This is a genomic window from Streptosporangium sp. NPDC000509 (genome assembly GCF_042898365.1).
Lineage (GTDB): Bacteria > Actinomycetota > Actinomycetes > Streptosporangiales > Streptosporangiaceae > Streptosporangium.
This window is the reverse complement of the sequence record NZ_JBIAYX010000012.1, coordinates 168,882-226,552: the sequence shown is the minus strand read 5'-3', so window position 1 is coordinate 226,552 and position 57,671 is coordinate 168,882. Positions and strand designations below refer to the sequence as shown.

Sequence of the window (57,671 nt, the reverse complement as noted above, 5' to 3'; positions counted from 1 at the left end):
GCGCGACCAGTCACCGGACATGGGTCTATTCTCGCGCCGCACGAGCGTTCAAGCTCCGGCGAGGCGGTTGCGGCGATGCTGCCTGGCATGCGTTTCGACACGAAGATCGGCATTGTGGTGCGCGCGGACCTCGCCGTCTGGCAGAAGCTCAACGTCACCGCGTTCCTGGCGAGCGGTGTGGCGGGCGGCGGGCCCGAGGTGATGGGCGAACCGTACGCCGACGGGTCCGGCAACCGTTATCTGGCGATGTTCCGCCAGCCCGTCCTGGTCTACGCCGCGGACGAACCCGGCCTCGCCGCGGCGCACACCCGCGCGCTGGCACGCGGGCTGGAGGTGGCCCTGTACACGGAGGAGCTGTTCAAGACCGACCACGACGAGGACAACCGGGCCGCGGTGCGCGCCGTGCCCTCCGACAGGCTTCGCCTGGTCGGGCTCGCGGTGCACGGGCCGCGCAACGGGGTCGACAAGGTGCTCAAGGGGCTCGCCCTGCACCCCTGAGCCGAGGTGGAGTCCCCGTCCGCACCGCGAACCCTCGCGGTGCGGACGGCACGGCCACGCGGACCCGGTCGGTCCGCCTCCGCACGGCTCCCCCGGTCAGGGCTTGTTGATCTGCGCGGGAGGTGTCCCCTCGGGCTTGGGAATGCGGACGGTCTCGGAAGGCCTCTCCCCCTTGTTGCGCGCGGTCAGGGTCGGATAGCAGTCGTAGTAGCAGTAATAGAGGTCGCAGTACCGCAGGAAGCAGATCCAGCCGTCCTCGACCGTGTCCGAGCAGACCGCCGCCGGTGCGACCTGGGGCGACACGGCGTGGGCGGCGGTCATGGGAAGCAGGCCGAACAGGCCGGTGCCGGCCAGAACCGCCCCTGCCAGGCCGATACCGGCACTGCGGATCAAGGTATTCATGACTCTCCCCGGTTACCTATGGAACACAACGCCACCAAAAGTAATCAAGTAAATACACAGAGTCACGTAGCCGCTCACCCTCGTGTCGGGACGCCCCTGAGACCGCAGGCCACATACGGACGGTTACGACTCGGCTCCCTGGGGGACCTGCGCCGAGCGCCGGGCGATGGAGCGCACGATCTCCCCGGTGCGGACGGCGGTCATGGACAGCAGCGAGGAGGCGATCCCGTGGGTGCCCTCGGTCGCCCCCTGGAGGTAGACGCCCCAGGTCCGCCCGGGAGCGGTGGCGACCCGGTAGTCGCGCTCCACTCTCAGTTCGCCCTTCTCCCCCGTGAGGCAGTGCTCGCCCGCCTCGCCGAGCAGGTCTCGCGGGTCGCGCTCGCGGTAGCCGGTGGCGCAGACGACCGCGTCGGCCTCGATCGTGCTCACCTCGCCCGTGGGCAGGAAGCACACCCGGACGCGGGCGGTGTCGCCGTCGTCGTGCACGCTGAGCAGGCGGGAGGCGTTCAGCATGCGCAGCCGCTGGACCCCGGCGACCTTCTCGGCGTAGGAGCGCCGGTAGAGCTCGTCGATGAGGTCGAGATCCACCACCGAGTAGTTGGTGTTGCGGGAGTAGGCGAGCAACATGTGCTTCACCTCCTCTGGCGCGGTGAAGAAGTGGTCGACGGCCTGCGGGTCGAAGATGCGGTTGGCGAAGGGGCTGTCGTCGGCCGGCGAGTAGCCGTACCGGGTGAAGACCGCGCAGACCTCCGCCGACGGGTAGGTCCGGTGCAGGTGCTCGACGGCCTCGGCCGCGCTCTGCCCGGCACCGACCACGACGAACCGTGTGGGCTCGCGCCCGCCAAGGGTTTCGAGCCGGGTCAGCAGTTCCTCGGTGTGCCAGATCCGCTCGCCCTGCCGTACCCCTTCGGGGAGTACGGGGTCGAGTCCGACCGCGATCACGAGGTTGCGGGCCAGGCAGGTGTGCAGCTCGTCGCCGTGTTGCACGACGACCTCAAGGGTGTCGTCGTCGTGCGGACGCACCGCGACGACCTCGGAGTCGTAGCGCACCAGGCCGGCGAAGGAGGCCGCGGTCCACTCCAGGTAGTCGTGGAACTCCAGCCGGGTGGGGAACATGGTCTTGTGGTTGATGAAGTCGACCAGTCTCCCCTTCTCCTGGAGATAGGAAAGAAAGGAGTAGGGGCTGGCGGGGTTGCGCAGGGTGACCAGGTCCTTGAGGAAGTGGACCTGCATCGTGGCGCCCTCGATGAGCATGTCGCGGTGCCAGCCGAACCTCGGCTGCCTCTCGAAGAAGACCGCGTTCACGCCGGAGCCGTACTCCTCCTCCAGGGCCACCGCGAGCGCGAGGTTGGAAGGGCCGAAACCGATGCCCACGACGTCATAGACCGGGCTCGACATGTTCGCCTCTCACGTGCTGAAGGGGTGGTCCCCCGCGGCCGGGACGGCGGCGGGGGCGGTATGGAACGGGGGTTTCAGGCGGCGTCCGCGGCCTTGGCCGCCTTGGCGAGCTGGGGCACGACCTGGTCGATCACGTAGGGGACCGCGAGTGGCGTCGGTGTGCGCAGCGGCCAGAACGCCTTGAGGTCCAGCGGCACGTACGAGCCGCGCCTGACCACGTCGAGGCCGGCGAACAGCTTGCCGGCCTCGATCTTCCGCTGCGTGGCGGCGTCGTCGTTGTAGTGGCTGAGCAGCAGGTCGACGTCGAGGACCTTCACCTTCTCCATGCTCAGCTCGGCCGCGAAGCCCTCTCCGGGAAGCGCCTTGATCTCTTCGGGCAGCGCGAGCCCGAACTGGCCCAGCAGCTTGACGCTGATGTCGGTGTCGGACTTCATCACGCCGATGTTCCCCGAGGGGAAGACGCTGGTCAGCGCGAACTTCTTACCGGCCAGCTCGGGGTGGGCGGTCTTCACCGAGGCGATCTTCGCCTCGACGTCGGCGACGAGCCTCTCCCCCTCGTCCGTCCTGCCGACCGCCTTGGCGACCTGGCGGGCCACCGTCTGCCAGGAGTCCTCCGCGGGACCGGTCTCGTAGGCGGTGGTCGGCGCGAGCTGGGAGAGATTGGCGTACTCCTTGTCGATGTAGTAGTCGCCGCCCGCGAGGATCAGGTCGGGTTCGAGCGCGGCGATCTGCTCCAGCGAGAAGCCCGCCTCCCCGGCCTTCAGCAGCGTCGGCGCGGTGCCGGAGAGCTTCGGGGCGCTCCAGGGGGTGAGCCCGTCGTCCTGGATACCGGTGAGCTCCGCCATGGCGACGGGCTGCACGCCCAGGGCGAGCAGGGTGTCCTGGTCGGCCTCGCCGAGGGCGACGATGCGCTGGGGGGCGGATTCGATCGTGGTGGTGCCGAGTTTGTGCGTGATGGTGACCGGGAATCCGGGGGCGGCCTGGGCCGCGGGGGCGTTCGCGGCGGGCTGTTCGGCTCCGCCGCTCTCACCGGCGCACGCGCCCACCAGGCCGAGGCCGAGCAGCAGCGTTCCGGTCGCGGCCAGGCGGCGCATCGTGTCGCGCATGGGTATGGGTGTCCTTCCGAGGCCCGAGAGGGCGCTAAGAGTTAGGTTAGCCTCGCCTAAGTTAACAAGCTTTGGCGGTTGGGGGAAGCGTCTCATTCCAGGTGGTTCAGGAGTTCCGCGACGGTCTGGGCCGTCATGAGCGTCGCGACCTTCACTCCGCCGCATCCCGGCTCCCGCCGGAGGCGGCGCACCAACCCCATGACGAGCAGCGAGTGCCCGCCCAGGTCGAAGAAGTTGTCGTGCGGGCCGACCGCGTCCACCTCCAGGACCTCGGCGAACGCCCTGCACAGCATCGCCTCGCGGTCGTCGTCGCGCCGAGTCGCGCCACCGTCGCCGTCGCCGTCGGCGTCGGCGTCGGCGTCGCCGTGTCCGTGGCCGGTGACCGTACGGGCCGTGAGCGTCACGGGCAGGTCACTCAGACGCGTCCCGGGGTCGGCCGCGACGGTCTCCAGCACGCCGACGAGCGCCTCGATCATCGTGTCGATCGTGGCCCGGTCGAACAGGTCGGCCGAGTAGTCGACGACCAGATGGAGCCCCTCCCCCCTCTCCCGGAAGATGAAGTCGAGGTCGAACTTCGCCGCGGGCGGGCTGAAGAGCGCCTCCCGCTGCCGCAGCCCGGGAAAGCGCACGTCGCCCATCGACTGGTTCTCATAGCCGACCATCACCTGGAACAGCGGGTTGCGGCCGGGGACCCGAGGTGGCCGCAGGGCCTCGACGAGCACCTCGAACGGCAGGTCCTGGTTGGCGAGCCCGGCCAGGTCGGTGTCACGGACCCGGGCGAGCAGTTCGGCGAAGGAGGGGTCCCCCGAGGTGTCGGCGCGCAGCACGAGCGTGTTGACGAAGAAGCCGACCAAATCACCGGCCGCCTCGTCGGTACGACCCGCGACCGGGCTGCCCAGCGGGATGTCCTCCCCCGCTCCCGTGCGGTGCAACAGCGCGGCGACCGCGCTCTGGCAGACCATGAACATGCTCACCTGGGCATCGCGCGCCAGCTCGCGGAGCCGCCCGACCAGCGGAGGCGGCAGCCGCCTGGTCGTGGACCCGCCGCGCTGGCCGACGGTGGCGGGCCTGGGCCGGTCCACCGGCAGCGGGATCTCCTCCGGCATGCCCGCCAGGGCTCCGGTCCAGTAGGCGAGCTGGCGGGCGTGCGGGCTGCCCGGGTCGGCGGGGTCACCGAGCAGCTCACGCTGCCAGAGCGTGTAGTCGGCGTACTGCACGGCGGGCGGCTTCCACCCCGGCGTGCCGTCCGGCCCCTCGTCCGGCGCCCTTCCCTCCAGCCTCGCGGCGTAGGCGCTCGCCACATCCCTGGCGAACGGCCCGAACGACCACTCGTCGAACGCGATGTGATGGAAGACGGCGAGCAGTAGGTGCTCGTCCTCCCCTCCCGATTTCACGATTCCCCTGAACACCTCGGCCCTCGTGAGCTCTTCGGTTTCCGTGAATTCAGCGGACCTCGCGGCCTCCGCAGCCTCCACGGCCTCGGCGGACCTCGCGGGAATGAGCGCGACTCGCAACGGGATCTCGGTGGCGAGGTCGAACGGCCGCGCGATCACCTCCTCGGGCGAGCAGGTGGTGATCTCCAAGACGGGACGCGCGGCCTCCGGCGGCAGGATCCGCTGGTAGGGCACCCCCTCGTGCTCGGCGAAGACGGTACGCAGGCTCTCGTGCCGCGCCGTCACGTCGCCGATCGCGGCCCGCAGCGCGTCCACGTCCAGCTCGCCGCTCAGGTGCACGGCCAGCGGCAGGTGGTACGCCTCGCGCGGCCCGTCGTCCTCGCGCAGGATCTGGTCGAGTAGCCAGAGCCTGCGCTGCGCGTACGACAGCGGGACGCGCTCCGGCCGTTTTCCCGGCACCAGCGGGGGCCTGAGCGTGACACCGGCCCTGTCGTGCAGCCGGGTGGCCAGCTCGGCGACGTTCGGCGCCTCGAACAGGTCACGGATCGCGAGCTCGGTGCGCAGCACCGCGCGGACCCTGCCGACGAGCCGGGTCGCCAGTAGCGAGTGCCCGCCCAGGTCGAAGAAGTCGTCGTCCACGCCGACGCCGGGGACGTCGAGCACCTCGCCGAACAGGGTGCACAGCAGGTGTTCCACGGCGGTCCTGGCCGCGCGGCCCGACCCGCGCGGCCCCTGCCGGTCGGGGGCGGGCAGCGCCCGCCGGTCCAGCTTGCCGTTGACGGTGAGCGGCAGCGCGTCCAGCGTGACGACCGCGCTCGGCACCATGTAGCCGGGCAGCCGCCTCTTGAGTCCTTCGCGCACTCGCGCGGCGAGCGCCCCGTGGTCGCGGGCCGCCGCCGGGTTGTTCGCGTAGGACGCGGGCCCGCGCTCCGGGTCCGCGGGGAGGAAGGCGGCCCCTCCGCCGAAGACGGCGTCGTAGTGGCCGATCTCGTCCGACGGGGTGGTCACCACACCGGCATCGAGCGCGTACATCAGTTCGGGCTCGATCCCTCTCGGGGGGTCCTGGAGCAGCTCGCGCGCCTTCCGGTGCGGGGCGCCGCCCTCCAGCGCGCGCAGCGCGGCGAGTTCGGCCGAGAGCCTGGGGTCGGGGATGGCACGCACCCGCAGCGGCCCGGAGCGAGCGGCGAGGCGGGCCGTCAGGTCCTCCATTCCCGCCCAGTCCACGACCGTGGTCCCCGCGGGCGACGCGACCTGACTCGCACCGGTCCGCGGGTCGGTCCGCGAGTCGAGCGGTGCGCCGGTCCGCGCGGCGAAGTTCACGGCAAGGTTCGCGGTGGGTGACTTCCACAGGGTCACGTCGTAGCGGTGCCTGCTGAGCTCGTTGTGGTGGACGCCCCGCTTGGTGCGGATCTCCACCCGCGCGGCCAGGCCGAGGGCGGTGAAGAACGCGGGGTCGAGCAGGAGCTCCTTCTCCATCCGCACGGCCCGGTCGATCGCCGCCGTACCGGCACCGGAACCGTCGTCGTCGCCCCGGCCGAGCCGGATCGCCGCGTGCAGGCAGCGCACCGACCGCAGGTCGCGCACGTCGCCCACGAACAGCGCGCCACCGGGGGCGAGCAGGTCCATCGCGGCGGCGATCACGTCGGCGAGGTATCCGGCGCTCGGGAAGTACTGGACCACGGAGTTGACGACGATCGTGTCGAAGTGGCCCGCGGGCAGGCCGGTGGTGTCGTGCGCGGCCTGGCAGCTCAGGCGTACCGGCGAGCCGGGGCCGAGGTCGGCCCGGAGCTTGGCGATGACGGGCGCCGCGAAGTCGGTGCCCCAGTACTCGTCGCAGCCGGGGGCGAGCCGCGACAGCAGCAGGCCGGTGCCCACGCCGATCTCCAGCACCCGCCGAGGGCCGAGGGCCTCGACGCGGGCCACGGTGGTGTCGCGCCACTCGCGCATGTGCTCCAGCGGGATCGGCGACCCGTCGTAGCTGCTGTCCCAGCCGGCGAAGTCCTCGGTGTGGACGGCGGTGCCGATCTCGGTGTACTCGGCGTCGTAGATCTGCCGCCATTCGGCCAGGTGCTCGCGCTCGGCGTCGGGCCGCGCGACTCCGTCGGGCACCACGTAGCCGATGAGGCGCTTCACGCCGGGCACCTCGGTACCGACGGCGACGACGGCGGCCTGCCCCACACCCGGCTCGGCGGCGAGCGCGGTCTCGACCTCCTCCAGCTCGACCCGGTAACCGCGGATCTTCACCTGCTCGTCGGTACGGCCGAGGAAGTCGATGTTGCCGTCCCGGCGCACCCGTACGAGGTCTCCGGTGCGATACATCCGGCCGCCGCCGAACGGGTCGGCGACGAACCGCTCGGCGGTCAGGCCCGGCCGGTCGAGGTAGCCCCTGGCCAGACCCGCCCCGGCGATGTAGAGCTCTCCCGGCGTGCCCGGCGGTACCGGGCGCAGCCAGCCGTCGAGCACGTAGCCTCGGGTGTTCCAGATCGGCCTGCCGACCGTGGGGGTGGCGCTGTCCTCGGTGCCGCCGCCCAGCGTGTTGATGGTGTACTCGGTCGGGCCGTAGAGGTTGTAGCCCAGCACCCCCTCGGCCTCCGCGAGCCGGTCCCACACGGCGGCCGGGACGGCCTCGCCGCCCAGCAGCACGAGCGGCGGGCGGTGCTCGCCGTCCAGCAGCCCCTCCTCCAGGAGCTGCTGGGCGTAGGTCGGCGTCACGTTGACGACGTCGACGCGGTGACGCCGCAGGTATTCGGTGAGCGCCTCGGCGTCGCGCCGCAGCTCCTCGTCGCAGACGTGCACCTCGTGGCCCTCGATGAGCCAGAGCAGCTCCTCCCACGACATGTCGAAGGAGAACGACACGGTGTGCGCGATCCGCAGCCGCCGCCCGGCCGAGGCCACCACCGGGTCGAAGATGTTGGCCCGGTGGTTGAACTGCATGTTGGTCAGACCCCGGTAGGGGGTGACCACTCCCTTGGGACGTCCGGTCGACCCCGAGGTGTAGATCACATATGCCGGGTGCTCCAGCCGTCCGGGCACGTCCCTGCCGAAGCCGGGCAGTTCCTCGTCCGTCAGCCCGGTGCCGGGCAGGCCCGCCAGCGTCTCCCGTACGGCGGGGTCGTCGAGCGGGATCGAGGCGCCGGGGTTCGCCAGCCCGGCGGCGATGTCGCGGTGCGAGACCAGGCAGACGGGGGCGGCATCGGCCAGCATGAAGTCGAGCCGCTCTGCCGGGTAGTCCAGTTCCAGGGGAAGGTAGGCGGCGCCCGTCTTGAGCACCGCGAACAGCGCGACGACCATCTCGGCGGAGCGGGGCAGGGCGAGGGCGACCACCCGTTCCGGGCCCGCGCCGTGCGCCTTCAGCAGCCGGGCGAGGCGGTTGGCGGCGGCGTCCAGCTCGGCGTAGGTGAGTCGCGTGTCCGGCTGGGAGACCAGGGCGAGCTCGTCCGGGGTGCGCGTGGCCTGCTCGGCGAGGAGTTCGGCGATGGTGAGGTCGGGGACGGGCCGTTCGGCCTCGGCCCAGTCGCGGCGCAGCCGGTCGTGCTCGTCGGGCAGGAGCGGGTCGAGCCGGTGGCAGGGGGTGTCGGGTTCGGTGGCGACGGTCTCCAGGAGGCGTACGTACCGGTCGGTGAGACGCCTCGCCTCGGTCTCGGTGAAGGCGTCGCCCCGATACATGACCCGCAGGCCGGCGCCGGGCTCGACGACCATGGTGAGCGGGTAGTGGGTCGCGTCGCGCACCTGACGGCCGGTCACCCGCACGTCGCCGCCGGGGCCGAAGCCGCGTCCGGTGGGCATGCCGGGGAAGTTCTGGAACACGAAGAGGGTGTCGAAGAGGGTCCCGAGGCCCGCCACCCGCTGCACGTCGGCGAGCGCGACGTAGGAGTGGTCGAACAGCTCCGAGGTGAACGTCTGCACCCGTTCCAGGACGGTGCGCAGCGGATCGGCCGCCGAGGCGCGCATCCGGACCGGGACGGTGTTGAACAGCAGGCCGACGACGGACTCGACGCCGTCGACGTCGGGGTGGCGGCCGGACACCGAGACGCCGAAGACCACGTCGTCGCGGCCGGTGAGAGCGGTCAGGAGCAGCCCCCAGGCGCTCTCGTACAGGGTGCCGAGGGTGAGGCCGGACTCGCGGGCGCGGGCGTCGAGCCGGGCGGCGAGGCCGTCGGGCAGCGCACGGTGGATCTCCCCCGCGGTGGTGAGGTCGGCGGGCCGGTCGATCAGGTCCGGCCGCAGCAGGGTCGGCTCGTCGAGCCCTTCGAGGGCACGGCCCCACGTCTTGATCGTGGCCTGCCGGTCCTGCCCGTTCACCCAGTCGAGGTAGGCGTGGAAGGGGGTCACGGGCCGGGCGCGCTCGGTGCCGGCGTCGGTGTAGAACTCCAGCAGCGAGGTGACGAGCAGGCCACCCGACCAGCCGTCCAGCAGGATCAGCTCGGAGGTGAGCACCAGCCGGAAGTCGTCCTCGCCCACCCTGGCCAGCGCGAAGCGGATCAGCGGCGGCTCGCCGGGGACGAACGGCCGGGCGCGCTGGGCCTCGACGAACTCCTCCAGCGCCCGCTGGTCACCGGTCTCGGCGTAGGTCCAGTCGACCTCGAAGCGTTCGGGGACGAACTGCACGCTGCGGCCGCCGTCGGTGCGGAACCCGGCCCGCAGGTTGGGGAACTTCAGCAGCACCTCGCGCGCGGCTCCGGCCAGCCGGTCGGGATCGACCGGCCCCGCCAGGGTCACCACGGCCTGCTGGACGTAGATGTCGCGGTCCCCACCGGCCAGCATCAGGTGGAAGAGCAGTCCTTCCTGCAAAGGCGAGAGCGGCAGCTCGGCCCGTGTCCGCACCGGGCCGTCCGCCACGACCTCGGCGGGCGGTCGGGAAAGGTCCGCGACCTTGGCCAGGGCCTCGACGGTACGCAGCCGGAAGACGTCACGGACGGCGAAGGGGAACCCGGCCCGGCGGGCACGTCCCACCAGCAGGGCCGCGCTGATGCTGTCGCCGCCGGTGCGGAAGAAGTCGTCGTCGGCGTTGACGCCGTCCCGCCCGAGGGTCTCGGCGACGAGCCGGGCGACGGCGCGCTCGGTGTCGGTTCGCGGCGCCCTGCCCTCGCGGACGGCGGGCTCGGGCAGCGCGCGGCGGTCGAGCTTGCCGTTGGGAGTGCGCGGCAGACGGTCGAGGCCGACGAGTACGGCGGGGACGAGGTGGTCGGGCAGGATCTCACCGAGCCGGGCCCGCAGCGCGTCCAGGTCGGGCTCGGAACCGGGGTCACCCACGACGTAGCCGACGAGGCGCGGCCCCGAGCGGGCCGCCACGGCCGCCTGGCGCACGCCGGGCTGTGCGGCGAGCACCGCCTCGACCTCTCCCGGCTCGACGCGGAAGCCTCGGATCTTGACCTGGTCGTCGGCCCGGCCCAGGAAGTCCAGGCCGCCGTCGCGGCGGCGGCGCACCCGGTCGCCGGTGCGGTAGAGCCGCGATCCCGGCGGGCCGAAGGGGCTGGCCACGAACCGCTCGGCGGTGCGGGCCGGGTCCTTGAGATACCCGCGCGCCAGGCCGTCCCCGGCGAGGTAGAGCTCGCCGACCGCGACCTCGCGGAGCCCGGCGTCCAGGACGTACGCCACGGTGTTGGCGATCGGGACCAGTCCGCCGCCGCCCTCGGCGATCAGGCTGTCCCCGGCCGCCTCCGAGCAGCCGTACAGGTTGACCAGCCGGGCGGGAACCCGCCGGGCCAGGGTGGCGGGCAGCGCCTCGCCGCTGCTCACCCAGGTGGTCACCGAGCCGAGCCTCCCGCTCGGCGCGCCCTTCCCGGGCTCCCGAGGCTCCTCGGCTTCTCCAACGTCCCCGTTGCGCGCGCTCTGCCCGGGCTCACCGTTTTCTCCGGGCCGTTCGTTGCGTGCGGCCTCCCCCGTCTTCTCCCTCTCCTCGTTCTCCATGAGCGCGGCCAGCAGGCTCGGCACGACCGTCACCAGGTTCACACCGTGGCGGTGGATCAGCTCGGCGAGGGCGAGCGCGTCGGTGGCGGTGTCGTCGTCCGCGACGACGACGGTGTCACCGGCGACGAGGCCGCCGAGCAGCTCGGTACTGCCGTCGATGAAGGCCGGTGAGCTCTTGGCGACCCGCACGCCGACGGTGGCGAGGTCCGCACCCCAGGCGAGCCGGTTGGCCAGGGCCCGCTGGGTGCCGACGACGGCCTTCGGGGTCCCGGTGGATCCCGAAGTGAAGATCACGTACGCGGGGTGGTCGGGGAGGATCGGAGTCCTCGCGCGAGGCGGGGCGTCCGATGGCGGCTCGTCTACGCCGAGGACGAGCAGGGGCCCGGCGGTGTCGAGCATCAGGTCGATCCTGGAGCGCGGGTAGGTCGTGTCGATCGGCAGGTAGGCCGCGCCGGTCTTGAGCACGGCGAGCAGGGCGACGACGAACTCGGCCGAGCGGGGCAGCGCGATCGCGACGATCTCCTCGGGACCCGCCCCCGCCGCGGCGAGCCGGTCGGCGAGGGCCTCGGCGCGCTCGTCGAGCTCGGCGTAGCTGAGCGTGATCCCGCCGTCGCCACAGACGTCACCGCGGACGTCACCGCAGACGACGGCCGTGGCGTGCGGGGTGCGCGCCACCTGCGCCTCGATCCGCTGGGCGACGGTGAGCGGGGCGAACCCGTCCACGGGGCCGGGTCCCGCGAGCGGCCCGAGCGGGGCGCGGAGCGACGACAGGCGCCGCGCCGGGTCCTCGGTGACCTGGTCGAGCAGCTCGCCGAGGTCGGCGATCATGCCGGTGACGGTCTCGGTGTCGAAGAGGTCCGTGGCGTAGGCGACGAACCCCTCGATCAGTTCCTCGCCCTCGGCGAAGTAGACGTCCAGGTCGAACTTGACGCCGCCGGTCTCGGGAAGGAACGGTTCCGCGCGTACGCCGGGCAGCCGCAGCCGCACGTCCTCCAGCCGCTGATGGACGATCATCACCTGGAACAGCGGGCTGCGGGCGAGCGAGCGTTCGGGGGCGAGCCGCTCCACCACCTGCTCGAACGGCACGTCCGCGTTGGAGAACGCGGCCAGGTCGGTGCGGCGGACCCGCTCCAGGAGTTCGGTGAAGGTGGGGTCGCCGGTCAGGTCGGTGCGCAGCACGACGAGGTTGACGAACACGCCGACCAGGTCCGCGAGGTCCGCGTCGGTACGGCCCGCGACGGGCGAGCCGAGCGCCACGTCGTCGCCCGCTCCGGCCCGGTGCAGGAGCGCGGCGACGGCGGCGTGCAGGACCATGAAGACGCTGGTGCCGGTCTCCAGGGCGAGCCGTCGCGCCCCGGCCGACGGCAGCCGGAACGGTACCAGCCCGCCCCGGTGGCTCGCCTCGGCGGGGCGGGGCCGGTCGGCCGGTGGCGTGCTCTCCTCGGGCAGCCCGCGCAGTGTCCGTTCCCAGAAGTCGAGCCGGTCCGCGGGAGCCGGGGACTCGTTCCGCCAGACGGCGTAGTCGGCGTACCGCACGGGCAGCGGCGCCCAGTCGGGCGCGGTGCCCGTCCTGCGGGCGGTGTAGGCGCGTGACAGGTCGGCGAGCAGCGGGGTGAACGACCACTCGTCGGCGGCGGCGTGGTGCTGGAGTATCACCAGCACCGACTCCTCGGCACGGACCCGCAGCAGGGTGGCCCGGATGGGCAGGTCGGTCCCGAGGTCGAAGACGTGCGAGGCGGCCCTCGTCTCGGCCGCGCGCACCCGTTCCTCCGGCCGGCCGCGCACGTCCACCACGTCGAAGGCGACCTCGAAGGTGTCGAGGACGCGCTGGACCGGCAGCCCGTCGGGGCCCTCCTCCAGCAGGGTGCGCAGTGCCTCGTGCCGGGTGACGACGTCGGCGAACGCGGCGCGCAGCGCGTCGACGTCGACCGGCCCGTACAGGCGCAGGCCCAGCGGCAGCGCGTCGGCGGCCGAGGGGCCGCGCAGGCGTTCCTCGAACCAGAAGCCGCGCTGGGCGGGAGAGGCGGGCACGATCTCGGGCCTGCTCACGTCGCGGACCCTCGGCCGGGTGCCCCGTACCAGCCTGGGCGCGAGCGTGGCGACCGTGGGCGCCTCGAAGACGTCGGCGACGGTGAGCTCGGCGTCGAGCGCGGCGCGCACCCGCCCGGCGAGGCGGGTGGCCAGCAGGGAGTGGCCGCCCAGGGCGAAGAAGTCGTCGTCGATGCCCACGGCGTTTAGGCCGAGGGTCTCGGCGAAGACCGCGCACAGCGCCGTCTCTCGGTCGTCGCGCGGACCTCGGCTCGACACCCGTGCCTCGGGCGCGGGCAGCGCGGCCCGGTCGAGCTTGCCGTTGACGGTACGAGGCAGTGCCTCAAGCCGGACGATCGCCGAGGGAAGCATGTACTCGGGCAGCGTCTCGGCCGCCGTCGCCCGAAGGTCCGCCTCGTCGAGGTCTCCGTCCGGCACCACGTACGCGACGAGCCGCTTCTCGCCGGGCGCGTCCTCGCGGACCACGACGGCGGCCTGGACGACGCCGGGGTGGGCGGCGAGCACGGCCTGCACCTCGGCGGGCTCGATGCGGAACCCGCGGATCTTCACCTGGTCGTCGGTGCGTCCCAGGTATTCCAGCGATCCGTCGCGGCACCGGCGTGCCAGGTCGCCGGTGCGGTACATGCGCTCGCCCGGCGGGCCGAAGGGGTCGGCGACGAAGCGTTCCGCGGTGAGGCCCGGCCTGCCCGCGTAGCCGCGCGCCAGCTGCGTCCCGGCGAGGTAGAGCTCGCCGGGGACACCGATCGGGGCGGGGCGCAGCGCGGCGTCCAGGACGTAGGCGCGGGTGTTGGGGAACGGCCTGCCGATCCCCGAGGACGGAAGCTCGGCGGAGGTCGCCCAGATCGTCGCCTCGGTCGGCCCGTACACGTTGACGGCCGACGCCGCCACCGCGTGGAGGGTGCCGGCGAGCGCCGCCGGAAGGGCCTCACCGCCGACGAGCACCCGCAGCCCGCGCAGCGCGGCCGGGTCCAGCGAGCCCAGCAGTGACGGGGTGCCCTGGACGATCGTCGCCCCGGTGAGCAGCGCGCCCAGCGCCGCCGGGTCGCGTACGCTCTCGCGCCCGGCGAGCACGACGGTCGCGCCGCTGATCAGCGGCACGTACAGTTCCAGCGCGGCGATGTCGAACGCGATCGTGGTCACCGCGACCAGCCGGTCGGCGGCGTCCAGGGCGAGACGCTCCCTCATGGTGAGCAGGAACGCGGTGAGCGCGGTGTGCGGGACGGCCACGCCCTTGGGCCGGCCGGTCGAACCCGAGGTGTAGATGACGTACGCCAGGTCGCCGCCTCGGACCGGATACGACTCCTGGCCTGCGGTCGGCCCGGGGTGCGCGCCGGGGAACGTGTCGTCCGGCGTCGGCGTCTCGGCGCGGGGGGCGGCGAGCACCGGGGGGACATGGGCGGGGCGGAGCGCACCGTCCTGGTGCGAGGGCTCGGTTGTCAGCGTCTGGGGTGTCAGCGTCTCGGTTCCCCGCGGGATGAGGGCGGCCGTCTCCGGGGTCGCGATCGCGCAGAGCGGGGCGGCGTCCCGGATCATGTAGGCGATCCGGTCGGCCGGGTGGTCCAGGTCCAGCGGCAGGTAGGCGGCGCCGGACTTCAGCACGGCGAGCAGCGCGACCACCAGGTCGGGGGTGCGGGGCAGGGCCAGGGCGACGACCCGGCCGGGTCCCGCGCCGCGCTCGCGCAGCACCCGGGCGAGGGCCGAGGCCCGCAGGTCCAGCTCGGCGTAGGTGAGCGTGGCCCCGCCAGTGCCCTCGACGGCGCCCTCGACGGCGACCGCGCCGGGAGTGCGGGCGGCCTGCTCCTCGAACAGGGAGGTCACCGTCGTGTCCTCGACGGGCCGCGCGGTGTCGTTCCACTCCTCCAGCAGGGCCGCCTCGGCCGCACCGAGCAGCCTCAGGTCGGCGATCCGCCGGTCCGGGCGGCTCACCGCGTCGCCGAGCAGCGTCTCCAGATGGCCGAGGAGCGCGTCGATGCGCTCGTCGTCGAACAGCTCGCGACGGAAGGTGGCCTCGACGGTCATCCCCCGGGGCCTGACGAATGCCTCCAGCGACAGGTCGAAGTGGGTGGTGCCGTTGTGGATGTGCGTCCAGCTCGTGGTGACGCCCGGTAGGTCCAGGTCGCCGATCTCCTGGGCGAGAAAGAGCAGCATGGTGTCGAAGAACGGCGAGCCGCCGCGCCTGCGGGCGGGCCGCAGCTCCCGCACGATCGTGTCGTAGGGCAGTGTCCGGTGCGCGAACCCCTCGGTGCAGGTGTCGCGGACCCGGCGCAGGACCTCGCGGAAGGTGGGCGCGCCGGACAGGTCGGTGCGCAGCACGAGGGTGTTGCCGAAGTTCCCGGCCAGCCGCTCGATCTCGGTGTGCTCGCGGTTCATCACCGCCGAACCGATCGCGATGTCGGTCGCGCCGGTGTAGCGGTGCAGGAGCACGGCGTGGGCGGCGAGCATCACCATGTACGGGGTGAGGTTCTCCCCGGCGGCCAGTTTCCGCATGCCGTCGGTGACGGTGTCGTCGAAGCGGCGGGCCCTGCGTCCGCCGCGCTCGGAGGCGGTCGCGCCGCGCGGGCGGTCGGCGGGCAGGTCCAGGGGCGCGGGCGGCGGGTCGAGGCGCCGCCGCCAGTAGTCCATCTCCTCGGCCGGGTACGGGCGCCTCTGCTCCCAGTCGGCGTAGTCGGGATAGTGGACGGTGAGCGTGGGCAGGCCGTCCGGCTCACCGGAGACGGCTGCGCGGTACAGGGCCGACAGGTCCCGTGAGAGCGAACCCCAGGTCATGCCGTCCCAGGCGATGTGGTGCACGACCAGGACCAGGGCGTGGTCGTCGACGCCGAGCCTGAGCAGTTCCAGCCGGATCGGCCGCTCGGCGCGCAGGTCGAAGGGGAGCGCCGCGAGCCGCTCGGCGTACGCCTCGGCGTCGTCGGTGGCATCGGTGGCATCGGTGGCATCGGTGGCATGGTCACGCACCGGCAGGTCGAAGGAGTCGTCGGCGAGGACGTACTGCACCGGCGTCCCGTCGTCGTTCTCGTCGTAGACGGTGCGCAGCACGGCGTGCCTGCGCAGGAGCGCGCGCAGCGCCTCGCGGAGCGCCTCGGGGTCGAGCGCGCCCGACATGCGTACCAGCAGGCAGACGTTGTAGGCGGGGCTGGAGGGGAACGTCCGGTGGTGCAGCCACATGCTCTGCTGCGCGTACGACAGCGGGGCGGGGCCGTCACAGGCGCGTGGGGTGATCCGGTCCCTGCCGGATCCGAGCCCCGCCTCGGTCATCATCCGCCGCATCAGTTCGCGCCGCTGCGCGACGTCCTGCCGCTGTTCCCGCACGCTCAACGTCCTTAGTGGCCGGGGTCGGGCACTCTGTCCCGCATCGGAACTTAGGTTAGCCTTGCCTCTTAAATCCACACAAGGTTAGCCTTACCTAAATTGCTGGAAGTTGTCCGGTTTCATAAAGGGGTGGGTTCCTTGTCCTCTGGTGTCCGTACGGATCAGACGCGCACGGAGATAGTCGTCGAGAGCGCGGCCGACCCGTTGCGCCTGGTCACCCACCTGGCCCGGTCCGGGCTGTTCGACGACTACGTCGTGTACGAGCGGCCGGGCCTGTGGACCTTCGCGGGCGGGGTGGCGGGTGAGGTGATCCTCGAACCCGGAGTCGTCCGCAGCCGCTGGCTGGACGTCCCCTCCCCGACCTCCGCCGGCCCCGCGCCCGCGTCGGACCCTCTGGACCCGCTGGATCCGTTGCACGCGCTTGACCCGCTCGACCCGGTGGACCGGTTCGACGAGCCGTGGTCGGGGCGACCGGCCGCGGCGCTGGAGGCGGCGCTGCGGACCGCCCCGTGGCCGGTGTGGAACGCCTACGGCTGGATCGCGTTCGAGTTCGCCGCGCTCGCCCCGGCGGGCAGGCTCGCCCACCTGGTCGTGCCACGTACCGAGGTGCGTGTCGAGGCGGGGCGCGCGCTGGTGGTGAGCGCGGACGCCGAGGAGGCCGAGCGGGTCGCCGAGCTGCTGTCCGGCCAGGTCGTCCCCGGATCGCCGTCGTCGCCGTCGCCGGTCGACGTGCGCACCGGCGGCGACCTCTACAGGTCGCGGGTCGCCCAGGCGATCTCCGAGATCGACGCCGGGCTCTACGAGAAGGTCATCGTCTCCCGGCGGCTGCCGATCCCGTTCCCCGTCGACGTCGTCGCGACGTACGCGTGCGGCCGTGCCGCCAACACCCCGGCCCGCTCGTTCCTCCTCGACCTGGAAGGCTTCCAGGCCGCCGGGTTCAGTCCCGAGGTGCTGGCGGGCGTCGACAGTCACGGCACGGTGACGACCCAGCCGCTCGCCGGCACGCGCGCCTTCGGCCAGGGTGAGAACGTGGACTCACGGACCCGCCGCGAGCTGGAGAACGATCCCAAGGAGATCTTCGAGCACGCGGTGTCCGTACGCGCGTCGCAGGACGAGCTGTACCGGGTGTGCGTGCCCGGCACGGTCCGGGTCACCGGCTTCATGGCGGTGAAGGAACGCGGCAGCGTGCAGCACCTGGGATCAAGTGTCAGCGGTGAGCTGGCGCCCGGCCGCACCGGCTGGGACGCGCTCGACGCGCTGTTTCCCGGCGTGACCGCCTCCGGCATCCCCAAGCCGGCGGCCGTCGACGCGATCGCCAGACTTGAGGAGCCCCGAGGGCTCTACGCCGGAGCCGTCCTCGCCGTCTCACACGACGGGGCGATGGACGCCGCCCTGGTGCTGCGCGCCGTCTACAGCGAGAACGGCCGGGCCTGGCTGCGGGCCGGCGCCGGCATCGTGTCCGGTTCGACGCCGGAACGGGAGTACGAGGAGACCTGCGAGAAGCTCTCCAGCATCGCCCCGTACGTGGTCCCGCGCACCTGAGGAGACGTCGCTCCGCCGGCGGACCCGTCATGCGGCTCCCACCGCCCCATGCCGCGCTGGGCAGAGTGGCCCACCAGCGGGGGATGAACACACATGCCGGGGCGGCGATCATCTGACGTACGCCGTCATCCCTTAATGTCCGCTTCTAGCCTGTTGTTCTCCGGCGCCGAGTATGGCGGCGAGCTCGGCTCGACTGGTGGTGCCAAGTCTCGCGTTCACCCTGTACAGGTGCCCCTCGACGGTACGTATCGAGATAAACAGCCGATCGGCGATGTCCCGGTTGGACATCCCCCGTGCGGCCAGGGTAGCGACCTCGCGTTCGCGGTCCGTCAGGGGCAACGGTTGGATGGCGGCGATTGTCGCGAGAGTACGAACGCCCTCACAGCGTTCGGTCAGCTGACGGACGCGAGCGACGGCGCCCTGAGCGGCGCCGCGCCGACCCGCACGGGTGTATGCGGTCACCGCCTGCGCGGCCGCGTCGGCAGCGGCCAGCAGGTCCCCCATCCGCTCCAACTCCACAGACACCGCTCGCAGCGCGTCACCGCTGTCGGCGGCCAGTGCGGCAGCGTGCGCTGCAGCGGCCTGGGCTCGAGGTCCATCCACCCGGGTGGCCAGGACGGCGAGCCGTTCGACGACGGACCGGTCGCCGAAGCAGAGCGCGGTGTGCAGCGCCTGCACCTCGTGAGCGAGCTGCCCGGCCGCGACCGCGACCGAAGCCGCCTTGTGCGCGAACGCGATCGCGCCACTGGAAACGCCTTGTGCGGCGGCCATCCACGCCTGAGCCAACAGCATGTCAGGCCGGAGAAACAGCAGCGTGGGATGCTCTTTGGCAGATAACTCCGCCAACACCTCGTCGGCGGCGGCCAGGTCGCCGGTGAGGACCAGCGCACGACTCAGGGGAATCAGGCAGGCGTACTCGAAACCGCCGGCATGATCAAAGAGCTCGAGGCCGGCGTGGGCATCGCGCAGCCATCGCAGAGCGCTGACCGGTCGCCCCTGCGCCAGGATGACATCTCCCATCAGCACGCTGCTGATCACGGTGGGAAGGTCGAAGCCCACCATCGATTCCCGGCATTCGCGTACGACCTCGACAGCCTCCTGGAGATACCCCGCCAGCCGGAGCCCGGTAACCTGAATCCCGATCATCGGGAAACGTATGTAGGAGAGTTCCGTCGAGCGACTCGCCGCCTCCAGGCCGCGTGTGACCACCGGCCCCATCTCGTCGGCGCGGCCTGTCGTGGCCAGACCTGTGGTGTATCCGCAGCAGGCGAGGATTATCGACCCGGCCGGTAGTTTCGATGACGCCAACGCCGTGGTCGCCGACTCGATCGCCTGCGCCGGTCGTGCGAGCTGTCCCTCAAGCATCGATCGCATCGCCATCAGCTGCATCCGGCCGTCGTCGTCCACGACCCACGACTCGGCCGCCTCGAGAAGCATCTCCGCGTCCCTTGGCCTCAGCTCCATCCACGCCAGAGCGATCACCTGCGTCATCGTGACCCTGACCACTTCCGCGTCCGTTCTGGCCGTCGCGAGGAGCGCGGCCGTCTCCGTATTCGGGGAGCCACCCAAACCGGTGACCGCGGCCGCAACGATCGATTGGGCTTCGAACCCGCCGCCGGCGGCCTGCGCCGCACGTCCAAGTCGTATCGCCAAAGAAAGCTCACACAACCGGGCGGCGCACCCGGCCGCCTCGGTGAGCAGGCGCCAGTCCGGAACGAGGTCCGAATCCATCGCGAGAACGGCACGCCGCAGCGTGTCGTCGCCCCGACGTGCCCCGGTTCCCTCCAGCGCCTGGCTGATTCGGCCGCGGAGCCGACGCGCTCGCAGCAGCCCCATGCCCGCCCGCCGCGCCTCCCCGTAGAGAGGGTGGGTCAGTCGTGCCTGGAGCCGACGGCCGCTCTGCTCGACGAAGATCAGGCCCGCGGCCTCAGCCTGTTCGACGGCCATCGGATCGGTGAGCCTGCCGAGCAGGCCGCCCCCCAGCGGCTCCTCAAGGGCGAGCAGGTCCGCCACCACGCCCATGCGCTCCGGCAGATCTCCCATCCGGATCGCCACCAGCTCGGCCAACCCCTGTGACATCGGTGACTCTCTGGACCACCGCCACACGCCTCTGATCCGATACAGCCGACGAGCCTCGATCTCCCCGTCGACGAGCTGCCGCAGGTACAGCGCATTGCCCTGGGTGATCGCCCAAATCCGGCCGACACTCGCGTCTTCCACCAGTCCACCGAGAACCACCTCCAGCAGCGCACCGATCTGCGGCTGTGAGAACGGCCGCACCTCAAGCCGGTTCAGATGTCCGTCCTTCCACAGGCCGGTCACCGCGGCGGGTGCGACCTCGCCGGAACGCACGGTGGCCACCACGGTCGCCATGTCGTGCACGACAAGCTGATGTACCAGCAACGCCGAGACCTCATCGAGAAGGTGGGCGTCGTCAATCCCGAGTACGACCTCGGCTCGACCAGCGCCGGCGACGAGTCTCCGGCTCGCCTCCCCCAGCACGGACGTCGGATCGCCGCTCATCGGGCCCAGCAAGGCCGCGAACGCCCCCAGCGGAAGACCTCGTCCCGTCTCCGTTCCCACGACCCAGCGGGTGAAGGCGCCGCGTTCTCCGGCCAGCGCGACCGCCTGCCGAGCCAGCCAGGTCTTACCCACCCCAGCCGCTCCCGCGAGCATCACGCCGCGCTGGTCGCCGGCTCCCCGCGTCGCTTCATCGAGGAGCCGCAACTCCTCCCTCCGCCCTACGAATGACCAGCTCTGCTTCATACGATCAACGTTAGATAACCGCATCATGGCCGGAAAGTGCGATCCGGTGACACCACCCTGCTGTGCAGAAACCGACGTCTCTGCCACGTTCTTCCGCAGACTTCGAGTAGGGCACTACTCGTATGCCGGACCACCCAGTGCGTGACAGTGAGAAATACGCGCGGCAATACCCGATGTAAGCGATGAACCACCGCTGCCCGGCTGGTCTCCCACGCCCGCCGCGGGATCTTAAAGATCAGCGCGACCTGGCCCTGGAAGAAAGCGTTTTCAACCTGCCGGCGGCGCCTACGCGCGCTCCCGGCACCCAGCCGACCAGCACCACAACGCCCAGCGAGTAAGGAAGGAGTGACTGCGACACCCCGCAACCCGTGGAAGCCGACGCCCACCCGAACGCCTCGGCCTCCAGCCCAGCACCGATGATGCCGAAGGTGTCGCCTCCGGCGACGGGGGTGCCGCCACCGGCATCGGTGGCGGGTGCCGGACCGATCACCTGAATCGCCGCACCCACCAGGATCGCCACCTTTACTTCCGCCGACCCACTACTCGATGCCCTTCGCCAAGTGTTCGGCCGTCAATCTCATACGGTCACGAATCCACACCACCCTTGTGCGTACCTACGACCAGTCTCATTCGCGGGAAGGATCAGAAATGCCACGCACACGGAAACGCGTTCTAGCGATCACACTTGCTGTGCTCGCCGCCCTCGCCTTTATGGGAACCGCCTCACCGGTCGGTGCGGTTATCACAAATGATGCCGGCGGCCAGTCAACGGACCCGATTCTGTGGTACAACTCCGCCAACGGATCCGGTGGAATCGGCACCATCGACACCACCAACAACCATGTGACGCTCCGCACCTACCCGACCGGAGCATTCGCCTCCAACTGGACCCACGTCGTCGCAGCGGGGGGCCGAATCCTGTGGTACAACTCGGCCAACGGATCCGGCGGAATCGGCACCATCGACAGCGGCAACAACCACGTGACACTCCGCACCTACCCGACCGGAGCATTCGCCACGAACTGGACCCACGTCACCGCTGTGGGAAACCGAATCCTGTGGTACAACTCCGCCAACGGATCCGGCGGAATCGGCACCATCGACAGCGGCAACAACCACGTGACACTCCGCACCTACCCAACCGGAGCATTCGCCTCCAACTGGACCCACGTCACCGCTTCATCATAGATACGATCCCAAACCTGGTTTAACCATTCGCGACCAGCGGGGGAAAACGGCGGTCCCGATCCTGGCCGACATTCCGCCGATATCGTGCCGCTCTTGGGTGCTCGGTACGGAAAAAGGGACCGTCACTCGTGTTCAAAAGCCGTATCAGCTTCGGAAGTCGGCGCTGAATTCAAGGCAAGTTCCCAATGCGCTTGAGTTTTCCGAAACATCGTTCGACCAGGTGGCGCCGCTTGTAGGCCAAGGCGTTGAAGGTGTGAGGGCGGCCTCCCCGGCCGCCCTCACGTTTGCGGTTGGCAAGTTGGCCCCCGAGGCCCCTTCGATGCCACCGGTGGCGATCAGCCGGCCGCACGCCGGAACCGGGCGTAGCGGAGGAAGGCGATGTGAGAGAGGAGCTCAGCGCAGGCTCGCGGCGAGCTCCTTCTTGCTGATCTTGCCGACCGGAGTGCGGGGGAACGCCTCGACCGGCTCGACGCGGTCGGGCCACTTGTATCCGGCCACACCGCGCTCCCTGAGGAACCGCTTGATCTCCCTGAGGGTCGGCGCCTGGTCCCGCACGATCAGGAAGGCACAGGTCCGCTCCCCCATCACCGGGTCCGGGATGCCGACCACCGCGACGTCGTGCACCGCCGGATGGGCGAGCAGGTGGTTCTCCAGCTCCTCTGCCGAGATCTTGTCACCGCCCCGGTTGATCTGGTCCTTGTCGCGGCCCTCCACGACGAGGTGTCCCGAGGGGAGCACCCGCACCAGGTCTCCGGTCCGGTAGAAGCCGTCGGCGGTGAAGGAGCGCGCGTTGTGCTCCGGTGCGCGGTAGTAGCCGCGCAGGGTGTACGGACCGCGGGTGAGCAGCTCCCCGACCTCGCCGGGGGCGACCTCCGCACCGTCGGAGTCGACCACGAGGATCTCGTCGGCCGGGGACAGCGGCCTGCCCTGCGTGGTGTCGACCAGCTCGCGGGGATCGTCCAGCCGGGTGTAGTTGAGCAACCCCTCGGCCATTCCGAACACCTGCTGCACCGCGCAACCCAGCACGCCGGGAACCCGCTCGGCCCGCTCGGCGGCGAATTTGGCCCCGCCCACCTGCAGCAGCCGGAGCGACGACAGGTCCTCCCGCGACCAGGATGCCGCCTCAAGCCAGAGCAGCGCGATGGGCGGCACCACCGCGCACACCGTCACCCGCTCCCGCTCGATGAGGGGGAACGCCTCGTCGGGTGACCCGGAGGGAGCGAGGACGACGGTGCCGCCCTTGGCGAACACCCCCAGCACCCCGGGGCAGGCGAGCGCGAAGTTGTGCGCGACCGGGAGCACCACGAGGTAGACGGTCTCGCGGGTGAAGCCGCAGACCTCGGCGCTCGCCTCCAGGTTGTAGACGTAGTCGCGGTGGGTGCGCGGGATCAGCTTCGGAAGTCCGGTGGTGCCGCCGGAGAGCAGGAACACCCCCACGTCGGCCGGATCCGGCCGCTCGTACGACACGGGTCCGGAGACGAGGCCGTGATCGGGGGCGGTGTCGCGACCGGGAGCTCGGTCGGAGTCACGGGCGGAGCCACGGTCGAGGTCGCTGTCGAGGTCGGCGAGGGCGAGGAACTCCTGGGCGTCCCCGTCCACCACGACGTGCTCCACGGCCAGCGAGCGGGCCAGGTCACGGTAGTCGAATCCGCCGTGCGCGTCCGGGATGACGTACGCCCTCGCCTCGCTCAGCTCGCACAGGTAGCCGATCTCGCTGCTGCGGTGCGCGGGCAGGGCGAGCACCGGGGCGGCGCCGATCCGGACGAGGGCGAGGAAGACGACGACGAAGGCGGTGGTGTTGGGCAGCTGCACCACGACGCGGTCACCGCGCCGGATACCCAGCCGCGCGAAACCCGCGGCGGTGCGCTCGGCCCGGCGGTCCAGCTCGGCGTAGGTGAGCCGCTCGTCCCCGGCCACGAGAGCGGTCCGCTCGGGGTCGCCCCCGTTCAGCACGTCACCGAGCAGCCGGTCGCTCCAGTAGCCCTCCGCCAAGTAGCGCGCCGCGACCTCCTGTGGCCAGGGGGTGAATCCCTCCACGGGTCACCTCCCCGCGATCTGGGCCACCGCGCCCGCGACCGGCTCGGCCGGATCGCTGCCGAGCGCGACGACGCGGTTGGCTCCGTCCACGTGCACGACCTTGGGCCGGTGCGCCCGCACCTCCGCGTCGTCGAAGTTCCCGTACGAGATGATGATGACCAGGTGTCCGGGGTGGACCAGGTGGGCCGCCGCGCCGTTGACGCCGATCACCCCGCTGCCCGCCTCGCCGGTGATCGCGTAGGTGACCAGGCGGGCGCCGTTGTCGATGTCGACGACATGGACCTGCTCACCTTCGACGATGTCGGCGGCGGCCATCAGGTCGGCGTCGATCGTCAGGGAACCCACGTAGTGCAAATCCGCCTGGGTCACGGTGGCACGGTGGATTTTTCCGTTCATAAGGACCCGCTGCACTGGTCTGTCCTCTTTCCCTAAGGTCAACTAAGGTTAGGCTCACCTTATCCACTGTGTTCGGTGAGGAGAACCCCGAAGATGCTGCGCCGTCTGGCCATGGACATCAGCCCGCTCCGGACCAGCAGAGCCTTCCGCGACGTGTTCGTGGCGCGCACCGTGTCGGTCTTCGGGATCGGCATGCTGATGGTCGGGGTGCCCGTGCAGGTCTACGCGATGACCGGATCGACCGTGCACGTCGGCGCGGTCTCCTCGGCCGAGGGCTTCGCGCTGCTCGCGGGATTCCTGTGGGGCGGCGTGCTCGCCGACCGGCACGACCGGCGCCGGTTGATGCTCCTCGCGCGCACCGCCGCCGGTATCGGCTTCGCGCTGCTGACGCTGAACGCCTTCCTGCCCTCCCCCTCATTGGCGGCGATCTACGTGCTCGCCGCCTGGGACGGGCTCGCGACCGGCGTCAGCGTCACCGCGCTGCTCGCCGCGACCCCCGCCCTCGTCCCTCCCGACAAGCTGGTCGCGGCGGGCGCGCTCAACGCGCTGACCGTACGGCTCGGTTCGATGCTCTCCCCCGCGCTCGGCGGCCTGACCGTGTCGGCGTTCGGCGTCGGGTGGAACTACGCGGCAGCGGCCGTGGGAACGCTCGCCACCCTCGGCCTGCTGACGAGGTTGCCCGCGCTCAGGCCGGCCGTCGAGGTCACGGAGAACCCGCTCAGAGCGATCGGCTCGGGGCTGCGGTTCGTGGCCTCGCACCGCGTGGTCGGCTCGCTCATGCTGCTCGGCCTGCTGTTCATGGTGGCGGGCGGTATCCCGGTGCTCATGCCCGCGTTCGCCACCCTGCGGCTGGGCGGCGGCCCGGCCACGATCGGCCTGCTCTACGCCGCGCCCGCCTGCGGCGCGGTGCTCGGCTCGGTCACCAGCGGCTGGGCCGGACGGTCACGCGCGCCGGGCAAGGCGCTGCTCGTCGCCTCGGTCTGCGGCTTCGCGCTGCTCGCCTGCCTCGGGCTGGCGACCCATCCGGCGCTCGCCGTCGCGATCCTCTTCGGGTACGGCCTCGTCGCGTCCGTCGAGGAGATCCTGCGCTACGGCCTCATCCAGGCGCACACCCCCGACGGTTACCTCGGACGGGTGAACGCCCTGTGGGCCGCCCAGGAGACCGGCGGCGAGGCCGTCGGCGCGCTCGGCGCGGGCGTCCTCGGCCGCTACCTCGCACCCGGCACCGCGATCGTCGTGTACGGCGCGGCCAGCGCCGCCCTCGCCCTCGGCCTCGCCCTCACGCTCACCGGCCTGCGCGGCGCGACCCTGAAGACCGACCCGCAGGACACCGAACCGGGAAAGGCCCGGTCCGGGGACGCCGAGCCGCGCCGGCCGGGGTGAGAACCGTCCAGGCAAAGGCATCGCGAAGAAACGACTGGAAAAACGACCGCTCTTGCCAGATCGTGAGAAGCGACAGCAAGTCCCTCATGTCCCGTGCCGGCGCAGGACCGCCGGTGACGCCCGCCCGACGAACCACGGCCCGGCCTCTGAGGGAAACCGCAGGAACGACGAGAGGAAGAACATGGCTCAGACGACCGCCGCCCTCCTGCTGCTCGTCGCCCTGACCGGCGGCACCGCACCGGCGCAGTCCGGCCCGCCCCCCGCGGAAACGCCAACGGTCGCCCTCGCAGCGGTTTCGGCCGCCGCCCCGGCGACGGGCGCCGTCGCGCGAGGGAAGGCCACCGGTCCGAACCTCCGAGCGTGTTACGACGGAAGGTGCAAGCTCACCATCTCGAAGGCGGTGCGGTTCCGGGTCAGCCCTCGATTCGGCGTCACCCGGCTGTCCGTCTCCTTCGGCCGGGATTTCGTGCGGGTACGGGCCACCGGCCCCGGTGTCACCTCGCAGGCGGTGCTCGGCCTCCGTTCGACGGGGTCGGTCAACGGCATCGGCGTACGGGTGGTCTCGCTCTCCCGGAACAAGGCGGTGCTGAGGCTTTCCCCCGTCCGCTGACCGCGACGACCATCCCCTTCGCTCGCGAGCGGAGGGGATGGTCGCACCGGAGGCGCGGTCCCGGGCGACCGGCACCGATTACCGCGCCCCCAGGCGGTCATATCCCGCCTGGGGGCGCGGACCGTCAACCGGACTCCCTCACGCCCAGGCGCTCGGTGAGCTCGTCCTCGGACATGTCCTCGACCATGAGCCAGATCTCGGCGACCGCCTCCAGCCTGCCGGGGACCTCCTCCACCTCGACGAACCGGCGGGCGACGCGCGACACGGTCCGCTCGGTGAACAGCGCCCGCAGCGGGAGCGAGGAGGCGTCGAGTGCCTCGCGCAGTCGTGCGATGACGGTGGTGGCCAGCACCGAGTCACCGCCGAGCGCGAAGATGTCGTCGTGCGCGCCGACCCTCGGCACGCCGAGCACCTCGCCGACGACCCGGGCGAGCACCCGCTCCAGCGCCGTGCCCGGCGCCGTGTAGGGCGTGCCCGTCTCCCCTGCCGCCGCTGCGACGAGGGCGGCGAGCGCCTTGCGGTCCACCTTGTTGTTCGCGGTGAGCGGGAGCGCCGCCAGGGGCACCAGGAGGTCGGGAACCATGTGCGGGGGCAGCAGTTTTCGCACGTGGGCGAGCAGTTCCCGCGTCGCGTTCTCCTCGGGTCCCGCCTTTCCCTGCCCGGTCTTCTCCAGGCCCGCCCTTTCCCGTCCCGTCTCCTCCGTCCCGGCCTTCTCCTGCCCCGTCCTCCACGGCTCCGCCTCCTGGTCCGCCTCCCCGGCGAGCACGACCGCGGCGGCCAGGCGCGAGTCGGCGAGGAGCGCGACGGCGCGGCGCACCCGGGGGTGGCTCTCCAGCGCGGTCTCGACCTCGCCGAGTTCGATCCGGAATCCGCGCACCTTCACCTGGTGGTCGCGCCGTCCCAGGAACTCCAGCGTGCCGTCGGGCCGGTAGCGGGCCATGTCCCCGGTCCGGTACCAGCGGATGCCCTCGTGGACGACGAACCGGTCGGCGGTGCGCTCGGCGTCGCCGCTGTAGCCGTCCGCGACACCCGCGCCGCCGATCCACAGCTCGCCCTGCGCCCAGTCGGGGCGGTCGCGCCCGGCCTCGTCGACGACCCGGCAGGCCACCCCACGCAACGGGACGCCGTACGGGACCGTCGTCCAGTCCGCGGGCACCTCGCCGTCGACCTCGATCACGGTCGAGTGGATGGCGGTCTCCGTCGTACCGCCGAGCGCGACGAACCGTGCCCCCGGCGAGCGTTCCCGCAGCAGCGCGGGCAGGTGCGTGCCGACCCGGTCGCCGCCGAGCAGCACCAGCCGCAGGCTGGGCGCGGGGCCGGTGCGCAGCAGCATCTCCAGCACCGACGGCACGCAGTTCAGCACGGTCACCGACCACCGTTCGACCAGATCGGCCCAGCGGGTGGCGTCGCGACGGTCGTCCTCCAGCGGGATCGCCACGGCGCCGCCGGCCGACCACAGAGCGAACAGGTCGAACACCGACAGGTCGAAGTCGAGGGCCGACACGGCGAGCGACACGTCCGCCTCGCCGATCGAGAACCGCTCGACCAGATCGCCGATCGTGTTCATCGCGGCCCGGTGCGAGACCTCGACGCCCTTGGGCTCCCCGGTGGAGCCGGAGGTGAACAGCACGTAGCCGACCTGGTCGGGCGAGACGGGCACCGGCCCGTCCAGCGGCGCGGGGTGCGTCACGGTCGAGGTGAGCGAGACCGCGACCCCGGCCGTCCTGAGGATCCTCTCCCGCCGGACGGCGGGCTGCCCCGTTCCGACGGGCACGTACGCGGCCCCGGCCGCCAGCACGCCGAGCACCGCCACGGCCTGGTCCGGCCCCTTGGGCAGCTCGACCGAGACCCGGTCACCCGGCCGTACCCCTCGCTCCACGAGATGGGCGGCGACGTGCAGGGCACGGTCGGCCAGCTCACCGTACGTGAGCGTGCCGCCATCGCCACCGACGTCGTCGGCGCCACGAGTGCCGCCCGTGCCATCGCCACCCCAGTGCAGCGCGGGGAGGCCGGGGGTGCGGCGCGCCCGCGCGAAGAACTCCTCGTGCAGCGTCCGCGCGGGCGGCGGTGGCTGGGCGTTGAGCTCGTGCCGCAGGCGTAGCTGGTGCGGCGAGGCTCCGATGCGCAGCGGCTCGCTCCAGTCGGCGTCCGGCGCGCCCAGGCGGGTGATCGCCCCCGTGTAGGCGGCGAACATCGCGTCGGCGACGCCTTCGGGGAAGGCGGGGTCGCGTACGTCCCAGTTCAGCAGCAGTCCGCCGGAGACCTCGGTGACCTGGGCGTCCAGGAGCACCTGCGGCCCCTGGGAGATGATCCACCCCGGCTCTCCGAAGCTGCGCCGCGCCCGGTCGCCGAACAGCTCGCCGAGGTTGAGCGCGCTGGTGTAGACGATCGGAGCGAGCACCTGCTCGCCCCGCGACCTCGACAGGTCCCGCAGCACCTCCAGGCCGGAGTAGTCGCTGTGCTCACCGGCCGTGTGCATCAGTGCCTGCACCTCGCGGGCGCGCTCGGTGAACGGCAGTTCCCTCGACAGGTCGGCCTCAAGCAGGATGGAGCCGGTGAAGTCGCCGACCACGGCGTCCACGTCCGGGTGGATCGGCTCGCGGTGGAACAGCGGCAGGTTCAGCAGGAAGCGCGGGGTCGCCGACCAGGCGCCCATCACCTCGGCGAAGACGGCGGCGAGCGCCATCGCGGGGGTGACACCCTCGCCGTGGGCGCGGGCGATGAGCCGCCGCCTGTCCTCGGGAGGCAGCCAGTGGTGCTTGCGGACGACGCGGTCGCCCGGTTGCGGCACGACCGGCAGCTCGGGTGGCCCGGACAGCTCGCCGAGCCGCTCACCCCACCAGCGCCGGTCGCGGTCGCGTGCCTCGGCGCGCGGGTCGGCGGCGAGATAGCGCGCGTAGCCGTACCCGATCGGCGGCAGGTTCTCGCCCTCGTACAGCGCCGCGAGGTCGGCCAGCAGCGTGCGGTAGCTCATCGCGTCGGCGGCGACCATGTCGACGTCCAGATGCAGCCGCGTCGCGCCGGAAGGCAGCAGGCTCAGCCGCACGTCGAAGACCCGGCCCGTCTCGATGGGGAGCCGCTGGGTGGACATCTCGGCGCGCAGCCGTTCCAGCTCCCCGGCGGGATCCGGCACGGCGCGCAGGTCGTGCACCGTGACGGCGGGGCCCGGCCGCTCCGGCAGGATGCGCTGGGTTCCCTCGTCGGAGATCGCGACCCTCAGCATCGGATGCCGCTCGGCGAGCGCCACGACGGCCGCCTCCAACCGGACGGGGTCGATCTCGCGGCCGTCGAGTTCCACGTAGAGGTGCGCGGCGACGGAGCCGAGCGACTGGCCGGGGTCCCGGCCGATCCAGTAGGCGTGCTGCATGAGCGCGAGAGGGAACGGCCCGTCCGGTTCCGCGTCTCCCCGTTCCGCGGCAGGGGCGGGAACGCCGTCGAGGGCGACACCGAAGCCTGAGCCGGACTCGGACTCGGAATCCGAAGCAGAACCGGCCTTGGTCCCGGAAACAGACTCGGAAGCGGAGTCCGGGGACGGAAGCGGGTGCGGCGCGATGGCGCCGCGCTCGGCGAGCAGTTGCCACCACTCGGCCAGCGTGGGCCGCCGCGCGAGTTCGGCGAAGCCGACCTCGACTCCGAGGCGGCGCAGGCGGCCGGTCAGTCCCATCAGCTGGATCGAGTCCATGCCCAGCTCGATGAGATTGTCGTGTGCCTCCACCCGCTCTCCGAGCAGGTCCGTCAGCGAACGGTGCAGTTCTTCCCTGGTCAGCACGAAGCTCCCCTTAAGTCAGGTAAGGCTAACCTAATTTAGAGGCGTTCGGCCGTCAACGCGCGTCTCATCACGACTCGCGGATCCAGGACGCGCGGCCTCTCCGAGCGCCACGGCCCTCAGCACGCCGTCACCTCGAAACACCCGGCCGCTCACGCCCGTCCTCGCACTCCCTCGGTCGAGAGCAGCCAGACCAGGTAGACGCCGCCGAGGACCCCGGTGACCACGCCGACCGGCACCGCGACCGGCAGGTGCAACGTCACCAGGTCGCTGAGCACGAGCAGCGTCGCGCCCATCAGCGCGGCCGGTACGAGCTGCGTACCGGGCTTGCGGGTGAGTCCGCGCGCCAGCTGAGGCGCGGCGAGCGCGACGAACGGGACCGGCCCCACCGCCGCGGTCGCCACCGCCACCAGCCCCACCCCGATCACCACGAGCGCGGCCCGCGTCCGCTGGACGGGCACGCCGAGCGCCTGGGCCGCGTCGTCCCCGAGCTCGCCCATGCGCAGCCGGCCTCCGAAGGCCAGCGCGGCCGGTACGAGGACGGCCATCGCCAGGGCGAGTGGCCACGCGTGCTGCCAGCCCCTGCCGTTCAGGCTGCCGGTGAGCCAGAACGCCGCCTCGTACGCCTCGCGCAACTCGGCGCGGGTGACGAGATAGGCGTTGAACGCCTCGAGCATCGCGGCCGCGGCGACCCCGACCAGGACCAGCCGATAACCGTGCACCCCGCCCCGGTAGGCGACCAGGTAGACGGCGAGCGCGGTCAGCACCGCGCCGAGGACGGAGCCGGCCGCGACGGCGAAGGCGCCGCCGCCGATGACCAGGATCTGCAGCAGCGCGCCGGTCGCCGACCCGGTGGTGAACCCGATGATGTCCGGGCTGCCCAGCGGGTTGCGCGTGATGCTCTGGAAGACGGCCCCGCTCAGGCCGAGCGCCGCGCCGGCGAGCAGGCCGGTGAGCGCCCTGGGCAGGCGCAACGTGAGCACGATGAACTCCGTGGCCCGCTCCCCCCGGCCGGTCAGCGCCCCCACCACCTCGGCGGCGGAGACGGGAAAGTCACCGCTGCCGACCACCGCCACCGCCGTCCCCAGCGCGAGGGCCACCAGCGCGGCACACACCACGACGACGCGCGGCTCCCATCGCAGGGACATCGTCCCGACGCGCAGGACACGATTCGTGCTCACAGCTGCGGAACCCTTCCGCGACGGACCATCAGTGCCAGGAGGGGAGCGCCGAGGAACGCGGTGACGAGGCCCGTCTCCAGTTCGCCGGGCGCCGCGACCACGCGCCCCAGGACGTCGGCGGCGAGCATCAGCACCGGCGCCAGCAGCAGTGAGTACGGCAGCACCCAGCGCTGGTCGGGGCCGACCAGCGCCCTGACCATGAAGGGCACCGCCAGCCCGACGAACGCGATCGGGCCCACCGCCGCCGTGGCGGCACCGCACAGCACCACGATCGCGAGCGCCCCCAGCGCGCGGGTCCTGCCCGGCCTGGCACCCAGTGCGCGCCCGGCGTCCTCGCCCAGGGCGAGGGCGTTGAGCGGGCGCGCCAGGAGAAGCGCCAGCACCGTTCCCGCCAGCAGGAACGGGCCGATCCGCACGAAGAGGGCGAGGTCACGCCCGGACAGCGAGCCCACCTGCCAGAAGCGGAAGCCGTTGAAGCTGCGCGGGCTGAGCAGCATCATCCCCGCCGTCAGCGAGCTGAACACCGCGTTGATCCCGGCGCCCGCGAGGACGAGCCGCGCGGGTGTGGCGCCGGAACGGCCGCGCGCCCCGATCAGGTAGACGAGCAGCGCGGCTCCTGCGGCTCCGAGGAACGCCGCCCACACGTGGACGAGGACGTCGTCCACCCGGAAGAGGCCGATCACCGTCACGACCGCCACCGCCGCGCCGCCGTTGACGCCGAGCAGGCCCGGCTCGGCCAGCGGGTTGCGGGTCAGCGCCTGCATGAGCGCGCCCGCCAGTCCGAGCGCCGCACCGACGGCGACCCCGAGCAGGGTGCGCGGCAGCCGCAACTCCTGGATGATCAGCGCGTTCTCCGAGCCGTCCGGGGAGAACACTCCGGCCAGGGCCTGGTCTGGCGGGATGTGCTTGGCGCCGATCACGATTCCGGCCAGCACGGCGAGCAGCAACAGGCCGCCCAGCAGACACAGACCGGCGAGCCGTTTGGCGAGGTACGCGCTCTTTACGGGAGGAGGCACGCGATTAAAGTTAGCCTAACCTAACCCAGGTGGCGAGGGAAAGATCCCGCTCCCCGGGGAGCCCGGCCGGTGACCCGCGAGATCGTACGGCGGCGCTGAGGACCCGCTGAGGACCCGCTGAGGACCTAGGTCCCTACAGGCGAGGTCGTGAGAGGACTACCATCCGAGGCATGATTCGCGTGTTCCTGGTCGACGATCACGAAGTGGTACGGCGGGGCGTGGCCGCGCTGCTGGAGTCCGAGGGCGACATCGAGGTGATCGGCGAGGCGGGGACCGCCGAATCGGCGGTGGCTCGCATTCCGGCGCTGCGGCCCGACGTCGCCGTCCTGGACGTACGCCTGCCCGACGGCAACGGGGTGGACGTGTGCCGGGAGGTCCGCTCCAGGGTCCCGGATCTGGCCTGTCTGATGCTCACCTCCTTCGCCGACGACGACGCCCTGTTCAACGCGGTGATGGCGGGCGCGTCCGGCTACGTGCTCAAGCAGATCCACGGCTCGGACCTGGTGGGCGCCGTGCGTACGGTGGCGGGCGGCCAGTCGCTGCTCGACCCGCAGACGACCTCGGCCATGCTGGCGCGGCTGCGCGAGCAGGCCGCCCGCAAGGACCCCCTGGAGGCGCTGACGGACCAGGAGCGGCACATCCTGGAACTCATCGGCGAGGGCCTGACCAACCGGCAGATCGGCGAGCGGATGCACCTGGCCGAGAAGACCGTCAAGAACTACGTCTCCAACATGCTGTCCAAGCTCAGCATGGAGCGCCGCACCCAGGCGGCGGCCCTGTCAGCGCGGCTGAAGTCCCGCCGGCAGGATTGACAGGATCTCCGCCCGACGCCGAGGTCACCGGCATCGGGCGGATCGTCACCGCTTCGGTCGTCGCCACCACTCCGGTCGCGCGGGACGCTCCACCCCGGCCGGGTGCCACGCCGTTCCGGCGTCTCGGTGACGAAGGACCCGCCGTGCGGGTTACCGGACGACCGCGAGGAGAGTGGTCGCGGCCGAGGTGAGGCCGAGGTCGCCGTGCGTGTCCGAACGTCGTCGCGCCTCCTCGACGGTGACTCCCCGGCTGGCGAGACGCCAGAGCACATCCTGATCCATCGTGACGTGCGCGACGGGTTCGTCCACCGTGTCGTCGGCGGCCATCTGCCATCGACCGGCCTGTCGTGCGACAAACCAGACACCGCCCGCCGAGCCGGTGACGTCGAATCGCATGACCGTGCCCTCGGAGCGGGTCTCGGCCCGCAGGGTGTGGGGCAGCGCGCGCAGGAACGTGTCGATGACGGGACCCAGCAGATCCGGGTCGTCGGCGCCCGGGCGGAAGACGGCATCGCGTATCTGCTGCTGGTGGACCCAGAACTCCGTGTATTCGCGGGCGATGTCGAGCCAGGCGGGACTGGTCAGATCGGTGGCGGCCCAGGACACGTCCAGATCGGCGGGGGCGTCCAGGTCGCGGACCGACCACAGGGCGTCGAGCTCGGGGCCCAGGTGGGCCAGCAGCTCGATCATCACCTGCGGGCTGCATTGACGAAACGCCCGGACGAACTCCTCGTTGACACGTGCCAGGTAGGCGGGCAACGTCTCATCGTCGGCGAAAACGGCGCCGCGGTACCCGTCCCGACCACCCGAGAGCCGGCGCAGGTAGTCGTTGAGGACGTGTCCGACGACGTCATGAACATTCCACCCCGGGCAGACCGTCGGCCGCTCCCAGTCCTGCGGATCCAGTGATCCGAGCAGGTCGAGCAGCGCGCGACGTTCGCGTGGGAACAGAGGCCGGGTGTCGATCACGGGGCCGAAGATCGTCATGCCGTGACAGTGAACCGCCTCGGCACGACACCTGGCCACAGGTTTTCGTGCCGAGGGCTTCGAGCAGGTTCTCGGCCTCGTCGGGGGCGACCCCGTCGAGCACCGTACCGAGGTGGGCGGCGAGCGCCTCGGTCGCGCTCGTGCCGACGAACACGCCACCGTCCTGGTCGTACGGCAGCGGGCTGACGGCCCGCCCGTCCGGTCTGAAGATCAGCGACGCGTAGCACACCGTGGACGCCGGGCGGGCGCTGCCGTCGGGGACACCCCAGCCGAACCCGTCCGCCAGCGCGGCCCGCCATCCGGCACCGGTGGTCAGGCCGGCGAGGGTGTCCTGCGCGGCGGCCGAGAACCAGCCCGCGACCTCGTACCGGGTGCCGCTCGGCGGGCGGGAGCCGGCGAAGTCGGTGTCGTGGAAACCGAACACGCTGTGGCAACCCGGGTAGAAGGCCGCGAAGGCCGGATCGCCGTGTCCGATCGCCGTCACCTGCGGCAGCCTGTCTCCCGGCAGGCCGGGCCGCCACGTCTCAAGGGGCACGGCCCGGCCGAGCCTGCGGAACGGAACGCCGCCGTCGGTCATGGGGAACGCGATCCCGGCCGCGTTCGCGTCGCCCGGTGCGGCCGGGTAGTCGCTCTCGACCACCCAGGAACGTTCCAACACCTCGTCCCTGCGGCGCGTCACCAGCCACCGGTTCGGCACGGCGGGCACCCGCGTCTTCCCGTCCTCCTGGACGAGCCGGGTCAGCGCGTCCGGAAGCGACCAGTGCAGGTGCACTCCCGGCCCGAGCACGAAGTCCTGCCCCTCGAAGGGGTCCGGGAGGATCTCCTCGCTGATGTACGGGGTTCCCGGCCGGACGTCCCGTTTCGTCATGGGATCGGCATACGGCAACCGGGTGAAATCCACTTTTTCCGCACGGCGTTACGCATCGCCCCGCGGTTCACCTTCGAGCCCGCCGCCCAGGGCATGACAAAGCCCTCACAGCCCATTTCGTGAACGCGCCGGAAATCGCGGCGAACGAGGCGCACCCGCCCATGTGTCATCGACGCGTGCCCACCCCAAAGAGGTCGGAGGGGCACGGCGTCAATGCGTCAGGGCGAAAACGTCACCCGGCTCTCGACTCGTGCGACACCCCGAGGTGCGCGGGGATCGCCGGACTCGCCGGGATCGCCACCTCACGCCACTTCGAACCGGACGGTGCTTCCGTGCGTGGACCGATCCCCACCGTTTCGAGCGCCCTGCGATAGGCGTTCATCTGCTCCTCGGCCGCCCCGGCCCGGCCCCAGAGGTCACCGATCTCACGCCAGAGCCTGGCCGACTCCCGGTCGACGACGGGAGCCCCGGAGGTGTCCGGATCGGTGAGCAGCTCCTGCGCCTTCACCAGTGTCGGGCCCCCGTTTTTGGAGCGTGCCAGAGCCAGTTCGGCCAAAACCACGTGTGCCATCGCCGGCACCGTCCCCCGCACGTCGGCGAGCAGGCCGAGAGCCTGCTCGGCCAGACCGGTGGCGGCCTCCACGTCCCCGGAGCGCAGCCGCACGCGGGAGAGCACGACCAGGCCACGGGCGTGCTCGATCGTCCCGGCCGACAGGCGCGAGAGAATCTCGACCGCCGAGGCGGCGAACTCACCCGCCCGGTCGAGGTCGGCGTCCTCGGGACGCACGGTGGCGATCCATGCCCAGCGCATCGCGCTCTGGACGTGGCGGATGGCCATCCGCGCGGGCCGGCCTGCGGCGACGGCCTCCGCCGCGAGCCGCGCGGCGAGCGACGAGTCCTCCTCCTCCGCCGCGGCCGTACTGGCCCGCCACAGGCTGAGAACCTCCGAGTCGCGGTCAACGGCGTCGGGCAGCGGGGAGATCGCCAGCACGCGCTCGACGTACGCGAAGTCGATCTCGGTCTCGGCGAGCACCGCGGCGAGGTCGAGGGCGAGCTCGCCCCGGTCGAGCCCGAACCGCTCGGCCTGGGCCAGGGCCTCCAGCCCGAGATCCCGGGCACGCATCGTGTCACCGGCACGGTGGTAGCAGCGGCAGAGCGCCACGGCGACGGGAAGGACGGCGAGACGCTCGGGATGCGTCACGGCCTCGTGGCGAAGCCGCTCGTAGACCTCGACCGCCCCCGCCGTGTCCCCCTGGGCCTCCAGCGCGCGAGCATGACCGAAACGCGCCTGCGCCGCGAGCACGGCGCTGTCGTCACTCGCCGCCTTGGCCGTGTCGGCGAAGAGCTCGGCCGCGGCGGCCGGGTCCCCGTGACACAGTTCGAGTTCGGCCTGACGCAGGGCGAGCCCGGTGTCGACGCGCTGGTGCGGCTCGATCCCGTGGAGGAGGAACTCCATGCCGCAGCCGAGTCGGTCGGCGAGCAGGCGCGTGACGACCGGTGTGGGGGTCCGTTTTCCTGACTCGATGAGCGAAACATAACTGTCAGACAGGTCTGGCCCGGCCAACTGCGCCTGGGACATGTGCCTGCTCAACCGCAATCCGCGGATGCGGTCACCGATGGTTGCTTGACCGGCCATCACCAGAGCCGTTCCGTCGGCGGCACGATAAGATCCACGTCCCACTCCTTACGCACGGTTTACTGTCAATTACAGTAGATCGTACTGCTCTTCCTGGCTAGCGGAGCCGTAGCAACTGACCGTTTCACACGGGTTTCGCAGCGAGTGTCACCGGGGCGAGCGGCACGCCCGCTCGCCCCGTTGCCGGCTCGGTCGAGATCGCACACCGCGCACTCCACGTGACAACCACCCCGACGAGGCCGCCCGGCGGTACGCACACCGGATCAAGCCTCAGGCACGGGTGAGAATCACCACCGGGATGTCGCGAGCCGTCTTGCGCCGGTAGTCGGCGTACTCACCGTGGATTCCCACCATCTGCTCCCACAGGGCGGCCTTCTCCCGCGCGGTCGCGGTCCGCGCGACGGCGGTGAACACCTCGGCCCGCACCTGCACCTCGACCTGCGGCAGAGCCACCACGTTGTGGTACCACAGCGGGTGCTCGTCGGCCCCGCCGTTGGAGGCGACGACCACGTAGGCGTCGCCGTCGCGACCGTAGATGAGCGGGGTGCGCCGCTTCAGCCCAGACCTGCGCCCGACGGTGGTGAGCAGCAGGGTGGGCCTGCCGTAGTAGAGGTGCCCCTCCGCGCCGTTCGACTCGACATAGGTGCGAAGGTGCGCGGAGACCCAGTCGGTGGGGAAATCAATGATCTTGTCGCTCATGCCGGACACGCTATCGACCCTCGGCGACATTTCTTGATCCACGCTTCCGGCCGCGCACCGATCCGGCCTCGCCCTCCTCGCCGCCTCGTTCCGCGATGAGGGTCGCCGGCCGCCGGACCGACGCGTACGACGCGACGGGTGGCCCGCCTACGTCGTCCGGTGATCGCCTCTGGCCTGGTCGTGACGCGCACGGGCCTCCATCACCGCGGGCATCTCACCCTCCAGCCATTCGATGAGGTCGAGCAGGCGCGTGGCCGCCTGGGCACCGAGCGGCGTGAGACTGTACTCGACCTTCGGGGGGATGGTCGGCTCGGCCTCGCGGTGGACCAGGCCGTCGCGCTCCAGTGCCTGCAGGGTCTGGGCGAGCATCTTCTCGCTCACTCCGTCGACCCGGCGGCGCAGGGCGTTGAAGCGATAGGTCCCCTCGTGGAGCGCGACCAAGACCAGGATGCCCCAGCGGCCGGTGATGTGCTCCATCGTCTCGCGCGAGACGCATCCGCGCATGAAGACGTCGAAGGTGAGCTGACTGAACTCGTCCTGCGGGATCGCGACCCGGTCGTCCATCCTTCCACCCTACTTTCTCGCCACGCCACCCCAAAGAGAGTACTAACTTTTAGTTGGCGCTATCTATTAGTTAGTACTAACCTGGCGGCGAACCCTTCGAGCGAGGAGAAGTGAAATGATCGTTGTCACCGGTGCCACCGGCCGGCTCGGCCGGCTGGTGGTGGACGGACTGCTGGAGAGCGTGCCCGCCGACCATGTCGTGGCCGCCGTGCGGAATCCCGGCAAGGCGGCCGATCTGGCCGCGCGCGGCGTCAAGATCAAGGAGGCCGACTACGAGCGGCCGGAGACGCTCAAGGGAGTCTTCGCGCCCGGCGACACGGTCCTGTTCATCTCCGGCGACGCCGTCGGACGACGACTCGGACAACACCGCGCCGTGGTGGACGCCGCCAGAGCGGCCGAGGTCGCCCGCATCGTCTACACCAGCGTGCTGCACGCCGACACCACGCCCCTCGCACTGGCCGCCGACCACCGAGGCACCGAGGAACACATCCGCGCCTCCGGGATCCCGTTCACCTTCCTGCGCAACGGCTTCTACACCGAGGTCTACGCGGCGTCCGTCCTTCAGGGCGTCGAGCACGGTGTGATCTTCGGCGCCGCCGGTGAGGGCCGCGTCGCCGGCGCGGCCCGAGCCGACTTCGCGGCCGCGGCCGTCGCCGTGCTCACCCGCGAGGAGGACGGCGACAAGATCTACGAACTCTCCGGCGACACCGCGTGGAGCCTGCCCGAACTGGCCGCCGAGGTGTCGGCGGCCACCGGCAGGCCGGTCGTCTACCAGGACCTGCCGCACGCCGACTACCGCCAGGCACTGATCGACGCGGGCCTGCCCGAGCCGGCGGCGACCATGTACGCCGACATCGACCTCGACATCGTCCGCGGAGCCCTCTCCCCCACCCCGGGCGAGCTCAGCGCCCTCATCGGCCGCCCCACCACACCGCTGCGCGAGTCGGTGGCCGCCATCCTCAAGGAGGCGTGAGCCCTCGCGACGAAGCCGCCGTTCCGACGTGGGCGGTGGGTCCTGCGAGAAGACGGCACCGGCACCGTTGAGCCATCGGGACCTTCCGGAGGCTCAACAGCCCCGCAGCAGGTCCGCGACGGTGGCGATGCCGTCGGAGACGGCGTCCGAGGTCAGGTTGCCGAATCCGAGGACGAGCCGCGCGGGAGACGGCCGCCCTTCCGGAGGGCCGAGGAGATAACCACTCATCCCGTACAACCCAACGGACCGGCGGCGGGCGGCCTCGACCACGGCACGCTCGTCCGCGCCCGGCGGCAACTGGGCGACCGCGTGGAAACCGGCGGCCAGCCCGCGCAGCTCGACCTCGGGCGCGTGCCGTCCCAGCGCCTCGACGAGGGCCGCGCGCCGGGCGGCGTAACGTGGCCGCATATGGCGCAGGTGGCGGTCGTATTGACCTGAGCTCAACAGATCGGCGAGCGCGAGCTGGTCGAAGACCGGCGAGCCCCGGTCGGCGAACCGCTTCTGGTCCGCGACGTCGGCGGACAGGCGAGGCGGGCAGAGGATCCATCCGAGACGCAGAGCCGGGGCGAGCGACTTGCTCACCGAACCGATGAGCGCCACCCGGTCGGGGGCGAGTCCCTGCAGGGCACCGACCGGTTCGCGGTCGTAGCGGAACTCGGCGTCGTAGTCGTCCTCGACGATCGTCGCGTCGCGGGCGACGGCCCAGGCGATCAGCGCCTGTCTCCGGTCGGGAGCCAGTACGACACCGGTGGGCGACTGATGTGCGGGGGTGAGGAGCACGGCGCGCGCACCCGAGGTCGCGAGCGCGCCGACGTCGATACCGCGCTCGTCGACGGGCACCGCGACGAGGTCGAAACCCAGCGCCGTGGCGACGGCGCGGCAGTCGGGGTCACCGGGATCCTCCACGGCCACGACGCGCACCCCCTCCCCCGCCAACACCCGCAGAACGAGTTGCAGTCCCTGCGCGTACCCCGCGCACACGACGGTGTGGGACGGGTCGGCGGCCGCGGCGCGGACCCGCCGCAGGTAGGCGGCGAGCACATCGCGCAGCACCGGGTCACCGTAAGGATCGCCGTAACCGAGCAGGTCACCGGGCGCATCGCGGCAGGCGCGCCGCAGGGCCCGGCTCCACCGCTCGCGGGGGAAGCTCGACAGGTCGGGCACACCGGGCCGGAAGTCGATCCGAACGGGCCCGGTGAACGCGGTGGACTCGGACGGCGGGGAGAGGGAGGACGGCGCAGCGGGCACGGGCTGCGGCTCGGCCACCGGCGGGCGGGCCTCGGCCGCCACGCGGGTGGCCGAGCCGCCACGCGTGACGAGGTAGCCCTCGGCCTGTAGCTGCGCGTAGCACTCGGTCACCAGGCCTCGGGAGACGCCGAGGTCGCGGGCCAGGACGCGTGAGGAGGGGAGCCGCTCCCCTGCTGCCAGCCGGCCGGCGCGGATGCTCTCGCGCAGCGCGCGTTCGAGCTGCACACGCAGTGGTTCCGGCCGGTTCCTGTCGACAGGCAACGGGAGTTCGGGCCCCGAACCGGTCCACTCGATCGACATGAAAGCGGACCTTACCGCTGAGCCGGTTCCGCTCTAGGGTCGGCCCATGGATCACCAGAAGGGCGCCTCCGCGGAGATTCCCGGCGGCATGGGGCCCGCGGGGAGCGACGGGGAGACCCGGAGGAGCGGCAGGGATCTCCAGAGGGTCTGCGAGGAGACATCGAAGGACGCGGGAAAGAGGCCGCGGGGCGGCACCGGCATCTTGAACCGCCCGATGGTCCTGTTGCTGACCGCCTCGCTCGGTGCCCTCGGCGGCTTCTACCTGCTGGCGCCCGTCGTCCCCCTGTACGCGGCCACATCCGGCGCGGGCGGTGTGGGAGCGGGCCTGTCGACCGGCGCCATGATGCTGGGGACCGTGCTGACGGAGTTCGCGGTGCCCACGCTGCTGCGTGCGCACGGCTACCGGACGGTCATGGGACTGGGCCTGTTCCTGCTCGGAGCACCCGCCCTCCTGTTGCCCGCGTCGGCGTCGATGCCCTCACTGCTGGGGATCTGCCTGGCACGGGGTGCCGGGCTCGGGCTCGTGGTGGTGGCCGGTGCGGCCCTGATCGCCGAACTGGTTCCCGCCGATCGGCGCGGCGAGGGACTGGGACTGTACGGGGTGGCCGTCGGGGTCCCCTCCATCGCCTGCCTGCCGCTGGGACTCTGGCTGAGCGAGCACGTCGGCTACGGGCCCGTCTTCGCCGCAGGGGCGGCGCTGTCACTGCTCGCGCTGGCCGCCGTTCCCGGTCTGCCCTCCCGTCGAGCGCGGCCCCAGCGGCACGAGGAGGGGCACGAGGGCAACGGCCGAACTCGGCGCGGGCCCGCCGTCCTCCGCGACGGCGGGATCGCCAGGCCCGCGCTCGTCTTCGCCCTGGTGACACCGGCGGCCGGTGTCCTGCTCACCTTCCTCCCGCTGGCCGCACCCGGGCGATCACGCGATCTGGTCGCGGTGGCCCTGCTCGTGCAGTCCTGTGCCACGCCGTTCGCGCGCTGGGCGGCGGGCCGGTACGGCGACCGCCACGGTTCCGCCCGCCTGCTGGCCCCCGCCGTCCTGGCCGCCGCTCTCGGCACTGCCGGACTCTTCTGGGTGGACAACCCTGTCGCGATGATCGTCGGCATGGGGCTCTTCGGGGCGGGATACGGCATGGCCCAGAACGCGACCCTGGCGCTGATGTTCGAGCGTGCCCCCGAATCCGCCTTCGGCCAGGTGAGCGCGACCTGGAACCTCGCCTACGACGCCGGGCTCGGCGTCGGCGCGGTCGGGTTCGGGTTGTTGGCAGGACCGGTGGGCTACCCTGCGGGATTCGCCGTCACCGCCGGCGTGCTGCTCACCGCACTCGCACCCGCCCTGTACGACCGGGCGAGGCACATCCCGGTGAAAAAACACGAGACACGACGGCATGACCCGCGTCAGGAGAGCGATGACCTCCCGCCCGCCACGGGAGACACGCGTCCATCTGCGAGGGTTTCAACCCCCGAGCCCTGACGACCAAGGCGTGACAACGGGGGCCCGGCGACACGGGTTCCGGCGACAAAGGGGAAATCTCGTGGGAATGGTTCTGCTGAACATCACGATGTCGATCGACGGCTTCGTCGCCGGCCCCGACGTCAGCGTCGAGCGCCCCATGGGTGAGGGCGGCGAACGGCTCCACGAATGGCTGTTCAACGACGACGCCGACCGGGAGGTGGACGCCGGGGTGCATCGGGACCTGTCCGCCTCGACGGGTGCGGTGGTCTTGGGCAGGCGGACCTTCGACGTGGGCGTGGGCCTGTGGAAGGACACGCCGTTCCCCGCGCCGTCCTTCGTGCTCACCCACGAGGATCGGAAGGAGCTGCCCATGACGAGCGGGACCTTCACCTTCGTCTCCGACGGCCTCGAGAGCGCGATCCGGCGGGCTCGGGAGGCGGCGAGGAAGAAGAACGTCCTCGTGATGGGCGGGGCGGACATCGCCGAACAGCTCGTGAGAGCCGGACTCGTGGACGAGATCCAGCTCCAGCTCGCACCGGTGCTGCTCGGGACGGGCGTCCGGCTCTTCGACCGTCTGGCCGGTGACCACGTCGAGCTGGAGAGGACCTTTGTGGCCGGGTCGGCACGCGTCACGCATCTGCGGTTCCGCGTGCTGAGATAAAGGAGGGCGCCGCTGGAACCTTCCGTCCATCAGGACTCCGTTACACGTCAGGCTCCTGCTTCGCGTCGGCGGGAGCCTCACCGTCGTTCGCGGGCACCTCGGGGAAGTTCCGTCCCCACCACGCGTTCCAGCGGGATTCGAGATCGGCGAACGCGCCGTCGTCGAGGCCGTATGTGGTGAGCACCATCATGGCGGCGCCGCCCGGATTGGCGGGCGAGGGCGGGTTCTGCGCGGCGACCAGCAGGCCGTCGCCCCAGCCGTCGACGGTGAGACCGAGCTGGTTGGCCGAACGGAACCGGACCTGACCGCGCAACGTCTCCCCGGTGGGGGCCCGCAACTCGTACGGGCTCGCCGGGGGCAGCCCGGCGACCGCAGCGAGGCCGGTGGCCTCCAGCACCGGTGTGGCCGCCGCACCGGAGAGGAAGACCGTGCGCCGGTCGGCGTCCGGGTGCCGTTCCAGGGCGAACGCGAGCTGGTGGACGAAGGTGATCCAGCCCTCACTGATGTCGTCGTAGTAGTCGTCCCACTCGGGGTTGCCACCTCGCGGAGCGCGGGTCATCCGCAGGTGCGTACGGCCGCCGAGGTCGGCCAGTTCGAACAGGTCGCCGCCCTGGACCTCCATGCGGCGCTCGGCGGCCGACTCCACGACGTTCTGGTGGTAGATGACCTCGATCTCCTCGTCGAGACCCTCGAAGTGCCAACCGTGCCAGCGTCGGATCAGCTTGGGGTCGCGCAGCGCGTTCCACACGTCGTCGACGGGTGCGGCGATGGTGACCTCAAGGGAGAACGGCTCGTCTGTCATGGGATGTCTCCAACGTGGGGACCCCGGGCCATGGGCCGGGGAGGGGATGTCAGCTGCCGGTTTCCGGCGCCTCGGGGACCGAGGACCCGTCTCTTTCCGGCGTGTCCGAGGTGTCGTGCCCGCCGGTTTCCCGCGGGCCGGGCGCCGGATGTCCACCGGCGACGAGACGGTAGGGCCGCCCGCCGGGAGTGTCGAAGCGTGCCGCCACCTGTGAGAGAGCGTCGGCGAGCGCGTCGGTGAAGTCGTGCACGTCACCGGGCTCGGCGAAGCGCACCCGCGCCTCAAGGGTGAACGTCAGCAGCCGGACGCCCTTCCGGTCGGCGGCGGCGGCCATGCGGGTGACGTCGCGCACGGTGTCGGCGGCCACCTCGACGAGATGCTCGGCGGCGTACTGGTCGGCGACCCGGCAGAACCCCTCGGCAGCCCCGTCGTCATCCCCCTCGCCACCGCTGGTTCCGTCCGCCTTACCGGCTTCGTCGGCTCCGTCGGCTCCGTTTGGTGAGGTGAGCACGCCGGGATCGACGAGGAAGGCGTTCGCGGTGACCCTCATGACGCGCTCGACGAAACCGCGCCGTGGGCGCTCTTCCACCAACTCGATCAGCCCGGCCTCCTCCAGCACCCTGAGGTGGTATCCGACCCGCTGACGCGGCAGCTCCAGCTCGATCGCGAGCTGGACCGCGGAGGCGGGCTCGCGCAGGCGGGCGAGAAGCCGCCGGCGGATCGGGGTGAGCGCCACGCGCAGCCGGTCGGGCTCGTCCATGAGTGTCATCTCGGTCGGCGTCACGACCCCATGGAACCATTAGACAAATTAATCTGTCAATTGGCGGATCGGCCGGCCGCCACCACGAGGAGTCGCGATCACATCGGCGGCCGGCCCAGTCGTCGCCGCCCGGTGCGCGTCAGTCGTGGCGCGGAATGCCGGAGACCTCGTGATCGGCGTGGAAAAGAGCCTCACCGATGAGCGCGCGGACATGGGCGTCGCGGGCCCGATAGAGCACGCGGCGGCCGTCCCTGCGGGTGCGCACCAGTCCGGCGAGGCGGAGTTTCGCCAGGTGCTGGGAGACCGAGGGGCGCGCGACCCCGATCGCCTCCGCGAGCGAGCCGACGTCGTACTCCCCTGACGACAGCAGCCACATCAGGCGCAGCCTGGTGGCGTCGCTGAGCATCCGGAACGCTTCGACGGCGGTCTCCACCTGAGCGCCGGTGGGTTGCTCCTGCGACGACTTGTCACCTGATTCATTGTCGCGTGCATACATGACTACATATACTCCGGGAAAAGCGCATCGGCCGCAAACGAGGTAGCCATGTCCGACCAGCAGGACGCCGGTTCTCCGTCCCCCCGCGAGTCCACCGACTCCGGCTCTCCGCACGATCAGCGCCACGAGCCCGCGCACGGACATGGACACGGGCACGGGCACGATCAGCGCCACGAGCATGGACACGGACACGGATCCGTCCATGAACACGGACACGAACGGCAGGGCCCCGCCGGTCGCCGGTTCGTAAGGCTGCTCTCACGCGCCGGCCACGCCCTCACCCCGCACAGCCACGACAGCGCGGGCAGGACCGACTCCGCCCTGGAGTCCAGCAGTCGTGGGTTGCGCGTGCTGGCCGTCTCCTTCGCCGTGCTCATGGTGACCGCCGTCCTCCAGGCGGTGGTCGTGGCCTTCTCCGGTTCGGTCGCCCTCCTCGGTGACACACTGCACAACGTCACCGACGCGCTCACCGCGATCCCCCTCGCGATCGCCTTCTTCCTCGGGCGCCGGGCCGCCAGCCGCAGGTTCACCTACGGCTACGGCAGAGCCGAGGACCTGGCCGGGATCGTCATCGTTCTGATCATCGCCGCCTCCGCCGCGCTCGCCGGGTACGAGGCAGCGCGGCGCCTGGCGGATCCCCAGGAGGTGCGGGCTCTCGGCTGGGTCGCCGCGGCGGCGGTGATCGGCTTCGCGGGCAACGAGTGGGTGGCCCGCTACCGGATCAGGGTCGGGCGCCAGATCGGATCGGCCGCGCTCGTCGCCGACGGACTGCACGCCCGCAGCGACGCCCTCACCTCGCTGGCCGTGCTGCTCGGCGCGGGCGGTTCCGCGCTGGGCTACCCGATCGTCGACCCGATCGTCGGCCTGCTGATCACGGTGGCCATCTGCTTCGTCCTCAGGGACGCGGCCCGCGCGATCTACCACCGGCTGATGGACGCGGTCGATCCGGCCCTGGTCGATCACGCGGAGCGGATCCTGGCCGCCACCCGCGGCGTGCGGCGAGTGGGGTCGGTGCGGCTGCGCTGGGTGGGCCACACACTGCGCGCCGAGGTCGACATCGTGGTCGGTGAAGACCTGTCGCTGCTCCAGGCGCACACCGTGGCGGTGGAAGCCGAGCACCGGCTCATCCATCACCTGCCCCACCTGGGTGCCGCCACCGTGCACGCCGACCCGGACGACGGGGAAGGCGCCGATCACCACGCCGTCCTGGTCGGACACCGGCACCGGTAGGCGCTCCGTACGAGCGGCCCGCGGTTTCCGAGCCAAGCTCCCTCCCCGCGAAGGTGCGGGCGGGCCCGATGGAGCCTTGCCCGCGCGAACCCGGCGCGGGAGTGATCCTCACCGGCTTCGGCATCGCGAAGGCGGACGTACCCATGCGAGCCCGGCGCGGGAGATGTAGTCTCACATGATCACCGTCGCGGCCCGTGGACCGGATCGGCCCGGCCGCAAGCCGTGGCGGCTCACCCCCCGATCCAGGAGAAGCGGCTGCGTTGGCCGATCACAGCAGAGGACGCCCCGGCTGGTTGCACGTCGGCCCGCTGGAGGCGCGGTTGACCCGCACCTGGGAGCCTGGCACGTTCCCACCGGCGGAAACGCTCCTCGCGATACTCACACTGGCGGCCGTGCCGCAGGCTCTCGCCACCCGCCTGACCACCCACCTGAGCGGCGGCATCGTGGTGGGTCCCGGGTCGGTGCCCGACCTTCCCGGCTTCGAGTGGCTGCGCGGTGTCGCGCTGCCCCTGCAGGCGGGCCACTGGGAGCGCAGCGCGGGTGTGTACGATCCCCGGCAGCGGCGGATCGGGGTGGGGAGCGCGCCTTCGCCCTCGGTGTCGGTGTGCGGGCACGAGATCGGCCACGCCACCGACCACATGGACCGGCTTCCCTCGCACTCGCCCTTCTGGACCGGCCTGCACGCCCGCACCCGTGACCGTCTTCGGCCGCCCTACCGCGACGACGTCACCGAACTGTTCGCCGAGGCCTTCGCCTGCGTGCTCACCCGCAGGGCCACCCGGCTGCTCCACCTGATCGGCGAGGAGACGGAGGCCGAGCAGGTGTACCACCGGCTGTCCGGGCAGTACGGCATCGGCTGACCGTGGGCGTGCCACGACCCCCGGAGCTATGCTGAGCGAACAGCGGTCAGGAGAGACGAAGGGAAGGCCACGCGATGAACGTGACCATGCTGCCGGGGGGCACCCTCCGCGTCCCCGCGACGACCACGCTGGACAACGGCACCAAGGTCGACGGCACCCGTGACATCGGCCGCGACGACCCCGAATACCCCGACTGGCTGCCCCTCGCTCAGGACGAGGACGAGCAGCGCCGCCGCGACGTCGAGGAGCGCGACTCCGACCGTGAGATCCTGACCCGCTGGCGCACCCGCCGGAGCGCGTGATCCCACCCATCGCTCGCCCCCTGTGCGCGAAACCGTGCGCGAACCGGCCTGCGGCACCTCCCGTGACTCCGATGTGAACGGCCACGTGCCGCGGATCTCGCGCTGGTTGCGCACCCGCCCCGCCCGAGCGGGCCGTACCCGCGTCCTGGCGGTCGAGGGGCGTTCGGGATCGGGCAAGTCCACCCTCGCCACCGCCGTGGCCTCGGAGCTGGCCGCGCCCGTCGTACGGATGGACGACCTCTATCCCGGATGGGACGGCCTGCGGGGAGGGGTCGGCGCGCTGGTCGAGTGGGTGCTGCGGCCGCTGAGCCTGGAGCGGCCCGCGCGATGGCGGCGCTACGACTGGGCGGACGGCGGCTACGCCGAGTGGCACGAGGTCCCGGTCACCGAGATCCTGGTTCTCGACGGCACCGGCTCCGGCGCTCTCGCCGCCGCGCCGTACCTGAGCGGCCTGCTGTGGCTGGAGGCGCCCGACGAGATACGCAAGGCCCGCGCGCTGGAGCGCGACGGCGATCTCTACGCTCCGCACTGGGACCGCTGGGCGGCCCAGGAGGAGCTTTTCCACGCCCGCGACGACGTCCGTGCCCGCGCGGACCTGACGATCGCCACCACCTGAGGCGCGGGGAAGCCGGACCGCCGCCCCCGCCGATGGTCGTCGGCCGGTGCGGGCCGAGATCCACACCTTGCAATCGCACACGAAGTACGATCGAATGAACACGAAAGGGTTCCGGAACGGCCCCGTGCGATCATTCGATCACCCCGGTCCCGCCGAGCGCGAGACGTGCGGGGGCTCATCCGCCGCATCGAGGCCGACACCGAGACCACCGGCGCAGGACCGTTGCGAGGAGAACCTGGTGACCACGTGGATGCTGCTTGACTACGGCGAGGTCATCTCCACCTCGCAGCCGCCCGGCGCGACGGCCGCGATGGCCGAGCTCATCGGCCAGGACGAGGTGACCTTCCGCGACCGCTACTGGCGCCACCGCGACGCCTTCGACCGCGGTCAGGCCTCCCACTCGTACTGGAGCGGGGTCGCCGGCAGGACGCTCACCGAGGACGATCCGCTCGTCGCCAAGCTCGACGCGGCCGACGTCGAGAGCTGGCTGCACCTCAACCCGGAGAGCCTGCGCGCCATCGAGGAGCTCGCGGGACACCACGGACTCGCCCTGCTGTCCAACGCCCCCGAGCCGCTGGCGGCCGCGATCGACGACGCCCCCTGGGCCGCGGCGTTCACCCATCGCTTCTACAGCTGCCGCCTGTCGCTGTCCAAGCCGGACCCCGCCATCTTCGGTGAGGTCCTGCGCCACCTCGGCGCCGCCCCCGGCGACGTCACCTTCATCGACGACAGGGCCGTCAACGTCAACGCCGCGGCGGCGCTCGGCATCAACGCCGTCCTCTACCCGGACTGGCCGCCCACCCCTCGCGCGAGCTGACGTCCGACCGCTCCCGTCCGACTTCGCCGTCCATGCTTCCCTCGCGAGCCGATGTCGGCCACACCTTCGGCCTCGATCTCACCCCGGTCCGTCGCCACCGCGCGAACCGGCGGGTTCGCGCAGGGCCTTGTACAGGGCGATGTGCCGCTCGGCGGCCGAGCGCCAGGTATGCCGGGCGGCGAGCAGGCGGCCCGCGGCCAGTCGCGCGGGGTCGTCTCCGGCCAGCGCCGCGCCGATCTGGCCGGCGAAGCCCGCGGGATCGGCGGCGAAGCGCGCGGCACTCCCGAACACCTCACGCAGGACCGGCAGGTCCCGGGTGACGAGTGGCACGCCCGCCGCCAGCGCCTCCATCGCCGCCAGGCCGAAGCCCTCCTTGAGCGAGGGGAAGGCGAAGACGGCCGCGGAGGCGACCAGCGACGGCAACTCCTCGTGACCGACGGGCCCCAGGACGACCGGCTCCACGCCAAGGGCCGCGGCGCGCTCGGCCCACCGGACCCGGTAGTCGCGATAGTCGAACAGGGTCTCGCCCCCGGCGATCACCAGTTTCAGGCCGGGGTCTCCCGCGGCCAGCGACGCGTACGCCTCCAGCAGGTCCAGCGAGCCCTTGCGCGGCTCGATGCCGCCGACCGTGAGCACGTAGCGTCCCAGCCGGTCCCGCCAGTGTCCGTCGCCGCGCGCGGCGGCCTCGGCGAACCGGTCCGCCTCGACGCCGTTGGGGATGACCGTCGCGGTGATGCCCCATCCGGCGGCGAGCTCGGCGGCGACGGCGCGCGAGACGCAGACGTGCGCGCGGGGTTCGACGATGGCGCGCTCGTGGCAGGCGGCCAGCTCGGGGGTGGTGAAATGGTCCAGGTGGTGAACGGTCCGCACGCATCGTTCGACCGCGTTGGCGCTGATGCAGTCCTGCGCGTGCACGATGTCGTAGCCGCCGGGGGTGAACGCCTCGCGCAGCGCGGAGATCGAGCGCAGCACCCGCTCCCCCACCGTCTCGTCCGCCACCTCGGGGAAAGGCACCACCACCGACCGCACCGCGGGCGCCACAGGCCGGAAGAACCCCGCGTCGCCGCCGCGGCCGAGCGTCCACACCGTCACGTCCTGACCCGCCTCCGCGAGCGCCTCGGCGAGGTTGAGGGTGTGCACGACTCCGCCGCGCGGCTTGGTGGAGTAGGTCAGCAACGCGATCCTCAGCGCGGAAGGCGACGCCACGGCGTTCGCCGACCCCGCCGACCCCGCCGACCCCACTGTCTCGGCCGGGTCCGCGCTGCTCCCGGTGGTGGCGGTGGTGGCGGTGATGTCGCTGCCCGGCGTGCGCGTGCCGCTCACGAGGCTCCCCGGTAGCTGCCGGGCCTGCGCTCGTCGAGGTGGCTCAGCACCCGCCGCGCGGTGGCGATCTCGGCGGCGACGTCCACCTCGGCGACCGCCAGGCCCGCCTTGGACCAGGTGCGGGCGAGGATGTCACCCCCGGGACCGACCACCTTGGCCTGGCCGAGGAAGCGCATGCCGCCCATCGCGCCGGTCTGGTTCGACGAGGCCAGGATGACCTGGTTCTCGGCGGCGCGGGCGCAGTCGTAGAGGTCGAAGAGGCGCGACTGGCGGTCCTGGGCCATCCGGGGCGCCCGGTTGGTGATGCTGGTCGGCCAGGCCGACAGGCAGGCGACGATCTGCGCCCCGTCCAGGGCGAGGCTCCGCGCCGACTCGGGGAAGGTCTTGTCGTAGTCGATGAGCATGCCCACCCGGCCGACCGGGGTGTCGAAGGCGTCGAAACGCTCGCCGGGCGCGTACGCCGCGATCTCCCCGGCGGGCAGGTGCACCTTGCGGTGGCGTCCCAGCACGCCGTCCCCGCTGACGCACGCGGCGCTGTTGTACCTGCGGGTGCCGTCGGCCTCGCAGTAGCCGACGCACACCACCATCTCGGCGGCCAGCTCGCCCACCCGCTTGATCAGCGGGTCGTCGGGGTCGAGCGCGGGGGGCAGCGCGTCGGGGTCGGGGTGGCGCAGGTCGGCGAGGTAGCCGCCCAGCGCGGCGTCGGGCAGCACCAGCAGCCTCGCCCCCGCCCTGCGCGCGTCGTCGATGAGCTTCGCGATGCGCCGCAGGTCGAACTCCAGGTCCCGGCCGAAGTGCGCGGAGGCCGCGGCTATGCGGATCACGGTTCAGGATCCTCCCACGGCGAGCGCGGGGCGGTAGGCGTCCGGACGGCGGTCGCGCAGGTGGCCCATGGAGCGGCGGGCGGTCTCCAGCGCCGCCCGCACGTCCAGTTCGGCGACCGCGACACCGCCCGGCACGCCGGTACGGGCCAGGATCTCCCCTCCGGGGCCGACGACCTTGGCGCTGCCGACGAACCTGAGGGCGCCGAAGACCCCCGACTGGTTGGCCGACAGCCACACCACCTGGTTCTCCAGCGCTCTGGCCTGGTCGAAGAGGTCGAACCTGCGGGTCCAGCGGTCGTCGGCGAGGTCGGGCGCGGGGTCGGTCCTGCTGGCCGGCCAGGCCGAAGCGCACACCACGATCTCGGCACCGTCCAGGGCCAGCGCCCGCGCCGACTCGGGGAACGCCTTGTCGTAGCAGATCATCATGCCGAGACGGCCGATCGGGGTGTCGAAGGCGGAGAAGGAGTCACCGGCCGCGAACAGCGCGTCCTCGCTGAGCGGCTGGTGGACCTTGCGGTGATGGCCGAGCACCCCGTCGCCGTTGACGCAGACCACGCTGTTGTACCTGAGAGGGCCGTCGGCCTCGCAGTAGCCCGCACAGACGACCATGTCGCCCGCGAGCGCGGCGAGCCTGCGGATCTCGGGTCCTGCGGGGTCCAGGGCCGGCGGCACGTCCCGAGGGTCGCCGTCCATGCTGAGCAGGTAGCCGCCCAGGCATGCCTCCGGCAGGGCGAGCAGCCCGATCCCCTCGGCCCGCGCGGTGGTGATCAGTTGCTCGATACGGGCGAAGTCGCCCTCCAGGTCGCGGTCGAACGGCGCCGCGACGGCGCCCATGCGTAGCTTCACGTTTCTCCTTCACGGAGTTCTGCGGGTTCTGCGGATTCTGCGTATCCCGCGGGTTCTGCGGCCGTACCCAGCCCGGTCACCGGGCCGGTGATCACTTCGATCAGCTCCCCGTCCGGCCAGCGCAGCCGTACTCCCCCGCCGGGAACGAACTCGCCGCACGCGGCACCGGAGGCGGGACCGGCGTCGAGGCCGGGACGTCCTGGACGCTCGGCGGTGAGCATCGCGAAGCCGGGAAAGCAGGTCAGCCAGTCGCCCATACTGACCGTGCCGGGCCTGGGCACGGCGGCGACGTCGAGGACGGCGCCGCAGCCCGAGGCCTCGGCGAGCATGCCGAGGGTGCCGGCGACTCCCGCCATGGACACGTCCTTGGCGGCGGCCGGGCGGGCGGCGGCGACGGCTCCCAGCATGGCCCGCAGCTGCGGGGTGCGGCGGTGCGTGGTGGAGTCCCACTGGCGGCCTGTGTAGCCGGGCCGCCACCCGCCGCCCAGGTCCGCGGTGAGCCACACCCGGTGTCCCGGCCGCGCCCCGCCGCCGGGAACCGGTTCCCGGGCGCGGCCCAGCGCGGTGACCGAGAGCGCCGCCGGCACGCCGAGCTGGGTGTGACCGCCGAGCACCGGCACCTCGTACGCCTCGGCGGCGCGGCGCAGGCCCGCCAGGACCCTCGCCACCGCCGAGGCGTCTCGCGCGCCGACCGCGTCCAGCAGCCCGACCGGCCGCGCGCCCATCGCCGCCAGGTCGTTGAGGTTGACCAGCACCGAACACCAGCCCGCCCACTCCGGGTCGCGCTCCACCATGGACGGCAGGATCGCGTCGCAGGCCGCCACCAGGTCGCTGCCCGGCACCGGGGCGCCGTCGTCGCCGACGAAGCCGGGGCCTCCGGGCGCGAGCCCGGCCAGCAGCGTCCCGAGGTCGCTCTTGGTGGCCGCGACCAGCGCGGCGATCCTGCCGACGGGCCAGCGCATCAGCACGTGCGGCAGGCCCGCGACGGCGAGGGGACGCACCCGCCGCCAGCCGAGGCGGGTGAACATGCGCTCGGCCCCGGCGCGTACGGTGGCCTCGAAGCGCAGCGCCCCGGCCGCCTCGGCCCGCGCGCACGCGGCGCGCACCAGCGCGGGGCCGATGCCCGCGCCGTTGCGCTCGGCTGGATCGACGGCGAGCCGCCCGCCGCTCCACCACCCGATGTCGGGGCCACCGGCGGCCGGCCCGAGCCGGACGCCGCCGACCACGGCGCCGCTCCCGTCCCTGGCGACCAGGACGACGGTGCGCGGGTCGTCGTCGCGGTCGTCCAGGTCGTGGCCGCTGAACACGCGCTGCTCGGTCACGAACACCCGGTGCCGCAGCGCCCGGTAGGCTGCCAGCCCGGCCGCGTCCGCCTCCTCCACGATGAAGGAGGGCGCGCGGCTGCCGAGCAGCACGTCGCAGACCGGCTCGGAAAGCCGTGACGCGCGACCGGGAGCGGTGCGGCCGCCCGGCCCCGAGCCGCCGCTCAGGACGGGGGCGACCGCGAGATCGGAGACGAGGCTCACGGGCGCCTCACCCGCCCGCGGCCTGGAGCGCGCTGCACGCGCCGCACGCGGCGCAGCCCGCGCGCTGGTCGGCGCCCGACATGCCCGCCTCCCGCAGCAGCGCGGCGACGCTCTCGGTCACCCTGCCGACCACGGCCGGGTCGGGGCCCGGCACCCCCTCACGGCCTGCGAGGGTGTCGCGCATCGGGCGGAACGGCACGACGAACGGGTACACGCCGCGCTCGACGAGCCGCGCGGCCCCTGCCACCAGCTCGTCGGGATCCTCGCCGAGACCGACCAGCAGATAGGTGGAGACGCGGTTGCGGCCGAAGACGCGTACGGCCTCGTCCCACGCCTCCTCGTAGGCCGACATCGGCACCTCGGACTTACCGGGCATCCAGCGGCGGCGCACCTCCTCGTCGAGGGACTCCACGTGGATGCCGATCGCGGACGCGCCCGCCCGCCTGAGCTCGCCGATCCAGGCCAGATCGGCCGGCGGCTCGCACTGCACCTGGATCGGCAGGCCGGGTACGGCCTCCAGCACGGCCCGTACCGAACGGGCCAGGACGCGCGCTCCCCGGTCGGGGCCGCCGGTGGTGCCGGTGGTCATCACCATCTGCCGCACCCCGTCCAGGCGCACCGCCGCCTCGGCGACCTCGGCGAGCTGCGCCGGTGTCTTGGCGGCGACGGTGGCGCCCGAACGCAGGGACTCCTCGATCGCGCAGAACCGGCACCGCTCCGCCTCGCCGTAGCGGACGCAGGTCTGCACCACGGTGGTGGCGAGCACGTCGGCGCCGTGCAGCCGGGCGATCCTCTCGTACGGGACACCGTCTGCGGTCACCAGGTCGTAGAAGCGAGGACGGCCGACCGCGCGGACGGAGGCGCCCAGATCGGTCTCGCCCAACCACAGCCTGCCGTCCCTGACGGCGTACGGACTGGCCGGGTTGAGCGGGATCGCGGCGTTGGCCCCGTCGAGGACCAGGTGTCCGTCGTCGCTGGGTCCCGCACCGCCCGCGCGGCGCACCGGGGCGTCCACCCGGACGCCCATGATGGCCACGTCGACTCTCGTGCCGACACTCACCGCTGCCCCCTAAAACATGTAGGTCGAGTTGATGATCGCGCCCTTGCGGCCGTAGTGGATCAGCGCGTCCTGCACGTCCAGCGGGTGCGTGGGAATGACGCCCTCGATGAGGTCCTCCTCGCGGGCACCGTGCAGCGACAGGCCGAACCGGCAGCAGTAGACCTTGCCGCCCTCCTCGATGAACGTCTTGAGCGAGTTGTTGATGTTGTGCTCGCCGGGGAAGGCGGAGTTGCCCGTGGTCGGGAAGCCCCGGGTGGCCAGGCAGTTCAGCGAGCCCGGGCCGTAGAAGTAGATCGCGGACTCGAAGCCCTTGCGCAGCGCCCTGGTCGCCTGCAGGATCGCCACGAAGCTCACCGACGACTCGTGGGCGATGCCGTGCACGAGCGTGAAGTACGACTCGCCGTTCTCCGCCTGGTAGTCGGGGAAGACCTTGGTGCCGCCGTAGAGGCTGGAGCCCTCCGGCAGGGAGGGGTGCGGGATCTCGGTGAGGCTCTGCTTCTCGAGGTCGGTCAGTTCGGTCATGGGTCTCTCCTTGTCAGCCGTACAGTTTCTCGAAGGTGTCGTGGAAGGCCAGGCGGGCCAGTTCGCCGTCGCCGGCGGCGGCGGCGAGGCGGGCGCGCTCGCCCGCGTAGTCGCCCCACGGCTCGTCGCTGGCGAACAGCACCCGGTCGTGGCCGATGCCGCGCCGGTCGATCTCCTGGGCCAGCCATCGCGGCGTGAACCCGATCGCCCAGGAGAGGTCGGTGTAGACGCGCTTGCCGGCGGCGATCCAGTCGAAGAACCGCGAACCGGCGAGCTTGATGTGGCCGCTCATGCCGCCGCCGAAGTGCACCAGGTGGATGGCGACCTCGTCGCCGTACCACTCGACCAGGTGGCCCACCTCGTCGATGTCGGAGGCGGCACCCGGTGAGGTGTGCACGTGCACCACCAGCCCGTGCAGCCGGGCGGTGGCGAAGACGCGGTCGAGCGCGGGTCTGCAGGCCGGGTCGGTGGGGCGCCCGCCCAGCAGGAAGCTGAGCTTCAGCGCGCGCACGCCGCTCTCGGCGGCCAGCGCCAGCGCCTCGGCCGTGCGACGCTCGTCCTCGGGGCGCGGCGAGACCCACAGGCCGCAGCGGATCCGGTCGTCGCGGCCCGCCGCCTCCAGGCAGAGCTCGTTGAAGGCGAACGCGATCCCCGGATCGGGCACCCCGTAGTTGGGCATCACCAGGGCGCGTTCGGTGCCCTCGGCGTCCAGGTCGGCCAGCAGTTGCGCGACGGTCGCGCGGGCGGTCGTGTCGGGGTTGACCGGCGGCCCTCCGTAGAACGGGTGGGCGGGCAGCACCCCGAGGTGACGGTGGGCGTCGAAGACCATGTCAGGTTCCCAGCAGCTCGGGGTGGACGAAGTAGCCGAGCGACGCCGGTTCCGCGGCGCGCGGGGCGGGTACCGGCCTGCCGGCGGCGGCGATGTGCCCGGCCAGGTGCTCGGCGTCGGCCGCCACCCCGGAGAAACGGCCCGAGCCCCAGGTGTGCTGCCAGGGCAGCCCGAGGAAGTACAGACCGGGGACCCGGGTGACGCCGCGCTCGTGGGTGGGGTAGCCGGTGCCGTCGAAGACCGGCACCCTGATCCAGCCGTGGTCGCGGCGGAAGCCGGTGCACCAGACGACCGAGGTGATCCGCCCCAGGTCCAGGGAGTCGGGCTCGGAGGCGGGCTGCCAGGGCGGGGTGTAACGCCTCTCGCCGGGGGCGGAGATGCCGTGCGCGGCGATGAAGGCGTCGATGGAGTCCTTGACGCTCTCGCAGACCGCGTCGGCATGGTCGAGGTTGCGCCGCAGGTCGGGGGCGAACCGCGCCCTGCCGCCGGTCCTCTCCTCCGCGGCTTCGGCCGTTCCCGCGCCGGTCGCCGTGTCGTTCTCGACCGTGGTCAGCCTGCCGTACAGGCTCATCCCCTCCAGGGCGAAGGCCCGCAGGTCGATGTCGCGCCCGCCGTCGCGGCCGGTCACGTAGTGGTTGGCGCGGGCCCGGACGGCGTCGTGGTCGTCGAAGGAGTCGATGGGCCGGTCGTAGTAGCCCATCAGATCCAGCCAGGCCACCACGTCCCTGCCCCGGTAGAAGCGGGCCACCCGGGGCGCGCCGCCGACCGACAGGTGCACGCGCCGCCCGGCCAGGTGCAGGTCCTCGGCGATCTGGCACCCCGACTGGCCGGTACCGACGACCAGCACCTCACCCGGGGGCAGCAGCTCGGGATTGCGGTAGTCGGCGGAGTGGATCTGCGTCACGTGCGCGGGGAACCGCTCGGCCACCCGGGGGATCACCGGGACCTGGTAGGGGCCGGTGGCGACCACGACCTGGCCCGCGGTGACCGTGCCCCGGTCGGTCTCCACCCGAAACCCCCGCCCGTCGGGAAGGAGCCGGGTGACGTTCACCCCCTCCAGCACCGGTGGGGAGAAGGAGGCCGCGTAGTCCTCCAGGTAGCCGACGATCTGGTCGCGGAGCATGAACCCGTCGTGGTCGTCGCCCGGGTAGGGGAACCCCGGCAGGCGGCACTGCCAGTTGGGCGTGACGAGGCAGAAGGAGTCCCAGCGCCGCGCGCGCCACTCGTGGCCCACGCGGTGACGCTCCAGCACCAGGTGGTCGACGCCGTCCCTGCGCAGGCAGTGGCTCATCGACAGGCCCGCCTGACCCGCGCCGACGACGACCACCTCGTGGTGACGGCCGTTCACCGCTCGAACCTCTCGACCGTCACCATGCCGGCACCGGCGAAACCGGCCGCCTTCCTCTCGATCTCGGCGACCTGCCTCGCCGCGGCCGCGCACCCGAACCCGTACCTCTCGCGTACGCGGTCACCGGCCGCCTCCAGCGCCCTGCCGCTCAGCGAGACGAATTCGGCGATTGGGTACGATTGTTCGGGATGAAGAAAGTCCTCAATGATGAGCGATGGGGAATAACAGCGTTGTTGTGAACCATCGGGCCATCTGACCTGGAAATACATCTCAGGCATACGAGTCTCCACAGGGGAAAGCGGCCTTATCCGAATCGGTGCGCCTTTACCGCTGACGACAGTTCAACCGCTGGAAATTGCCGACCCGTTTCATCCGGAACAAAACGCGATGACCGTGGTCACACCAACTTCTCCACCGGTTAACAGTGAGGCGCCGGTCGGCATCGCGTCATGAGTCTCCACCGGCACCCTCACCCCCGATTAGCGGCGCGCCGGGGAGGGGAGGCCTCAGGTGATGCCGATCGGGGGGCGCGGAGCCGGAGGAGCCCCGGACTCGCAGCGACATCGATCTTCTCAGCGGGAGAATCCCATGACTGGACGCGTATCGGCCCCGGGCGACCTCGGCCGCCGGATCGCCAGGCGACGCGAGGATCTCGGCCTCACCCGGGACAGGCTGGAAACCCTGGACAGGGACGAGTGCCTGCGGCTCATCACCCCCGGCGGAGTGGGGCGCATCGCCTTCGAGGAGATCGGCGGGCCGGTGATCCTGCCGGTCGACTACGCCCTGCACGGCAGCTCGGTGATCTTCCGCACCGCTTTCGGCGGCCCGCTCGACGACGCCCTGCGCACCGGGGCCCAGGGGGTCGAGTCCAAGGTCGCCTTCGAGGTCGACCGGATCGACGACGCCGGCCGCGAGGGCTGGAGCGTGCTGGTGCGCGGCGGGATCCACCACGTCTCCTCGGAGGAGGACCGCGCCGCCCTGGCGGCGCTGGGTGTCCGGCCGTGGACGGGGGGCGAGCGGGAGCCGTACGTGAGGATCGCCGCCACCGAGGTCACCGGCCGTCGCATCCGGCGGCGCGACCCGTGACCCCCGCCGAGCCGACCCCGCAGTCCCAGGAACCGCCCGTGACTCCCGCCGAGCCGGCCCCGCCGTCTCAGGAGCCGCCCGTGATCCCCGCCGGGTCCGGCCCTTCGGCTCACCGGCCGCCCGTGATCCCCTCGGAGATGGACGCCTGGGTCGTCACCCACCCGGGGCCGATCTCCTCGCGTCCCCTGCGGCCGGTGCGCGTCCCCGTCCCCTCCCCCGGGCCCGGTGAGGTGCTGGTCCGCGTCGAGGCATGCGCGGTCTGCCGCACCGACCTG

The 57,671-nt window shown here is 71.9% G+C and carries 46 protein-coding genes (2 of these 46 cut by a window edge); 16 read left to right on the top strand and 30 right to left on the bottom strand.

The genetic code is table 11. From position 1 onward, the window contains the following. Window positions 1-21, bottom strand: partial view of an AraC family transcriptional regulator gene (locus ACFY3D_RS23240; protein WP_389982306.1) — the beginning only. The gene continues 822 nt to the left of window position 1, outside the view; 21 of the gene's 843 nt are visible here — the first part of the coding sequence; the start codon lies at window positions 19-21; the stop codon falls past the left edge of the window. Between the two features lie 66 nt (window positions 22-87). Between ACFY3D_RS23240 and ACFY3D_RS23235 the strand changes: the two genes are divergently transcribed. Continuing rightward, window positions 88-498 carry a DUF2000 family protein gene (locus ACFY3D_RS23235; protein WP_389982303.1) on the top strand — a complete coding sequence of 137 codons (411 nt, stop codon included), beginning with the start codon at window positions 88-90 and terminating at the stop codon, window positions 496-498. Between the two features lie 96 nt (window positions 499-594). Here ACFY3D_RS23235 and ACFY3D_RS23230 read toward each other — a convergent pair whose 3' ends face one another. The 4 genes from ACFY3D_RS23230 to ACFY3D_RS23215 all read right to left on the bottom strand — a co-directional run bounded on the left by ACFY3D_RS23230 (window position 595) and on the right by ACFY3D_RS23215 (window position 16,066). Beyond that, the gene (locus ACFY3D_RS23230) at window positions 595-900 is read right to left on the bottom strand and encodes a hypothetical protein (RefSeq protein ID WP_389982300.1); all 306 of its coding nucleotides are present in this window, start codon (window positions 898-900) and stop codon (window positions 595-597) included. A gap of 123 nt (window positions 901-1,023) precedes the next feature. Further along, complete coding sequence (locus ACFY3D_RS23225; RefSeq protein ID WP_389982297.1) at window positions 1,024-2,298, bottom strand: lysine N(6)-hydroxylase/L-ornithine N(5)-oxygenase family protein; 1,275 nt, start codon at window positions 2,296-2,298, stop codon at window positions 1,024-1,026. A 74-nt stretch (window positions 2,299-2,372) separates the two neighbouring features. Beyond that, window positions 2,373-3,404, bottom strand: a complete 1,032-nt coding sequence (locus ACFY3D_RS23220; protein ID WP_389982294.1) for an iron-siderophore ABC transporter substrate-binding protein — start codon at window positions 3,402-3,404, stop codon at window positions 2,373-2,375. A 92-nt stretch (window positions 3,405-3,496) separates the two neighbouring features. Next, window positions 3,497-16,066 carry an amino acid adenylation domain-containing protein gene (locus ACFY3D_RS23215; protein ID WP_389982291.1) on the bottom strand — a complete coding sequence of 4,190 codons (12,570 nt, stop codon included), beginning with the start codon at window positions 16,064-16,066 and terminating at the stop codon, window positions 3,497-3,499. Window positions 16,067-16,204: 138 nt separating this feature from the next. On the opposite strand from ACFY3D_RS23215, the gene ACFY3D_RS23210 reads away from it, so the two are divergent. Then, window positions 16,205-17,608 carry a salicylate synthase gene (locus tag ACFY3D_RS23210; RefSeq protein ID WP_389982288.1) on the top strand — a complete coding sequence of 468 codons (1,404 nt, stop codon included), beginning with the start codon at window positions 16,205-16,207 and terminating at the stop codon, window positions 17,606-17,608. A 132-nt stretch (window positions 17,609-17,740) separates the two neighbouring features. On the opposite strand, the gene ACFY3D_RS23205 is transcribed toward ACFY3D_RS23210, so the two are convergent. Together ACFY3D_RS23205 and ACFY3D_RS23200 are read right to left on the bottom strand one after the other, a co-directional pair. Continuing rightward, on the bottom strand, window positions 17,741-20,374 hold the full coding sequence (locus tag ACFY3D_RS23205; RefSeq protein WP_389982285.1) for a LuxR C-terminal-related transcriptional regulator: 2,634 nt from the start codon (window positions 20,372-20,374) through the stop codon (window positions 17,741-17,743). Between the two features lie 235 nt (window positions 20,375-20,609). Continuing rightward, the gene (locus tag ACFY3D_RS23200) at window positions 20,610-20,894 is read right to left on the bottom strand and encodes a hypothetical protein (protein ID WP_389982282.1); all 285 of its coding nucleotides are present in this window, start codon (window positions 20,892-20,894) and stop codon (window positions 20,610-20,612) included. A gap of 170 nt (window positions 20,895-21,064) precedes the next feature. Here ACFY3D_RS23200 and ACFY3D_RS23195 point away from each other — a divergent pair, with 170 nt between their 5' ends. Then, complete coding sequence (locus ACFY3D_RS23195; protein WP_389982279.1) at window positions 21,065-21,562, top strand: hypothetical protein; 498 nt, start codon at window positions 21,065-21,067, stop codon at window positions 21,560-21,562. A 393-nt stretch (window positions 21,563-21,955) separates the two neighbouring features. On the opposite strand, the gene ACFY3D_RS23190 is transcribed toward ACFY3D_RS23195, so the two are convergent. After that, window positions 21,956-23,599, bottom strand: a complete 1,644-nt coding sequence (locus ACFY3D_RS23190; RefSeq protein WP_389982276.1) for a (2,3-dihydroxybenzoyl)adenylate synthase — start codon at window positions 23,597-23,599, stop codon at window positions 21,956-21,958. Window positions 23,600-23,602: 3 nt separating this feature from the next. Continuing rightward, complete coding sequence (panD, locus tag ACFY3D_RS23185; protein WP_389982273.1) at window positions 23,603-24,010, bottom strand: aspartate 1-decarboxylase; 408 nt, start codon at window positions 24,008-24,010, stop codon at window positions 23,603-23,605. Window positions 24,011-24,088: 78 nt separating this feature from the next. Between panD and entS the strand changes: the two genes are divergently transcribed. Beyond that, window positions 24,089-25,378 (top strand): enterobactin transporter EntS, encoded by a 1,290-nt coding sequence (gene entS, locus ACFY3D_RS23180; protein ID WP_389775063.1) that lies wholly within the window; start codon window positions 24,089-24,091, stop codon window positions 25,376-25,378. Window positions 25,379-25,559: 181 nt separating this feature from the next. After that, the gene (locus ACFY3D_RS23175) at window positions 25,560-25,988 is read left to right on the top strand and encodes a hypothetical protein (protein ID WP_389982270.1); all 429 of its coding nucleotides are present in this window, start codon (window positions 25,560-25,562) and stop codon (window positions 25,986-25,988) included. Window positions 25,989-26,112: 124 nt separating this feature from the next. Here ACFY3D_RS23175 and ACFY3D_RS23170 read toward each other — a convergent pair whose 3' ends face one another. The 3 genes from ACFY3D_RS23170 to ACFY3D_RS23160 form a co-directional block, all read right to left on the bottom strand. After that, complete coding sequence (locus ACFY3D_RS23170) at window positions 26,113-29,757, bottom strand: amino acid adenylation domain-containing protein (protein ID WP_389982267.1); 3,645 nt, start codon at window positions 29,755-29,757, stop codon at window positions 26,113-26,115. Between the two features lie 149 nt (window positions 29,758-29,906). Continuing rightward, entirely contained in the window at window positions 29,907-30,935 is a 1,029-nt protein-coding gene (locus ACFY3D_RS23165; RefSeq protein ID WP_389982264.1) for a FecCD family ABC transporter permease, read from the bottom strand. Continuing rightward, window positions 30,932-31,951: a FecCD family ABC transporter permease gene (locus ACFY3D_RS23160; RefSeq protein ID WP_389982261.1), complete on the bottom strand. Its 1,020-nt coding sequence runs from the start codon at window positions 31,949-31,951 to the stop codon at window positions 30,932-30,934. The genes ACFY3D_RS23165 and ACFY3D_RS23160 overlap by 4 nt, the downstream gene beginning before the upstream one ends. Window positions 31,952-32,121: 170 nt before the next feature. On the opposite strand from ACFY3D_RS23160, the gene ACFY3D_RS23155 reads away from it, so the two are divergent. Further along, a complete protein-coding gene (locus ACFY3D_RS23155; RefSeq protein ID WP_350947273.1) occupies window positions 32,122-32,763 on the top strand; it encodes a response regulator transcription factor in 642 nt (213 codons plus the stop codon). A gap of 150 nt (window positions 32,764-32,913) precedes the next feature. Here the strand turns inward: ACFY3D_RS23155 and ACFY3D_RS23150 are convergent, their stop codons facing one another. The 5 genes from ACFY3D_RS23150 to ACFY3D_RS23130 form a co-directional block, all read right to left on the bottom strand. Continuing rightward, window positions 32,914-33,732: a maleylpyruvate isomerase family mycothiol-dependent enzyme gene (locus ACFY3D_RS23150; protein ID WP_389982258.1), complete on the bottom strand. Its 819-nt coding sequence runs from the start codon at window positions 33,730-33,732 to the stop codon at window positions 32,914-32,916. After that, complete coding sequence (locus ACFY3D_RS23145) at window positions 33,614-34,618, bottom strand: hypothetical protein (protein ID WP_389982255.1); 1,005 nt, start codon at window positions 34,616-34,618, stop codon at window positions 33,614-33,616. The genes ACFY3D_RS23150 and ACFY3D_RS23145 overlap by 119 nt, the downstream gene beginning before the upstream one ends. 232 nt (window positions 34,619-34,850) lie before the next feature. Further along, on the bottom strand, window positions 34,851-36,254 hold the full coding sequence (locus ACFY3D_RS23140; protein ID WP_389982252.1) for a helix-turn-helix domain-containing protein: 1,404 nt from the start codon (window positions 36,252-36,254) through the stop codon (window positions 34,851-34,853). A gap of 270 nt (window positions 36,255-36,524) precedes the next feature. Continuing rightward, entirely contained in the window at window positions 36,525-36,953 is a 429-nt protein-coding gene (locus ACFY3D_RS23135; RefSeq protein ID WP_389982249.1) for a nitroreductase family deazaflavin-dependent oxidoreductase, read from the bottom strand. A gap of 147 nt (window positions 36,954-37,100) precedes the next feature. Beyond that, complete coding sequence (locus ACFY3D_RS23130; protein WP_389982246.1) at window positions 37,101-37,517, bottom strand: winged helix-turn-helix transcriptional regulator; 417 nt, start codon at window positions 37,515-37,517, stop codon at window positions 37,101-37,103. A gap of 115 nt (window positions 37,518-37,632) precedes the next feature. Between ACFY3D_RS23130 and ACFY3D_RS23125 the strand changes: the two genes are divergently transcribed. After that, on the top strand, window positions 37,633-38,490 hold the full coding sequence (locus ACFY3D_RS23125) for an NAD(P)H-binding protein (RefSeq protein WP_350947268.1): 858 nt from the start codon (window positions 37,633-37,635) through the stop codon (window positions 38,488-38,490). 93 nt (window positions 38,491-38,583) lie between these two features. Here ACFY3D_RS23125 and ACFY3D_RS23120 read toward each other — a convergent pair whose 3' ends face one another. Further along, entirely contained in the window at window positions 38,584-40,038 is a 1,455-nt protein-coding gene (locus tag ACFY3D_RS23120) for a PLP-dependent aminotransferase family protein (protein ID WP_389982242.1), read from the bottom strand. A gap of 46 nt (window positions 40,039-40,084) precedes the next feature. Between ACFY3D_RS23120 and ACFY3D_RS23115 the strand changes: the two genes are divergently transcribed. Then, window positions 40,085-41,506 carry an MFS transporter gene (locus ACFY3D_RS23115; RefSeq protein WP_389982239.1) on the top strand — a complete coding sequence of 474 codons (1,422 nt, stop codon included), beginning with the start codon at window positions 40,085-40,087 and terminating at the stop codon, window positions 41,504-41,506. A gap of 67 nt (window positions 41,507-41,573) precedes the next feature. Then, window positions 41,574-42,149, top strand: a complete 576-nt coding sequence (locus ACFY3D_RS23110) for a dihydrofolate reductase family protein (protein ID WP_389982519.1) — start codon at window positions 41,574-41,576, stop codon at window positions 42,147-42,149. 40 nt (window positions 42,150-42,189) lie between these two features. On the opposite strand, the gene ACFY3D_RS23105 is transcribed toward ACFY3D_RS23110, so the two are convergent. The 3 genes from ACFY3D_RS23105 to ACFY3D_RS23095 all read right to left on the bottom strand — a co-directional run bounded on the left by ACFY3D_RS23105 (window position 42,190) and on the right by ACFY3D_RS23095 (window position 44,207). Then, on the bottom strand, window positions 42,190-42,951 hold the full coding sequence (locus tag ACFY3D_RS23105) for an SRPBCC domain-containing protein (RefSeq protein WP_389982236.1): 762 nt from the start codon (window positions 42,949-42,951) through the stop codon (window positions 42,190-42,192). A gap of 49 nt (window positions 42,952-43,000) precedes the next feature. Beyond that, window positions 43,001-43,735 carry an ArsR/SmtB family transcription factor gene (locus ACFY3D_RS23100; protein ID WP_389982233.1) on the bottom strand — a complete coding sequence of 245 codons (735 nt, stop codon included), beginning with the start codon at window positions 43,733-43,735 and terminating at the stop codon, window positions 43,001-43,003. Window positions 43,736-43,850: 115 nt separating this feature from the next. After that, entirely contained in the window at window positions 43,851-44,207 is a 357-nt protein-coding gene (locus ACFY3D_RS23095) for a metalloregulator ArsR/SmtB family transcription factor (protein ID WP_350947263.1), read from the bottom strand. Between the two features lie 48 nt (window positions 44,208-44,255). On the opposite strand from ACFY3D_RS23095, the gene ACFY3D_RS23090 reads away from it, so the two are divergent. The 5 genes from ACFY3D_RS23090 to ACFY3D_RS23070 all read left to right on the top strand — a co-directional run bounded on the left by ACFY3D_RS23090 (window position 44,256) and on the right by ACFY3D_RS23070 (window position 48,032). Next, window positions 44,256-45,437: a cation diffusion facilitator family transporter gene (locus tag ACFY3D_RS23090; RefSeq protein ID WP_389982230.1), complete on the top strand. Its 1,182-nt coding sequence runs from the start codon at window positions 44,256-44,258 to the stop codon at window positions 45,435-45,437. Window positions 45,438-45,697: 260 nt separating this feature from the next. Further along, window positions 45,698-46,297, top strand: coding sequence for a hypothetical protein (locus ACFY3D_RS23085; RefSeq protein ID WP_362901412.1), 600 nt, complete (start codon window positions 45,698-45,700; stop codon window positions 46,295-46,297). A gap of 74 nt (window positions 46,298-46,371) precedes the next feature. Further along, window positions 46,372-46,599: a hypothetical protein gene (locus ACFY3D_RS23080; RefSeq protein ID WP_350947260.1), complete on the top strand. Its 228-nt coding sequence runs from the start codon at window positions 46,372-46,374 to the stop codon at window positions 46,597-46,599. A gap of 22 nt (window positions 46,600-46,621) precedes the next feature. After that, the gene (locus ACFY3D_RS23075) at window positions 46,622-47,215 is read left to right on the top strand and encodes a hypothetical protein (protein ID WP_389982227.1); all 594 of its coding nucleotides are present in this window, start codon (window positions 46,622-46,624) and stop codon (window positions 47,213-47,215) included. 238 nt (window positions 47,216-47,453) lie between these two features. Beyond that, the gene (locus ACFY3D_RS23070) at window positions 47,454-48,032 is read left to right on the top strand and encodes an HAD-IA family hydrolase (protein WP_362901408.1); all 579 of its coding nucleotides are present in this window, start codon (window positions 47,454-47,456) and stop codon (window positions 48,030-48,032) included. A 78-nt stretch (window positions 48,033-48,110) separates the two neighbouring features. Here the strand turns inward: ACFY3D_RS23070 and ACFY3D_RS23065 are convergent, their stop codons facing one another. The 9 genes from ACFY3D_RS23065 to ACFY3D_RS23025 are packed head-to-tail and all read right to left on the bottom strand — an operon-like array spanning window position 48,111 to window position 56,579. Further along, complete coding sequence (locus ACFY3D_RS23065; RefSeq protein WP_389982224.1) at window positions 48,111-49,355, bottom strand: MSMEG_0565 family glycosyltransferase; 1,245 nt, start codon at window positions 49,353-49,355, stop codon at window positions 48,111-48,113. After that, complete coding sequence (locus ACFY3D_RS23060; protein ID WP_389775107.1) at window positions 49,352-50,179, bottom strand: carbon-nitrogen hydrolase family protein; 828 nt, start codon at window positions 50,177-50,179, stop codon at window positions 49,352-49,354. The genes ACFY3D_RS23065 and ACFY3D_RS23060 overlap by 4 nt, the downstream gene beginning before the upstream one ends. A gap of 3 nt (window positions 50,180-50,182) precedes the next feature. Next, complete coding sequence (locus ACFY3D_RS23055) at window positions 50,183-51,025, bottom strand: carbon-nitrogen hydrolase family protein (protein ID WP_389982221.1); 843 nt, start codon at window positions 51,023-51,025, stop codon at window positions 50,183-50,185. Further along, a complete protein-coding gene (locus ACFY3D_RS23050; protein WP_389982218.1) occupies window positions 51,022-52,551 on the bottom strand; it encodes an MSMEG_0567/sll0787 family protein in 1,530 nt (509 codons plus the stop codon). Before ACFY3D_RS23050 ends, ACFY3D_RS23055 begins: the two co-directional genes overlap by 4 nt. A gap of 7 nt (window positions 52,552-52,558) precedes the next feature. Continuing rightward, window positions 52,559-53,611: an MSMEG_0568 family radical SAM protein gene (locus ACFY3D_RS23045; RefSeq protein WP_350947253.1), complete on the bottom strand. Its 1,053-nt coding sequence runs from the start codon at window positions 53,609-53,611 to the stop codon at window positions 52,559-52,561. A gap of 9 nt (window positions 53,612-53,620) precedes the next feature. Beyond that, complete coding sequence (locus ACFY3D_RS23040; RefSeq protein WP_350947252.1) at window positions 53,621-54,133, bottom strand: MSMEG_0572/Sll0783 family nitrogen starvation response protein; 513 nt, start codon at window positions 54,131-54,133, stop codon at window positions 53,621-53,623. Between the two features lie 13 nt (window positions 54,134-54,146). Beyond that, window positions 54,147-54,962, bottom strand: coding sequence for an amidohydrolase family protein (locus ACFY3D_RS23035; RefSeq protein WP_350947251.1), 816 nt, complete (start codon window positions 54,960-54,962; stop codon window positions 54,147-54,149). A gap of 1 nt (window position 54,963) precedes the next feature. Then, a complete protein-coding gene (locus tag ACFY3D_RS23030) occupies window positions 54,964-56,310 on the bottom strand; it encodes an MSMEG_0569 family flavin-dependent oxidoreductase (protein ID WP_362901397.1) in 1,347 nt (448 codons plus the stop codon). Beyond that, window positions 56,307-56,579, bottom strand: a complete 273-nt coding sequence (locus ACFY3D_RS23025) for an MSMEG_0570 family nitrogen starvation response protein (RefSeq protein ID WP_389982215.1) — start codon at window positions 56,577-56,579, stop codon at window positions 56,307-56,309. Before ACFY3D_RS23025 ends, ACFY3D_RS23030 begins: the two co-directional genes overlap by 4 nt. A 319-nt stretch (window positions 56,580-56,898) precedes the next feature. On the opposite strand from ACFY3D_RS23025, the gene ACFY3D_RS23020 reads away from it, so the two are divergent. Further along, window positions 56,899-57,396 carry a pyridoxamine 5'-phosphate oxidase family protein gene (locus ACFY3D_RS23020; protein WP_350947248.1) on the top strand — a complete coding sequence of 166 codons (498 nt, stop codon included), beginning with the start codon at window positions 56,899-56,901 and terminating at the stop codon, window positions 57,394-57,396. A gap of 80 nt (window positions 57,397-57,476) precedes the next feature. Continuing rightward, window positions 57,477-57,671, top strand: the 5' portion of a protein-coding gene (locus ACFY3D_RS23015) for a zinc-binding alcohol dehydrogenase family protein (RefSeq protein ID WP_389982212.1). Its footprint extends 876 nt past the window's final position; only the first 195 of its 1,071 coding nucleotides appear in the window; its start codon is at window positions 57,477-57,479; its stop codon lies beyond the right edge, outside the window.

What these genes read in the sequence shown, in the direction of transcription:
- ACFY3D_RS23155 (WP_350947273.1), top strand. Translation starts at nt 32,122, where the DNA reads ATGATTCGCGTGTTCCTGGTCGACGATCACGAAGTGGTACGGCGGGGC.
- ACFY3D_RS23225 (WP_389982297.1), bottom strand. Translation starts at nt 2,298, where the DNA reads ATGTCGAGCCCGGTCTATGACGTCGTGGGCATCGGTTTCGGCCCTTCC.
- ACFY3D_RS23145 (WP_389982255.1), bottom strand. Translation starts at nt 34,618, where the DNA reads ATGACGAAACGGGACGTCCGGCCGGGAACCCCGTACATCAGCGAGGAG.
- ACFY3D_RS23205 (WP_389982285.1), bottom strand. Translation starts at nt 20,374, where the DNA reads ATGAAGCAGAGCTGGTCATTCGTAGGGCGGAGGGAGGAGTTGCGGCTC.
- ACFY3D_RS23125 (WP_350947268.1), top strand. Translation starts at nt 37,633, where the DNA reads ATGATCGTTGTCACCGGTGCCACCGGCCGGCTCGGCCGGCTGGTGGTG.
- ACFY3D_RS23035 (WP_350947251.1), bottom strand. Translation starts at nt 54,962, where the DNA reads ATGGTCTTCGACGCCCACCGTCACCTCGGGGTGCTGCCCGCCCACCCG.
- ACFY3D_RS23025 (WP_389982215.1), bottom strand. Translation starts at nt 56,579, where the DNA reads ATGTATTTCCAGGTCAGATGGCCCGATGGTTCACAACAACGCTGTTAT.
- ACFY3D_RS23230 (WP_389982300.1), bottom strand. Translation starts at nt 900, where the DNA reads ATGAATACCTTGATCCGCAGTGCCGGTATCGGCCTGGCAGGGGCGGTT.
- ACFY3D_RS23130 (WP_389982246.1), bottom strand. Translation starts at nt 37,517, where the DNA reads ATGGACGACCGGGTCGCGATCCCGCAGGACGAGTTCAGTCAGCTCACC.
- ACFY3D_RS23110 (WP_389982519.1), top strand. Translation starts at nt 41,574, where the DNA reads ATGGTTCTGCTGAACATCACGATGTCGATCGACGGCTTCGTCGCCGGC.
- ACFY3D_RS23040 (WP_350947252.1), bottom strand. Translation starts at nt 54,133, where the DNA reads ATGACCGAACTGACCGACCTCGAGAAGCAGAGCCTCACCGAGATCCCG.
- ACFY3D_RS23090 (WP_389982230.1), top strand. Translation starts at nt 44,256, where the DNA reads ATGTCCGACCAGCAGGACGCCGGTTCTCCGTCCCCCCGCGAGTCCACC.
- ACFY3D_RS23105 (WP_389982236.1), bottom strand. Translation starts at nt 42,951, where the DNA reads ATGACAGACGAGCCGTTCTCCCTTGAGGTCACCATCGCCGCACCCGTC.
- ACFY3D_RS23220 (WP_389982294.1), bottom strand. Translation starts at nt 3,404, where the DNA reads ATGCGCGACACGATGCGCCGCCTGGCCGCGACCGGAACGCTGCTGCTC.
- ACFY3D_RS23135 (WP_389982249.1), bottom strand. Translation starts at nt 36,953, where the DNA reads ATGAGCGACAAGATCATTGATTTCCCCACCGACTGGGTCTCCGCGCAC.
- entS (WP_389775063.1), top strand. Translation starts at nt 24,089, where the DNA reads ATGCTGCGCCGTCTGGCCATGGACATCAGCCCGCTCCGGACCAGCAGA.
- ACFY3D_RS23095 (WP_350947263.1), bottom strand. Translation starts at nt 44,207, where the DNA reads ATGTATGCACGCGACAATGAATCAGGTGACAAGTCGTCGCAGGAGCAA.
- ACFY3D_RS23235 (WP_389982303.1), top strand. Translation starts at nt 88, where the DNA reads ATGCGTTTCGACACGAAGATCGGCATTGTGGTGCGCGCGGACCTCGCC.
- ACFY3D_RS23140 (WP_389982252.1), bottom strand. Translation starts at nt 36,254, where the DNA reads ATGGCCGGTCAAGCAACCATCGGTGACCGCATCCGCGGATTGCGGTTG.
- ACFY3D_RS23115 (WP_389982239.1), top strand. Translation starts at nt 40,085, where the DNA reads ATGGATCACCAGAAGGGCGCCTCCGCGGAGATTCCCGGCGGCATGGGG.
- ACFY3D_RS23175 (WP_389982270.1), top strand. Translation starts at nt 25,560, where the DNA reads ATGGCTCAGACGACCGCCGCCCTCCTGCTGCTCGTCGCCCTGACCGGC.
- ACFY3D_RS23020 (WP_350947248.1), top strand. Translation starts at nt 56,899, where the DNA reads ATGACTGGACGCGTATCGGCCCCGGGCGACCTCGGCCGCCGGATCGCC.
- ACFY3D_RS23080 (WP_350947260.1), top strand. Translation starts at nt 46,372, where the DNA reads ATGAACGTGACCATGCTGCCGGGGGGCACCCTCCGCGTCCCCGCGACG.
- ACFY3D_RS23120 (WP_389982242.1), bottom strand. Translation starts at nt 40,038, where the DNA reads ATGTCGATCGAGTGGACCGGTTCGGGGCCCGAACTCCCGTTGCCTGTC.